Origin of the sequence: Oceanispirochaeta sp. M1 (assembly GCF_003346715.1) — a bacterium.
In the GTDB taxonomy this organism is placed as follows: domain Bacteria; phylum Spirochaetota; class Spirochaetia; order DSM-2461; family DSM-2461; genus Oceanispirochaeta.
Map to the genome: position 1 here is coordinate 1 of NZ_QQPQ01000033.1, position 53,046 is coordinate 53,046.

At 44.7% G+C, this 53,046-nt stretch carries 54 protein-coding genes; 19 read left to right on the top strand and 35 right to left on the bottom strand.

Annotation, left to right across the window (positions count from 1 at the left end):
- Positions 1-89 precede the first annotated feature (89 nt).
- Complete coding sequence (locus DV872_RS19355; RefSeq protein ID WP_114631612.1) at positions 90-1,688, bottom strand: SUMF1/EgtB/PvdO family nonheme iron enzyme; 1,599 nt, start codon at positions 1,686-1,688, stop codon at positions 90-92.
- 330 nt (positions 1,689-2,018) lie between these two features.
- On the opposite strand from DV872_RS19355, the gene DV872_RS27135 reads away from it, so the two are divergent.
- From DV872_RS27135 to DV872_RS19370, 4 genes are all read left to right on the top strand, one after another.
- A complete protein-coding gene (locus tag DV872_RS27135; protein ID WP_255526110.1) occupies positions 2,019-2,153 on the top strand; it encodes a hypothetical protein in 135 nt (44 codons plus the stop codon).
- A 214-nt stretch (positions 2,154-2,367) separates the two neighbouring features.
- The gene (locus tag DV872_RS19360; protein WP_158547065.1) at positions 2,368-2,922 is read left to right on the top strand and encodes a helix-turn-helix transcriptional regulator; all 555 of its coding nucleotides are present in this window, start codon (positions 2,368-2,370) and stop codon (positions 2,920-2,922) included.
- A 6-nt stretch (positions 2,923-2,928) separates the two neighbouring features.
- Positions 2,929-3,852: a helix-turn-helix transcriptional regulator gene (locus tag DV872_RS19365; protein WP_114631614.1), complete on the top strand. Its 924-nt coding sequence runs from the start codon at positions 2,929-2,931 to the stop codon at positions 3,850-3,852.
- A 54-nt stretch (positions 3,853-3,906) separates the two neighbouring features.
- Positions 3,907-4,596: a YjjG family noncanonical pyrimidine nucleotidase gene (locus DV872_RS19370; RefSeq protein WP_158547066.1), complete on the top strand. Its 690-nt coding sequence runs from the start codon at positions 3,907-3,909 to the stop codon at positions 4,594-4,596.
- Here DV872_RS19370 and DV872_RS19375 read toward each other — a convergent pair.
- Positions 4,593-5,195, bottom strand: a complete 603-nt coding sequence (locus DV872_RS19375; RefSeq protein ID WP_114631616.1) for a TetR/AcrR family transcriptional regulator — start codon at positions 5,193-5,195, stop codon at positions 4,593-4,595. The genes DV872_RS19370 and DV872_RS19375 overlap by 4 nt on opposite strands.
- A gap of 189 nt (positions 5,196-5,384) precedes the next feature.
- Between DV872_RS19375 and DV872_RS19380 the strand changes: the two genes are divergently transcribed.
- Positions 5,385-6,296 (top strand): DMT family transporter, encoded by a 912-nt coding sequence (locus DV872_RS19380; protein ID WP_114631617.1) that lies wholly within the window; start codon positions 5,385-5,387, stop codon positions 6,294-6,296.
- 52 nt (positions 6,297-6,348) lie between these two features.
- Here the strand turns inward: DV872_RS19380 and DV872_RS19385 are convergent, their stop codons facing one another.
- The 8 genes from DV872_RS19385 to DV872_RS19420 form a co-directional block, all read right to left on the bottom strand.
- Entirely contained in the window at positions 6,349-6,603 is a 255-nt protein-coding gene (locus DV872_RS19385; RefSeq protein WP_114631618.1) for a DUF2442 domain-containing protein, read from the bottom strand.
- Positions 6,604-6,611: 8 nt separating this feature from the next.
- Positions 6,612-6,878 carry a DUF4160 domain-containing protein gene (locus DV872_RS19390; RefSeq protein ID WP_114631619.1) on the bottom strand — a complete coding sequence of 89 codons (267 nt, stop codon included), beginning with the start codon at positions 6,876-6,878 and terminating at the stop codon, positions 6,612-6,614.
- A gap of 255 nt (positions 6,879-7,133) precedes the next feature.
- Complete coding sequence (gene fabV / locus DV872_RS19395; protein ID WP_114631620.1) at positions 7,134-8,309, bottom strand: enoyl-ACP reductase FabV; 1,176 nt, start codon at positions 8,307-8,309, stop codon at positions 7,134-7,136.
- Positions 8,310-8,729 (bottom strand): 3-hydroxyacyl-ACP dehydratase FabZ, encoded by a 420-nt coding sequence (gene fabZ / locus DV872_RS19400; RefSeq protein ID WP_114631621.1) that lies wholly within the window; start codon positions 8,727-8,729, stop codon positions 8,310-8,312.
- 3 nt (positions 8,730-8,732) lie between these two features.
- On the bottom strand, positions 8,733-9,977 hold the full coding sequence (gene fabF, locus DV872_RS19405) for a beta-ketoacyl-ACP synthase II (protein ID WP_114631622.1): 1,245 nt from the start codon (positions 9,975-9,977) through the stop codon (positions 8,733-8,735).
- Positions 9,978-10,056: 79 nt separating this feature from the next.
- On the bottom strand, positions 10,057-10,788 hold the full coding sequence (fabG, locus tag DV872_RS19410; protein ID WP_114631623.1) for a 3-oxoacyl-[acyl-carrier-protein] reductase: 732 nt from the start codon (positions 10,786-10,788) through the stop codon (positions 10,057-10,059).
- Positions 10,789-10,843: 55 nt separating this feature from the next.
- A complete protein-coding gene (gene fabD, locus DV872_RS19415) occupies positions 10,844-11,788 on the bottom strand; it encodes an ACP S-malonyltransferase (protein WP_114631624.1) in 945 nt (314 codons plus the stop codon).
- On the bottom strand, positions 11,782-12,792 hold the full coding sequence (locus DV872_RS19420) for a beta-ketoacyl-ACP synthase III (RefSeq protein WP_114631625.1): 1,011 nt from the start codon (positions 12,790-12,792) through the stop codon (positions 11,782-11,784). The genes fabD and DV872_RS19420 overlap by 7 nt, the downstream gene beginning before the upstream one ends.
- Before the next feature lie 226 nt (positions 12,793-13,018).
- Between DV872_RS19420 and bcp the strand changes: the two genes are divergently transcribed.
- From bcp to DV872_RS19440, 4 genes are all read left to right on the top strand, one after another.
- Positions 13,019-13,480: a thioredoxin-dependent thiol peroxidase gene (gene bcp / locus DV872_RS19425; protein WP_114631626.1), complete on the top strand. Its 462-nt coding sequence runs from the start codon at positions 13,019-13,021 to the stop codon at positions 13,478-13,480.
- Positions 13,481-13,630: 150 nt separating this feature from the next.
- Positions 13,631-14,518: a DMT family transporter gene (locus tag DV872_RS19430; protein WP_158547067.1), complete on the top strand. Its 888-nt coding sequence runs from the start codon at positions 13,631-13,633 to the stop codon at positions 14,516-14,518.
- On the top strand, positions 14,518-15,840 hold the full coding sequence (locus DV872_RS19435; RefSeq protein ID WP_114631628.1) for a hypothetical protein: 1,323 nt from the start codon (positions 14,518-14,520) through the stop codon (positions 15,838-15,840). The genes DV872_RS19430 and DV872_RS19435 overlap by 1 nt, the downstream gene beginning before the upstream one ends.
- Positions 15,841-15,938: 98 nt before the next feature.
- Positions 15,939-16,655, top strand: a complete 717-nt coding sequence (locus DV872_RS19440) for a hypothetical protein (protein ID WP_114631629.1) — start codon at positions 15,939-15,941, stop codon at positions 16,653-16,655.
- Between the two features lie 56 nt (positions 16,656-16,711).
- Here DV872_RS19440 and DV872_RS19445 read toward each other — a convergent pair whose 3' ends face one another.
- Both DV872_RS19445 and DV872_RS19450 read right to left on the bottom strand, forming a co-directional pair.
- Positions 16,712-17,833: a hypothetical protein gene (locus DV872_RS19445; protein ID WP_114631630.1), complete on the bottom strand. Its 1,122-nt coding sequence runs from the start codon at positions 17,831-17,833 to the stop codon at positions 16,712-16,714.
- 47 nt (positions 17,834-17,880) lie between these two features.
- The gene (locus DV872_RS19450; protein ID WP_114631631.1) at positions 17,881-19,098 is read right to left on the bottom strand and encodes an OmpA family protein; all 1,218 of its coding nucleotides are present in this window, start codon (positions 19,096-19,098) and stop codon (positions 17,881-17,883) included.
- A 205-nt stretch (positions 19,099-19,303) separates the two neighbouring features.
- Between DV872_RS19450 and DV872_RS19455 the strand changes: the two genes are divergently transcribed.
- The gene (locus DV872_RS19455) at positions 19,304-19,765 is read left to right on the top strand and encodes a DbpA RNA binding domain-containing protein (RefSeq protein ID WP_158547068.1); all 462 of its coding nucleotides are present in this window, start codon (positions 19,304-19,306) and stop codon (positions 19,763-19,765) included.
- A gap of 44 nt (positions 19,766-19,809) precedes the next feature.
- On the opposite strand, the gene DV872_RS19460 is transcribed toward DV872_RS19455, so the two are convergent.
- From DV872_RS19460 to DV872_RS19470, 3 genes are all read right to left on the bottom strand, one after another.
- Complete coding sequence (locus DV872_RS19460) at positions 19,810-20,922, bottom strand: hypothetical protein (protein WP_147283216.1); 1,113 nt, start codon at positions 20,920-20,922, stop codon at positions 19,810-19,812.
- The gene (locus tag DV872_RS19465) at positions 20,915-21,307 is read right to left on the bottom strand and encodes a hypothetical protein (protein ID WP_114631634.1); all 393 of its coding nucleotides are present in this window, start codon (positions 21,305-21,307) and stop codon (positions 20,915-20,917) included. Before DV872_RS19465 ends, DV872_RS19460 begins: the two co-directional genes overlap by 8 nt.
- 99 nt (positions 21,308-21,406) lie before the next feature.
- Positions 21,407-21,760, bottom strand: coding sequence for a TraR/DksA family transcriptional regulator (locus DV872_RS19470; RefSeq protein WP_114631635.1), 354 nt, complete (start codon positions 21,758-21,760; stop codon positions 21,407-21,409).
- Between the two features lie 152 nt (positions 21,761-21,912).
- Between DV872_RS19470 and infA the strand changes: the two genes are divergently transcribed.
- Positions 21,913-22,131 carry a translation initiation factor IF-1 gene (gene infA, locus DV872_RS19475; protein WP_114631636.1) on the top strand — a complete coding sequence of 73 codons (219 nt, stop codon included), beginning with the start codon at positions 21,913-21,915 and terminating at the stop codon, positions 22,129-22,131.
- 3 nt (positions 22,132-22,134) lie between these two features.
- On the opposite strand, the gene DV872_RS19480 is transcribed toward infA, so the two are convergent.
- Genes DV872_RS19480 through DV872_RS19520 form a run of 9 tightly spaced genes read right to left on the bottom strand, consistent with a single transcriptional unit; the run spans position 22,135 to position 31,159 of the window.
- Complete coding sequence (locus DV872_RS19480) at positions 22,135-22,611, bottom strand: Smr/MutS family protein (protein WP_114631637.1); 477 nt, start codon at positions 22,609-22,611, stop codon at positions 22,135-22,137.
- Positions 22,601-24,613, bottom strand: coding sequence for a BatD family protein (locus tag DV872_RS19485; protein WP_114631638.1), 2,013 nt, complete (start codon positions 24,611-24,613; stop codon positions 22,601-22,603). The genes DV872_RS19480 and DV872_RS19485 overlap by 11 nt, the downstream gene beginning before the upstream one ends.
- The gene (locus DV872_RS19490) at positions 24,568-25,140 is read right to left on the bottom strand and encodes a tetratricopeptide repeat protein (protein WP_114631639.1); all 573 of its coding nucleotides are present in this window, start codon (positions 25,138-25,140) and stop codon (positions 24,568-24,570) included. The genes DV872_RS19485 and DV872_RS19490 overlap by 46 nt, the downstream gene beginning before the upstream one ends.
- On the bottom strand, positions 25,131-26,120 hold the full coding sequence (locus tag DV872_RS19495) for a VWA domain-containing protein (RefSeq protein ID WP_114631640.1): 990 nt from the start codon (positions 26,118-26,120) through the stop codon (positions 25,131-25,133). The genes DV872_RS19490 and DV872_RS19495 overlap by 10 nt, the downstream gene beginning before the upstream one ends.
- Positions 26,117-27,118: a VWA domain-containing protein gene (locus DV872_RS19500; RefSeq protein ID WP_114631641.1), complete on the bottom strand. Its 1,002-nt coding sequence runs from the start codon at positions 27,116-27,118 to the stop codon at positions 26,117-26,119. The genes DV872_RS19495 and DV872_RS19500 overlap by 4 nt, the downstream gene beginning before the upstream one ends.
- Positions 27,105-27,983, bottom strand: a complete 879-nt coding sequence (locus DV872_RS19505) for a hypothetical protein (protein WP_114631642.1) — start codon at positions 27,981-27,983, stop codon at positions 27,105-27,107. The genes DV872_RS19500 and DV872_RS19505 overlap by 14 nt, the downstream gene beginning before the upstream one ends.
- The gene (locus DV872_RS19510) at positions 27,980-28,846 is read right to left on the bottom strand and encodes a DUF58 domain-containing protein (protein WP_114631643.1); all 867 of its coding nucleotides are present in this window, start codon (positions 28,844-28,846) and stop codon (positions 27,980-27,982) included. Before DV872_RS19510 ends, DV872_RS19505 begins: the two co-directional genes overlap by 4 nt.
- A 2-nt stretch (positions 28,847-28,848) precedes the next feature.
- Entirely contained in the window at positions 28,849-29,832 is a 984-nt protein-coding gene (locus tag DV872_RS19515; RefSeq protein ID WP_230391616.1) for a MoxR family ATPase, read from the bottom strand.
- Positions 29,833-29,875: 43 nt separating this feature from the next.
- Entirely contained in the window at positions 29,876-31,159 is a 1,284-nt protein-coding gene (locus DV872_RS19520) for a bifunctional ornithine acetyltransferase/N-acetylglutamate synthase (RefSeq protein ID WP_114631644.1), read from the bottom strand.
- A gap of 114 nt (positions 31,160-31,273) precedes the next feature.
- Between DV872_RS19520 and DV872_RS19525 the strand changes: the two genes are divergently transcribed.
- Positions 31,274-32,767, top strand: a complete 1,494-nt coding sequence (locus DV872_RS19525; RefSeq protein ID WP_230391617.1) for a cobyric acid synthase — start codon at positions 31,274-31,276, stop codon at positions 32,765-32,767.
- Positions 32,768-32,826: 59 nt separating this feature from the next.
- Positions 32,827-33,672 carry a DNA recombination protein RmuC gene (rmuC, locus tag DV872_RS19530; protein ID WP_114631645.1) on the top strand — a complete coding sequence of 282 codons (846 nt, stop codon included), beginning with the start codon at positions 32,827-32,829 and terminating at the stop codon, positions 33,670-33,672.
- Positions 33,673-33,686: 14 nt separating this feature from the next.
- Here the strand turns inward: rmuC and DV872_RS19535 are convergent, their stop codons facing one another.
- The 3 genes from DV872_RS19535 to DV872_RS19545 form a co-directional block, all read right to left on the bottom strand.
- Positions 33,687-34,904, bottom strand: coding sequence for an aminopeptidase (locus DV872_RS19535; protein WP_114631646.1), 1,218 nt, complete (start codon positions 34,902-34,904; stop codon positions 33,687-33,689).
- Positions 34,905-34,990: 86 nt separating this feature from the next.
- Positions 34,991-36,031 carry an endonuclease/exonuclease/phosphatase family protein gene (locus DV872_RS19540; RefSeq protein WP_114631647.1) on the bottom strand — a complete coding sequence of 347 codons (1,041 nt, stop codon included), beginning with the start codon at positions 36,029-36,031 and terminating at the stop codon, positions 34,991-34,993.
- 129 nt (positions 36,032-36,160) lie between these two features.
- Positions 36,161-36,769, bottom strand: coding sequence for an ATP-dependent Clp protease proteolytic subunit (locus DV872_RS19545; protein ID WP_114631648.1), 609 nt, complete (start codon positions 36,767-36,769; stop codon positions 36,161-36,163).
- A 110-nt stretch (positions 36,770-36,879) separates the two neighbouring features.
- Here DV872_RS19545 and era point away from each other — a divergent pair, with 110 nt between their 5' ends.
- The gene (gene era, locus DV872_RS19550) at positions 36,880-37,752 is read left to right on the top strand and encodes a GTPase Era (RefSeq protein WP_114631649.1); all 873 of its coding nucleotides are present in this window, start codon (positions 36,880-36,882) and stop codon (positions 37,750-37,752) included.
- A 40-nt stretch (positions 37,753-37,792) separates the two neighbouring features.
- Here the strand turns inward: era and DV872_RS19555 are convergent, their stop codons facing one another.
- The 4 genes from DV872_RS19555 to DV872_RS19570 all read right to left on the bottom strand — a co-directional run bounded on the left by DV872_RS19555 (position 37,793) and on the right by DV872_RS19570 (position 42,511).
- Positions 37,793-39,076: a sensor histidine kinase gene (locus DV872_RS19555; protein ID WP_114631650.1), complete on the bottom strand. Its 1,284-nt coding sequence runs from the start codon at positions 39,074-39,076 to the stop codon at positions 37,793-37,795.
- Positions 39,054-40,208 carry an iron-containing alcohol dehydrogenase gene (locus DV872_RS19560; protein ID WP_114631651.1) on the bottom strand — a complete coding sequence of 385 codons (1,155 nt, stop codon included), beginning with the start codon at positions 40,206-40,208 and terminating at the stop codon, positions 39,054-39,056. Before DV872_RS19560 ends, DV872_RS19555 begins: the two co-directional genes overlap by 23 nt.
- 53 nt (positions 40,209-40,261) lie before the next feature.
- The gene (gene lysS, locus DV872_RS19565) at positions 40,262-41,851 is read right to left on the bottom strand and encodes a lysine--tRNA ligase (RefSeq protein WP_114631652.1); all 1,590 of its coding nucleotides are present in this window, start codon (positions 41,849-41,851) and stop codon (positions 40,262-40,264) included.
- A 114-nt stretch (positions 41,852-41,965) separates the two neighbouring features.
- Positions 41,966-42,511 carry a hypothetical protein gene (locus tag DV872_RS19570; RefSeq protein ID WP_114631653.1) on the bottom strand — a complete coding sequence of 182 codons (546 nt, stop codon included), beginning with the start codon at positions 42,509-42,511 and terminating at the stop codon, positions 41,966-41,968.
- Positions 42,512-42,657: 146 nt separating this feature from the next.
- Between DV872_RS19570 and DV872_RS26655 the strand changes: the two genes are divergently transcribed.
- Both DV872_RS26655 and DV872_RS19580 read left to right on the top strand, forming a co-directional pair.
- Complete coding sequence (locus DV872_RS26655; RefSeq protein WP_158547069.1) at positions 42,658-43,242, top strand: septal ring lytic transglycosylase RlpA family protein; 585 nt, start codon at positions 42,658-42,660, stop codon at positions 43,240-43,242.
- Complete coding sequence (locus DV872_RS19580; RefSeq protein WP_114631654.1) at positions 43,242-43,889, top strand: C39 family peptidase; 648 nt, start codon at positions 43,242-43,244, stop codon at positions 43,887-43,889. Before DV872_RS26655 ends, DV872_RS19580 begins: the two co-directional genes overlap by 1 nt.
- On the opposite strand, the gene DV872_RS19585 is transcribed toward DV872_RS19580, so the two are convergent.
- Together DV872_RS19585 and DV872_RS19590 are read right to left on the bottom strand one after the other, a co-directional pair.
- A complete protein-coding gene (locus tag DV872_RS19585; RefSeq protein WP_114631655.1) occupies positions 43,873-45,057 on the bottom strand; it encodes a sodium:proton antiporter in 1,185 nt (394 codons plus the stop codon). The two genes, DV872_RS19580 and DV872_RS19585, sit on opposite strands and share 17 nt — an antisense overlap.
- Complete coding sequence (locus DV872_RS19590) at positions 45,054-46,307, bottom strand: valine--pyruvate transaminase (protein ID WP_114631663.1); 1,254 nt, start codon at positions 46,305-46,307, stop codon at positions 45,054-45,056. The genes DV872_RS19585 and DV872_RS19590 overlap by 4 nt, the downstream gene beginning before the upstream one ends.
- Before the next feature lie 142 nt (positions 46,308-46,449).
- On the opposite strand from DV872_RS19590, the gene DV872_RS19595 reads away from it, so the two are divergent.
- The gene (locus tag DV872_RS19595) at positions 46,450-48,807 is read left to right on the top strand and encodes an alpha-galactosidase (RefSeq protein WP_114631656.1); all 2,358 of its coding nucleotides are present in this window, start codon (positions 46,450-46,452) and stop codon (positions 48,805-48,807) included.
- Between the two features lie 76 nt (positions 48,808-48,883).
- Complete coding sequence (locus tag DV872_RS19600) at positions 48,884-51,061, top strand: EAL domain-containing protein (protein ID WP_114631657.1); 2,178 nt, start codon at positions 48,884-48,886, stop codon at positions 51,059-51,061.
- 125 nt (positions 51,062-51,186) lie between these two features.
- On the opposite strand, the gene DV872_RS19605 is transcribed toward DV872_RS19600, so the two are convergent.
- Positions 51,187-52,062, bottom strand: coding sequence for an MYG1 family protein (locus DV872_RS19605; protein ID WP_114631658.1), 876 nt, complete (start codon positions 52,060-52,062; stop codon positions 51,187-51,189).
- A 3-nt stretch (positions 52,063-52,065) separates the two neighbouring features.
- A complete protein-coding gene (locus tag DV872_RS19610) occupies positions 52,066-52,686 on the bottom strand; it encodes a hypothetical protein (RefSeq protein ID WP_114631659.1) in 621 nt (206 codons plus the stop codon).
- A 62-nt stretch (positions 52,687-52,748) separates the two neighbouring features.
- On the opposite strand from DV872_RS19610, the gene DV872_RS19615 reads away from it, so the two are divergent.
- On the top strand, positions 52,749-53,009 hold the full coding sequence (locus DV872_RS19615) for a hypothetical protein (protein WP_147283217.1): 261 nt from the start codon (positions 52,749-52,751) through the stop codon (positions 53,007-53,009).
- Positions 53,010-53,046: the final 37 nt, after the last annotated feature.

Here is a 53,046-nt window from a genome sequence, read left to right on the forward strand (position 1 = left end):
ATCTGAAATTGGTCTGTTGACCGGTGGTAAAACTTTCCTTAACTGTGATTCTCTGAATCCTAAACTGTATCTCATAATTGAATATCTCCTTAAAAAGTTGATGCTTCAACTATGTTGACACATAGGGTTCGGAAGCCAGTATATAGATCGTCTGAATCTCTTTGTCTTGAAACTCTGCCATCATAGATTCTCAATTTATCAGCTCTATCATCCCAACTACCACCATAAGCGTATACTTGTGATGAGAGATTATCATGGAAAACCCACTCTGCAACATTTCCACCCATATCATATAATCCCAATGTATTCTTACTGTCAGCACCCAACGACCCGACATCTGCGGTTGATTCTACTCCTGTCGAAATCCATGAACTGCCATTCCAATAATTACCATATACGCAAAAAGTATCATTGGAAGATTTTGCCGGTTCACTCCCCCCTAATGAAACATCGTCATAGGCTATTGTTGATCCACTGGGATTGTCATTATCATTGAAAAGGGGAAATCCAGGTAAGATAGTCTCAGGGTTAAAAGACCATTGATCATATGAACCATTATCAAATTGCTGTTTCTGGATTGAGGCTTGCAGAGAGTCTGTCCACCTGGCACTGATGAGCCACTCCTCTTTGAAGGGCAGGCGGAAACCATCGGCATCCGTATTGGGAAGCAGCGTATCACAAGCCATCCCATCATCACCTATAGAAGACTTTATTATTATATTATTTCTCTTATATACGGGTTCAAGATTCGAACCTGTATTGGCGTTATACCATTCAGTCAGGGCATTACACCAAACAATAGCCCCACGCCATGAGATATTGGTCACAGGATTATTTTTGTTGACTGAAGGAACCGTCCCAGATGTATTTGAACCAACTCGACCTCCTTCACAACCAAGATCCAGATCATAGCCATTGGCAACAGCCCATGTTCTAACAGTCCACCAGAGTTCGTAAGTGACCTCAGTCTCAGAGATCCAGAAAGGGTGTTTCCATTCTTCGATGTCGTTCCAAAAATAATCTAGACTATCAATACCCTCTGGTACATGAGTCATATTGAAACTGACATTATCTGCTGAATAATGTTGTATACCGGGATCATTAAACTCCCATTGAGCAAACAATCTCGCGTTACTATCCAGAATTATTTCATCACCAGGTCTTATCAGCTCTCCATTAATATAACCAAAGGGTGATTTGCTCCAGCCTGCAAATTGAAAACCGGCTTTACTGAGCTCTCCCGTATTATCAGGAGTGGTGTAATTTTCTGCTATCTGAACATAATCAATAGCAATAGGGATAGACCCTGATGTGTTTCCATTACCGTAATACTCAATAGAATATCCCTCTCTCCAGACAGGTTCAAAACTTAAACAGTTGCTATTATATAAAATCTCCTCAGTGAGCAAAATCTGGTCACCAAAATTATGAATGCCTGCTGTACTCAACCAGGCTGTCAGTACAGATCCAGGCTGCCTCAGTTTATAGGGATTACCCAAAACAGTAATTGTATCTCCAATTTGGTATTGTTGCCCGTCAATGGGTGGAGATCCTGACACAGAATTAGTACTGTAATAAGACACAGAATTGTATTGACCGGTTCCTGATTCATCACCCGAATCCATTTCACAGGAGAAAGTTAAGAAAATTAGAAATACCAGAAGAGCAAGCATTACTTTCTTCACCATTAGAAATCCACCTCATTATTATTAAATAAGATCAGCATATCCAGCTACCAGCATATATCGTGAAACTTGTATTCAATGATTTCAACATTTCAAAATCCATGATAAAATTTATTTACACGATCTACCGATATCATAGAAACTATGCCATGACTTATGATTATTTTCAAAATAACTTTAGTTAGTGTATGATCAATTCATATATTATTTATTGTTTGAGTTAAGGAATAATGTTTACTATAAAGAACTTATTCATATAATAATTTCTTAAGTATTAACTTTAGTATTATTCCTTGAGTGAGTAACAATCTAATTTAATAATAGGAATAAATAATGAACAAAGGATTGGAGATAACTCAAAAAAGGATTTCACTATTTATCTCTATTGTAGGTTTCCTGGTAGTGATTTTGAACATGACCACATTTACAATAATAAGAAAAATGAGTATCCAGGTGGCCCTTCTCTGAACTTTCAGTTTATGTAGTATTATTCTTTTCTTTAGCACTGTTTATCACTAGAAATTTTAAAACCCGGATTATCCAACTGATACAGATTTTTATACTATTTGCTAATGCAGCAATAGCAATAATTGATGGTTATGAAACGTTTAACGGAATTGGATTTGTAATCCTGTCTGTCGCTCTATGCTATAAATATGGCTACTTTAATAGACATGCCAGGTTGAAGCTCTTCCTCATTGGAATATTTGTAGTCTTATTCATTGAATTATCAGTATTTCTTAAACAAGACGTAAAACTTGGAATTGGCTTAAACTACATAATATATTTAATCTTTTTCTTATCATTCATTCATATTTCTTATACCGACGAAATAAGAAAAATACTGAAAATAGAAACAAAAGTTAATGAAAAAATAGAATCAATAGAAGAAGAACTACGCACGCTTACTTATGAATTGGAAGGATATCAGGCCATTGTCAAAGAGAAGGAAACAAGGATCAACAACCTTAATCATGATATCGAAAAGCTTAATGAGCCATGGACACCTATTGATCTTGGCAAGTATAAAATCTCTGAGCAGGAAGAACGAACCATTAGAGAACTTTGTCAAAATACTGAGCTGACTAATAAGGAAATTGCTGCAGCTTTGGGAGTAAAAGAAGGAACTATAAAACAAAATCTGAACAGAATTTATAAAAAACTTGGTGTTGCCAATAGACAGAAAACTATTGAATTATGTCAACAAAACTATTTAACACATCCACTCAAAAATTAGGATATTATGACTAAAATAAGTAATGAAGTTCATGCAATACAAATAAAAATATCTACATTTATAGCAATAGTCGGCTTCCTGGTCGCCTTATCTAACTTTATATTCATGGTCTATAGCGGTTTCTCAATAAGAGAAAGTTTATTAGGTAAGGAAGTATTTTTATTAGTTATATTTTCACTGTTTTTCTTAATACTAAGAAGGAAAACAAGCATATTGGTTTTATATCTTCAAGTACTGATAATCTATCTAAATGGAATTATAGCAATCCTAGATAACCATGAGGCATATAATGGATATGGCCTTATCATTATTGCCGTTTTGATGATGTATAAATATGGAATGCTGAAAAATCATGTTAGAACTAAAATTATATCAATTACTGTATCTATGATTTTTTTTATTGAATACTCATTTTACTTAAAGAGCAATTATTCCTTCGGACTTAGTTTTAACTATATTTTGTACTTTATATTCTTCTTTACAATTATCTATATACTTTATAATTCAGAAATCAATCGAATCCTTAAGATAGAAAAGAGTTTCAAGTCTGCAATTAATTCAAAAGAAAAGGAATTAGAATTACTGATAAACGACATAGTTGAATATAAAGAAATGATTAAGGAAAAGGAGCACAATATTTCTAAACTATACTCAGAAATTGAAATATTAACAGAACCATGGCAGCCAATTGATTTACAAAAATATAAAATATCAGAGCGGGAAGAATCTATCATAAAAGTCCTCTGTGAAAATACTGATTTATCCAATAAGGAAATTGCCGGACATCTAGAAATTAAGGAAGGAACCGTGAAACAAAATCTCAATAAAGTTTATAGAAAATTTGGAATATCAAGCAGACAAAAGTTAATTGAACTCTGTCAAAGTAATTATAAAAATCCTATTTATAAAATTACTCAAGATGTAGATTAAATTCTATAATATTATTATTCATCCTCCCTATTACGATATAAATGGAGAATTCACTTGAAAATCACAAGCATAATCTTTGACGTTGACGGAACCCTTCAGGATTTCAAAAAGGCTGAGATCCAGGCTCTTAAAGAGCTGCAGAGCTTTATGAAAGATAGTGCATCCTTTGATGATTTCATCTCCTCCTACCACAAGGTAAATGACAAAATATGGATTGAACTTGAAGAAGGACTTATTAAGGGGGATGTTCTAAAGCTGGAACGTTTCCGCCGTTTTGCAGAACTTAAACAATATGATGGTGACCCCGAGGAGCTCTCCGAGCATTATCTGACGGCCCTTGGAAAGGGTGCCTTTCCCCTTGAGGGAGCCACTGAACTTCTGGAACAGCTCAAGGGACAGTATCCCATGGCAGTAATCACCAATGGTCTGACAAAGGTCCAGGAGGCCCGCTTTGGGGCTCTGAATTATGAAAGTATATTCGATGCTCTGCTTATTTCAGAAAAAGAGGGTGTCAGCAAACCTGATGTAGAAATATTCAGGAGAGCCTGCAGGAAGATGGGAGTACCCATGGACAGATCAGTGCTGATGGTGGGTGACAGTCTGAGCTCAGATATCGGGGGGGGAATAGCTGCGGGATTACAGACCTGCTGGTATAACCCCGGTGGCTGGGAAAACCAGTCACCCCATAAGGCTGATTTCGAGATAAGAGAATTATCTGAATTGATTGAAATTCTGAAACCCTAGGTACAGCTGACCGAGAGACTGTCCAGATAGGAAATAGTCACAGAGACTGCCCCTGAGGGTTCAAACTTCTCTATCATGGCGATCTGAAAAGCAAAGGCTTCAATCAGGCTGAAGAGCTGATAGGCCGTCTCTTTGGCCGGGACCTTTCTGAACTCACCGGTTTTTATCCCTTTTCTGATAATGATTGAAAAAAGATAGATCAGGCCGACAGTCCTTTTCTCAATATCCCTGGAGTAGTCCTTACCCTGACGTTTCATCTGAAAAAGGAAGTCTGCCAGAGAGGAAAAGAAATCTCGTTTCCTGTAACTCTTCTCAATAATATCCCGGCAGATGAACTTCAGTTTTTCAAGCTCACTCTGGCCATTATCTACAATCAATCCCTTGTAATCGTGAAACATTCCTTCGGTCATCTGCTTAACAGCATAGTAGAAGATCTCTTCCTTATCTTTAAAGTAGAGGTATAGGGTGGGCCTGGAGATTCCGCAGCGGTCGGCAATATATGAGAGATTCGTATCCTGATATCCTTTCTGGGCAAATATTACAAATGCCCGTTTAAGGATTTCCTGTTTTCTTTTTTCGTGATCAATTATCTTCGGCATATATATAATTATAGCCTGTCCGGCACTATTTGACTATGACACTTTTTACATTTATGTTCGGGAAAATCACTGTTCTCAAATCAGAATAGATCCCATAAACATGGATAAAATACAATTATACTGCAGGATTCGTATTCTTTGGAAAGAGGCTCATCTATAATAGCTTTTAATAGTTCAGGAGAATAATAGATGAATAAAAAAGACTGGCTGCTTCTAACATTCCTTTCGCTTCTCTGGGGAGGATCATACTTCTTTGTTGAGATAGCACTTACAGCCCTGCCTATTTTCACTATTGTTTTTCTTCGGGTTTTTACCGGAGCCGCATTGTTACTCCTGTTCATATTCATAACAGGAAGGAAATTTCCAAGAGATAAAAAGGTCTGGTTCAGTCTCTTTGTTATGGGGATTCTGAACAATGTAATTCCCTTTACTATGATTGTAAGCGGACAGCAGTATATCAGCAGCGGATTCGCCTCTATCCTGATTGCGGCAACACCTTTCTTCACGGTTACGGCTGCTCATTTCCTGACAAAGGACGAGAAGATAAATGCCGGGAAAATAACGGGTGTGTTCTTCGGGGTTCTGGGTGTTTCGGTTCTTATCGGATTCGATTCACTAACCTGGGGATCAAATGAATTACTGGGAATCATCTTTATCTTAACCGCATCTCTCTCTTATTCCATTGCCGGGATCTGGGGGAAACGCTTTAAATCCATGAATATCGATCCGGTTATTACTTCCACAGGTCAGCTTATCTGCTCCTCATCAATCCTGCTCCCTGTTATGCTGATTATAGACAGGCCATGGAATCTCCCCCTTCCTCCTCTAGAGGTATGGGGAGCAATAATCGGGATTGCTTTATTCTCTACCTCTGTGGCCTACATTGTATACTTCAAGATCCTTTCTAATTCAGGAGCAACCAATGTTCTCCTTGTTACATTCCTGATTCCCATTGTAGCCGTAGTCCTGGGAGTCTTTTTATTGTCAGAAGATTTTAAGATGCAGTATATCTATGGAATGTTCATAATCGGAATAGGACTGCTTGCCATTGACGGACGCTTTATCCGGAAGGTAAAGGGCAGGATTAATGGTACAACATAAGAGCGATAAAACTCGAGAAAGAGCAGTGGGGATATTCGTTAATAAATAATTCTTAAGCTATGGATTGAGTGGATATAACAATACTCTCTTGATATAAGACTTCAGGATCTATATCTGCACCATTTGGCCATTCGATGGTATCAAATACTACATTTACAGAATTGAACAATCCAATATCTTTCAATTCAGAAAAGATACCAACTCCAAGATATGGTTTTACATCAAATTTCTTAATTGTATTATCTTCAAATGTTATCTGGAGCATATAATCAGCAAGAGGTTTTACATCTATTACAGCCTTATACATATTCACTCCTATTTAAGCGGATCAATTTTAAACGGGATTTCACCATTCTGGGCTAATCTCCAATCCGCCAATAATTCTTCTTTATGCAATTCAGCCCATGCTTCAATCAACTTTACTTGCCTTCTGGGTAAATTTCCTTCTGTCAATTCACATTTGCTGATATCAAAAACACCCTTTGAATCTTGATAGTAAGCATGAAAATGTGGTGGATTGTGTTCTTTCCGCCCCAAATACATTCTAATCACAATTCCAAAAAACATTGATAGCGTTGGCATAATACAAGTATAACAGGATATTTTGTAGAAGTCGAATATCTGGAGCTTACAACAATCCCTTTACCCGTCGGGGATTGAAGTTTTTCCTTCCCGATGATGCGGCCGGCAGCTGAGGAAGAGGCATGCAAAAAAAAAGGCCGGTCCCGGACAGGATCAGCCTTAAGTGCAGTTTCTTTTAGGGTTTGCCACGAAAGCACAACGTACTCGAGTGTGACATTATGTCAATAACAACTGCATTTAAAAGATTAACAATACTTAATATGCTGTAAGATCCACCTCCTTATCATAGTCGATGCCTTCTACATTGAATCCGTGAAGTTTTAGAAAATCCTCACGAAAACCTTTTATATCCGATAGCTCAGATATATTCTCTGTAGTGACCTGGTCCCATAATTCTGAGACCTCGCTCTGTACGTCCTCTCTCATTTCCCAGTCGTCTACACGGATACGTCCCTTATCATCTACGAGAACTCCTGCTCCCGGTTTGAGACGATCCGAGAAGAGGCGGTACATCTGTTCGATGCAGCCTTCGTGAATGCCCTTTTCCTTCATGACTCTGAAAAGCAGGGCCATATAGAGGGGCACGACGGGTATGACAGAACTGGCACGAGTAACCAGAGCTTTGTTGACAGACACAAAGGCCTGTCCGGATACATCTTTCAGCATAGATGTGAGTGAGGCTGCGCTGTTTTCCAGATCCTCTTTGGCCTTGCCGATGGTTCCTTCCCGATAAACAGGATAGGTTACGGCGGGGCCGATATAGGAATAGGATACGGTTCTGAAACCTTCGGCCAGGAGGCCTGCGGCTTTGAACTGTGATATCCAGCGCGCCCAGTCTTCACCGCCCATTACCTTTACGGTGGGGGCGATCTCTTCTTCTGCAGCAGGTTCAATTGTTACATCGCTTATTGCTGCAGTCATAAAATCCACGGACTGTGCCGTGTATGGTTTTCCAATTGGTTTGAGTACGGATCTGTAGGTCACTCCACTTTCGGGATCCCTACGGACGGGGGATGCCAGGGAGTAGATGATCATGTCCACCTGTCCCCAGTTTTCACCGATCCATGCGGCGGCTTCATCTTTGATGCCGTCTGAGAATGCATCACCGTCCAGGGTGTGGGACTTGATGCCTGCTTTAGCAGCGGCCTTGTCAAAGGCCCTATTGTTGTACCAGCCGGGGCTGGCAGATCTTTTGTCAGAGGGTCCTTTCTCAAAGGAAACACCGATGGTTTCAGAGCCGCCGGCAAAAGTGGCTGTGATGCGGGAGGCCAGACCGAATCCGGTTGAACATCCCACCACCAGGACTCTCCTGGGCATATCAATGCTGCCCTGGGACTTTACGTAATCTATCTGATTGAGGACTTCCTTCTCGCATCCCTCAGGATGGGAAGTAAGGCAGACGCCTCTCATAATTTTAGGTTCTAATATCATTTAGCTTTCCTTTTTCATGATACACATCCAGGATGCTTCGGCGGCCATTTCATCACCGACGAAGGCTTTTCCTTTCTGCTTGATCATCATTCCGCTGATTCTCTCATTAACGATTTCCATACGGACTTCATCACCGGGGCGAACCTGTCGGCGGAACTTGGCTTTTTCGATGGATGCCAGGAAGAAGAGGCCTTCTTCCTTGGTCTGTTGTTTGAGTCCCGCACCACCGCACTGTGCCATGGCCTCCACAAGGAGTACACCGGGAACTACGGGGTATTCCGGAAAATGCCCCCTAAAGAAAAAATCATCATCCGTGTATTTTCTATAACCTGTACAGCCCTCTTCAGACACATCTTCCAGACGGTCTACAAATAGAAAGGGGGCTCTATGGGGAAGGAGTTGTTCCATTTCTTTTGACATAAATTAATCCTTATACTTCTTAAAAATGATGGAGGCGTTGTGTCCGCCGAATCCAAGGGAGTCGCTTAATACGGTGTTAACTTCAGCATCAATTCCTGCTCCTGGTACATAGTCCAGATCACAGCCCTCATCGGGGTTCTCCAGGTTCAGTGTACCGGGGATAAATCCATTTTTGATAGCCAGCACGGAGACAATGGCTTCCACACCACCTGCACCACCGACCATATGTGCAGTCACTCCCTTGGAGGAAGAGACCTTCAGTTTATAGGCATGATCACCAAAGGCAAGCTTAATGGCCTTGGTTTCAATGGGGTCGTTAGTAGGAGTGGATGTTCCATGAGCATTTATATAATCAATATCTTCGGGCTTGAGTCCAGCATCATCCAGAGCGAGTGTCATGGAGGCAGCGGCACCAATTCCATCAGGGTCCGGTGCAGTGAGGTGCCCGGCATCACAGGTGGAGCCATAACCTACGAGCTCGGCATAGATGGGTGCGTTTCTTTTTTTGGCATGTTCCAGTTCTTCGAGAATCAGAACACCTGCACCTTCTCCCATGATAAATCCGTCACGGTCTTTGTCAAAGGGACGGCATGCCTTTTCCGGGGTTTCGTTATATTTGGTGGAGAGAGCCTGGATCTTGGAGAACCCTCCAATACTGAAAGAAGTGATGGCAGCTTCCATACCGCCGGTGAACATGCAGTCGACTCTTCCGCTTCTGATCAGATCAAGAGACTGGCCTACGGCATCGGTGGCACTGGCACAGGCAGTGGCTACAACAGTGGATGGTCCATGAAGTCCCAACTTGATGGAGACATTAGCAGGTCCTTCGTTACAGATCATCTTGGGAATGGTCATGGGAGCGATTCCCGAGGGACCTCTTTTAAAGAGCTGCATCATGTTTTCTTCGATAACTTCGAAGCCTCCGATTCCATTTCCCAGGCATACACCTGTTCTATAGGGGTCAAAGTTTCCTTCCTTGAGTCCTGCATCTTCGGCAGCCTGAACGGCAGATGCTACGGCAAAAACAGTGAAGCGGGCCATCTTACGGGCCTCTTTTCTGTCAATATATTGGGAAGGATCAAAATCTTTGACTTCTCCTGCAACTTTTGCAGCAAACCCTTCTGTATCAAAATGGGTTATGGGACCGATTCCGGTCTTGCCTTCTTTCAGGGATTTCCAGAAAGAGGGAATATCGTTTCCTGCGGGGTTAACTGTTCCCACTCCTGTAACTACTACACGTCTTTTCATATCTAAATACTCCTATCTCCAGCGTTAGACCGAGGGGGCCATACGAGTTTATTTACCAGTTCCAGCTTGTCCTGCAGGACTACATTACCATTCCGCCATCTACATTCAGGACCTGACCTGTGATGTAGGAGGCTCTGTCCGAAGCAAGAAACAGTACTGCTTCTGCTATATCACGTCCTGACCCTGTGTGGCCCAGAGGAATCTGCTTCTTTAGCTCATCCATTATCTTATCTCCCAGGTCCTTTGTCATATCGGTATCAATAAAACCGGGGGCGACAGCATTGACCCTTACACCTCTTGAAGAGACCTCTTTGGCAAGGCTCTTGGTGAGACCGATCATTCCGGCCTTGGATGCTGAGTAGTTGCACTGCCCACCGTTACCTGTTATTCCCACAACAGAACTCATATTGATAATGGAACCAGTTCTCTTACGGATCATCTGTGATGCCGCAATCCTGGAAATGATGAATGCACTTGTCAGATTGACCTGCATCACCTGTTCCCACTGCTCCAGACTCATACGAAAAATAAGACCATCACGGGTAATACCTGCATTGTTTACAACCACATCCAGGCCCTCTTTGGCCAGGGGTTCAACAATGGCTATCATCTGTGCTTCATCGGCAACATTACCCTGATGCCAGGTTACGCTGGCTTTGTTGGCAGTAGCCAGAGTCTCCATCTCTTCAATATGGGGACTGGGGCTGGTACTGATGAAGTGAACATCAGCACCTTCTTCCAGAAAAATTTTTACTATTTCCTTTCCAATACCCCGGGATCCGCCGGTAACCAGAACTTTCTTTCCCTTCATTATAAACCTCCTGCCCTAATGGGACAGTAATAAAATCTTAATTATATTCCGAAGCTCAGGCTCCGGCCATTCCTTTGAGAGCCTCAAGAGTTCCACATGCAGTGGCAGACTGCTCCATACCGGACTTCTTCCAGAGACCTGTCAGAACTGATCCGGGACCATTTTCGGCTACCCTGGTAATTCCGGATGTAGCAATATTCTTTTCGATCACCAGCCACTGTACGGGGCTGACCATCTGCTGAATACTGAGTTCTTTTGCTTCATCTGCTGTAGCGACAAGAGTTCCTGTTACATTGGAGTAGAAATCCTTTACAGGATCCGAGAATTTCAGGCCTCCCAGAAAATCTGCCAGGGCTTCTTTTCCGCCTGACAGCAGGGGTGTATGAAAGGGACCGGAGACCTTGAGAGGGATGACCCTTCTTGCTCCTGCTTCCTTGAGTGCGTTTTGAACTGATTCAATACCCGCCACTGTACCTGATATTACAACCTGTTTAGGACTATTGTTATTAGCAGCATAGACATTGGGAACATTCTGATTGGCAAGCACTGAAGCCACTGTTTCAAAGTCGAGGCCGATTACTGCGCCCATACCCACGTCACCATATTCCCTGATGACCTGAGCTCCCGTGGAGGCCATGATTTCGCCTCTTTTAGCAACCAGAGAGAATACTAAGTCCTCTGTCAGGATTCCTGCATCAACCATGGCGGAAAACTCACCCAGGCTGAACCCGGCTGTACATACAGACTGGATTCCCTCTTCATTCAGAGCTCGTCTGACTGAAAGGTTAACAAGGGAGACCGCGGTCTGTGTGTTCTGTGTATCCTTGAGATCTTCGGCACTTCCTTCAAAAAGAAGGGCCTTCATATCTTTACCGCAGATATCAGAGGCTTTCTCAAAAAGCTCTTTTACACATGCATATTCTTCCCAAAGATCTTTTCCCATTCCGGGAAACTGAGCACCCTGTCCGGAAAAAACAAAGGCTGTTTTAAATTCTACCATATAAAATAATTTCCTCCGTAACTTAAGCCTCCGCCGAAACCGACAGAGATTATTTTGTCACTCTTTTTAAACAGATTCTGCTCACTCATATCATGAAGGGCCATGGGGATGGTGGCTGCAGACGTATTGCCGTAATGCTGAACATTGACGAAAAACTTCTCTATAGGAATTCTCAGACGTTTGGATGCGGCCTGGATGATTCTCTGATTTGCCTGATGGGGAACAACCCAGTTCAGCTCTTCTTTACTGATTCCAGCCCGGTCCAGAAGGGATGTGATGGTCTCGCATATGACACGGACAGCAAACTCATAGACCCTTCTTCCGTCCATGGCCAGATACATATCTGCCGGATTACCAATCTTATCGATTGTCTCGGAAGTAAGAGGAGATTTTGAACCGCCTGCTTTAACAATAAGAGCATCCCAGCCTGATCCTTCGGAACGTAGTTTTGAAAACTGCAGGCCCCTGTCACTTTCATCTGATACAGAGACGACAGCCGCTCCTGCACCATCACCAAAAAGGACACATGTATTTCTGTCTTTCCAATTGACGATAGTGGAAAGCACTTCTGCACCTACCACGAGTACGTGATCACAGCTTCCCGCCTGTATAAATGAGCGTGCAGTCTCAAGGCCGTAGGTAAAACCACTGCAAGCTGCAGCCAGGTCAAAGGCTCCCGCAGCAGGAATGCCCAGGGCATCCTGAATAAGGCATGCCGTAGAGGGAAAAGCTTTATAATCCGGTGTTGATGTGGCAACGATGACCATACCTATGTCATCAGCTCCGAGTCCCGCATTTTTAATAGCGGTTCGGGAGGCTTCGATTCCCAGTGATGAACAGCTCTCTTCTTTGGAAGCCAGGTAACGATTTTCGATTCCCGTATGGGAACGGATCCACTCATCCGAGGTATCCACCCAGTTTGAGAGATCAGCATTACTGACCTTACGGCGGGGCAGAGCTTTACCCAGGCCGCTGATAATTGCACTTCGTGTTGCCAATGTCATAGATTTTATTATTTACATTTTTACTTAAAATGTCAATAACAGAAGGTTTTTTTGGTCTCTACTTCCTTTTTACAGCATTCTGAGAGTCAGGACTTACAATGTACTCCCTTCATTCCAGGCAAAAAAACATCGGGGCAATATTATTGCCCTGGTATTATAATGAAACTAAAGAGAAACCCCAGGATCAGTATTTTCCTGGAAGAGTATAAAACAACAAGGAGTAATCATGCTTAAACCGGGCGATGCAGTAGAAAACTTTACATTGGAAAATGATAAGGGCGAGAAAGTGAATCTTTCAGATTTCAAAGGACAGAAGGTTGTTGTGTACTTCTACCCCAGAGACGATACACCCGGCTGTACCGCAGAGGCCTGCAGCTTCCGTGATGAAATCAGTCAGTTTGCAGACATAAACACAGTAATCCTGGGGATCAGTAAGGACTCTGTTAAAAGCCATATGAAATTTATTGATAAATATGACCTTCCCTTTCAGCTGCTCAGTGATCCAGAAACAAAGGTGATTCAGCAATTCGGAGCATGGGGGGAGAAGAAAAACTACGGGAAGACTTATATGGGAATTATACGATCCACTTTCATCCTTGATGAAGAGGGAAAGGTTCTCTATACCTTTGATAAGGTAAAGACAAAGGATCACGCCCTGACTGTTCTTGAGGAAATTAAAAAATTTTAGGATCTATCAGAACTTAAACACTGCCGGACTGATCTGAGAACCGGCAGTGGCGGTCTCCGGACAAAAAAAAGATACAGTCTCAGCTCTTTCGATCAACTTGCTCAATCACAGGGCATAGAGTATCTTTGATGAATCGAGGGAGGAATGAATTTGATTTTATTCATTATGATGATCGGGATGGCAGCCGGCGGCGCTGCAGTAGTCTTTGTAAAAATAGGCACCATACATCCTGTGGCCCTGGCCTCTTACAGACTGCTCCTCTCATCTATTATTTTATTCCCCTGGTTTATAAAGGATATGAAAGCCAATGATCAGCCCTTCCGATTACGTCAGATCATACCTTCCCTTCTGCCCGGTGTTTTCCTGGCAGGCCATTTTATATTCTGGATAATCGGAGCCAGGATGATACCGGGAGCACAGGCTTCACTGATCACCACCATGAGTACAATGTTCATGCCTTTTTTAATGTACTTTATGATAAAAGAGAAAATCACAAGATGGGAACTCCTGGGCAGTCTCCTTGCCCTTACAGGCACATTCTATCTGGGGCTGAAAGACAGTAACTATGCGGTGGAATATCTTAAAGGCGACATTCTCTGTTTCATAAGCATGATTTTTGTCACCTTCTATCTGGCTTTTGCACGACGCTATAGAAAAAATACACGATTGTGGTTCTATATGGTTCCACTCTATATAACAGGTGGACTTGTCTGTTTTTTTATCGCCCTCTTCTCCGGAGCCGATATGATGCCCCGGAGCAATAATGATTGGATATCAATCCTGGGTCTGGCCGTTATCTGCACGGTGATAGGACACTCCATTAATAATTACGGAATGCGAAAACTCAGAGGACAGCTTGTGTCTCTTTTAAACCTGACACAGATTCTCTTTGCCTCATTCCTCTCATTTATTGTATTCGGAGAGATCCCTCCGGTTTATTTTTATCCCGCAGCCATTCTGATTCTGACAGGTCCCCTTATTGTCATCCTCATAGATCAGAAAAATAAAAAGCATGTACTGGAGAAAAGCAAGGCCTGATGAAAAAGAAGATGTTCAGATTATTGAAAAGCCGCAGCAATCACGACTGCAGCTGGTACAAGCTGGACAATGCCGGGAAAATATATCCCGCTCTTCTAAGCCGAAGAAACAGCAGTCTCTTCAGAATCAGCCTCAGCCTGAACGAAGCTGTATCACTGCCTCTCATATCACGTGCATTGAAAGATATTATGCCCCGTTTCCCATATTATCAGGTAAGCCTTAAATCCGGATTTTTCTGGTACTTTCTTGAGACCAATCCCAGACCACCCAGAGTAGAGGCAGATTCTCTCTATCCATGCATGAGAATGCCATTGAAAAAACGGGGAAGATTTCTCTTCAGAGTCAGGATCTATAAGAACCGTATAGCCCTGGAATTTTCACATATCCTGAGCGACGGAAACGGAGCCCTCACTTTATTGAAAACACTGACAGCCCAGTACCTCAGACTGAAGGGGCATAAAATTGAAGCCGATGAAGAGGCTGGAATTTTTGACCTGAATAAAGCAGCTGATCCTGAGGAATTCGAAGATGCCTTTCATAGTCATTTTGACAGGAAGATCCCCGAAGCCACGAGGGGAGCCAGAGCCTTTCATTTAAAAGGAAAGCTGCTGCCCCCCGGACAGTACAATGTAATCACAGGAATAATGTCTGTTAAGGAAGTGAAAGTTCAGTCAAAAAAATACGGAGTGAGCATCTCTGAATTTCTGATAGCCCAGCTCATCGCGGCCGTTCAGGACAAAATTGAGATTAATGGGATAAAGCATAGAAAGAAAATGCCCATCCGGATGAATGTTCCTGTAAACCTGAGAACACTCTTTCCCAGTAAATCCATGAGGAATTTCTTTCTGTCCGTAGAGCCCTGGATTGACCCCAGATTGGGGCATTATGAGTTTGAAGAGATTTGCGCCAAGGTACATCACTATATGCGCTATGAACTGGATCGGAAATTTCTCAGTCAGCAGATCACAAGAAATATGAAGGGAGAACTGAGTATTATCAACAGGCTTTTCCCCCTCCAATTTAAAAATCTGATATTGCCTTCCATCTACAAATTTATGGGAGAAAATAACTATACCAGCGGATTCAGTAATCTGGGACAGGTTAAGCTGCCCGAGAGTATGACCTCCCATGTACGGTCCTTCGATTTCTATTCCCCTCCCAGTACCGGGAATAGAGTCAAATGTACTGCCCTTAGTTATGGTGATGAACTGAGAGTTTCCTTCGGTAGTCTCATTGAAGAGACAGAACTGGAACGGCTCTTTTTTACGTCTTTACGGAAAAAGGATATTCGTGTGAGGATGGAAAGCAATCGTTTTTATTAATCCCTTTGGCCCTTAGGCCTTAACAGATTCAGCACCGGGGTAATGTTATGGCTCCGATAATGTAAAGAACATGATTGAATAAAAACAAGGAGTTAATAATGCCCTACTGTTCAAGATGCGGCGTAGAAGTACAGGCAGAAGCTGTAAAATGCCCTCTGTGCAATTCAGCTATTCAGAAATTCCTGGAAGATCCGGCTCCGGGCCGCAACTTTCCGGAAGATGAACTCATGATTCATCGTGCTCCCAGAATGAATAGAAAAGAGAGGATTCAGCTGGCTTCTGTGATATCGGCCTTCGGGATGTTAGTTCCCCTCTTGATCACAGTGGCTGTAGACCTGATGATAAACAGAGCGGTTACCTGGTCACTCTATCCGATTGTGTCTCTCAGCGGATGTCTGCTTATAGTTCTGTCAGCACTCTTCAACGGGCGTCATCCCGGTAAACTCATCTGGATAATCTTTCTCATTCTGCTGGGAACCCTGCAGACCATGGTGACTTTAAACCTCATTCCGGAAATATCAGGAAAGCTGGGTGGTCCGATTATCTTCTTCACTGCACTGTGCAGCCATATCACTGTTACAGCCTCCATAAGGGCAAAAAAAAGAGGCAGCAATATTGCCGCCTTTATTCTAATTGCCCTGGGACTGCTCTGTCTATTCACAGATCTGTGGCTTAATACAAACCTCTTGGGACAAAGCAGAGCCGGTTGGTCGCTAATAGTCCTGGCGGCTACACAGCCCATTTCGCTGATCCTCTTATATCTTCATTTCAGGAAAGCGAAGAACAGTCTGTTTAAAAAATATTTCCATATATAACAGAGCTGCTCAGTTTCCTTCGGAACAGAGCTCAGCAGTCATTATGCTGCTGAAGCTTACTCTTCGCCTGCAAAGCTTTTCTTTTTATCTATCTCTTTCTGAGTGGTAGTGATCTCTTTTTTAAGAATTTTGATCTCCTGCTTCCTGGCCAGGATTTCCTCTTCCAGAGTCTCAATCTTATGCTCCATATATTCCCGGTCGGTACTCAGTTTTTCAATATCTTTTCTGGCTTCCCATTTTTCGATACTCACATTGATCTGAATGGCGCTCTCAGTTAATAAATCAATTTTTGCAACGGCATCCTTGACCTCAGGGAGACTGAGCAGTTTTTCAGGAGTATCTCCTGTAACAGACTCACCCCATTTCCGAAGGGCTTCATCAAGACGCTCTCTTTCAACAACAATCTCTTTATCAAGAAACTCAATTCTCTTCTTGGCCCCTCTTGCTCCGCAGAGTTCCTTCAGTCTCTCTTTCAGAACAGTCCGCTCATTGTCTGCCTTCTCTTCATCAGCCACAAGGGCCTGCCACTCCTTATCCGCACGGAACCAGGGAGCCAGAAGGTCTGCATCTTTTGAAGATGCATCACCCTTGCCTGCTCCCATCAAAAGGGCATCAGTGAAACATTTCTGAAAGAGCTTTGTCTGAGAGCTCTCCATACTTTTCTTCTTATTCTTTAAAAGGGTCATTCTGCTGCGCTGCACAAGTCCCTTTAAAATATTCTTTTCACCGGCAGAACTTTCCACCTGAAAAAGTTCGGTTTCATTATCCCGAATTTTACTGATACTTTTAACCAATGGATCAAAAGCCTTTTTCCAGGGAACATCCAGATCCTGAGAATTCATCAGATGAAAGAGATCTTCTCCAAGAGTCTCCTGAAGCAAAGTCAGATTACTCTGAACCTTTGATCTCCGCTCCTTAAGATCCTCATCCTGATCTTTAAGTGTATCCAGGGTTTTAACGGCTTCATCAATTTCCTGAACCTGATGATCCATCAGGGAGATACGGCTATCAATCTCAAGTGCAGCAGACCTGTACTCCTGCATAAGACCTGATTCTGATTCGCTCTCTCCTTCATTCAGTAGAAAACGACCCAACTCCTGCCATACCGATTCTCTCTGACCGAGATTCTCGTTCATATCATTCCGGAGTTCTTCAATTTTCGGATCAATATCAGACATGTTGTCTCTCCTTAGCTCTTCCTCTTATAAAAATACGAATTCTTTGATCAATTATCAAGAATTGTTATTTCAACTCTTCTGTTTTTCCTGCGACCCTCTTCGCTGCTGTTATCTCCCAGGGGTTCTCTGGAGCCCTTGCCCTGCACAATCATACCGGAGGCTTCTCTCACATGCTCACTCAGGAAGAAAGATGCAACAGCTGCGGCCCGCTCCTCTGAGAGCTGCTGTCCTTCATCACTGGAAAATCCAACCTTTGCGGTATGTCCGGTAATAAGAAGATCATGCTCAGGAAACTGCAGCAGAATATCCTTAAGCTGCATAAGCTTTGATTCCTCTTCCGGAAGGAATTCTGAAGAGTCGGCTACAAAATGTATATTGTCCAGTGTAAGCACAACACCGGCATCGCTGATGGATACAGAAATATCATCAATCTCTTCAACAGCATCTTCAATACGGTCCCTCACTTCCTCCTTGATCCATTGATCCGCTTCAATTACCTTGCCTTTGGCATTACCCTTAAAGGTATAATTTCTGCCTGATGCCATGGAATAGGAAATACTGAACTCCTCTTCCACTGCAGCCGGGATTCCTGCCTCTCTGTCCCAGAGATAGGTCTGTTTAAAATCTCCGCTTACTCCACCGGGTATGTCGAACTCTTTTCCAGGCAGACTGTCGGGGGGCAGTGACAGGGTATCGATTCTCTTTAAAAAATGATAATTGATCTCAATAATATCAACAGAGCGTCCTTCATAATCACTGACTCCGACAAATGTGTAAAAAACACGAAAAGGAATATGCAGCCTGTAATCCACCTGAAAGAAGGGCAGCAGATCATGAACTTCCTCTGCCATGGCAGACCAGGAGTCTCCCTGCTGCAGCGAATGCTCAGGCCATGTAGGAACATTGCGGACCGAGGGAAGATATTCATCCAGAGGGATCTGCCCATACAGTCCAATGTGACTTCTGTAAAACTGCCTCACATCATCCCGGTTGTAAATATAGAGCCCCGTATCAAGAGACTTCTCAGAAATGCCGTAGGAGACCTCCAGGAGCGCTCCCTCGGGATCTGAGCTGAGAACCTCGACTCCAATTCGATTCAGAATGGTGGACTGCCCCAAAAGACTTTTCTCCAGCCAGACCGATTCATTAACTTCAGATACAATCCTGTAACGCATTCCTTCTTCCTGATTGAAGCTGTACTCCTGAGAGAACAGACTAAAAGAGAGATAGAATAAGAAAAAACAGGGGATTATTTTTTGAGCCATTCAGGCCTCCAGACTTGCATACTTCTGTTGACAAATAAACATACACCATTATATTGTAATTATTATTCAGAAATCCGAAAAAGTTGTAGATTTTTTTCCGCAAAAAGTACGCCGGTCTTTTTCAACACTTCTATTTCTACGGATTTACTGACTATCAGGTCATTCCCTCATAGGAATGACAATTTTTTTACAGGAGACATCAGTCATGGGTAAACCGGACAATTTTAACAGTGATGATCTTAAACCTGTTATCGAAAACCTGATCGATCAGGTTAAAAATCAGGAAGATCCTGATGTTCTGAATGCTTATAAAAAAGCTTTTAAGAAACAGGTTCCCTTTGCTCTCAGATCCTGGGTGGCAGCATATATGCTCAAGGAGATGGGAAATAAACGAGGGGGAAACAGAAGAACTATCGCTGACGGTAAGTCAATTTTCGTAAGCATCGGACGTAACCGTAAAGTCTTTCCAAAGGATCTGGTACATCTTTTCGTCAACACCGGTAAGGTGGAGCGTGAGAATATCGGAGATATCAAGATCTTAGATAATTATTCTTTTATTACCATAGGCAGCCCTGCTGCAGAAAGCGCCATCGACAATCTCGACGGCATTGATTACAGAGGGAGAAAGCTGACCGTCAATTTCGCTAAGAAAAAAGAAGGCAGCTGATACCTGAATGGAACAGCCGGTCCGGCGCCGGCTGCTTTTTATTCCTAGAGTATTCTTATCATCACAATCCAGAATAGAGCAAAGTTCAGAATCAGCCCCCCTGTAAAAACAAAGACAGACAAACCCTCAAACATAAAAGCCCTTCTCTGACAGTAGCGCGCCAGAACTTCCGGATCATCGGGATAACAGATGCATTGCCCGTCTCTATCCTTCTCTGACATCTGCAGCAGCCCTTCAGTAACCGGGTAACATACTCTTTTAATCTTACCCTTCCAGCCGCTTGGCTGACGGCTGTAGGCGACATGATGGCCTTCACACTCCACAGCAGCATTTCCAAAGCCCAGGGGCAGTCGTATCAGGTCCCGTTCCGCCCGGTACTTTCTTCCCTGATCCCAGTAGTATTTATAGAGGTTGAATAAAAAGACTCCGGGAGGAAGAAAAAGGATAAGCGGAATCAGAGACAGAAAAAGACTTATAAAATTTACGGCATAATTATAACTGTTCTGTATAAGCCAGACAGAGGAGATAAGCAGTAGGAGAGTACCCGTCAAAACAGACCAGGGAGTCATAAAATTCCAGAATTCATTACTATGCCGTCCACACCAGACTGCCCGCGGAATGAGAGTGAAAGGATCTTCATTGTAAATAATAACAGTAAGGGGCATCTCTTTTGATGACTTCAAACAGTATTTACCATTGTGAACTTCCAGGTCTCCGAACAGAAACAGCCTTGTCCCTTCTGTAAGAGAGAATATATCGTCCCAGGACATATGAACCAGAGAAGTTTTAGGCAGAGGATAGGGATATAGATTCTCATACAGCTCTGAACTGTCGCCGGTATCGGTCATATTATATACCCGGGCATTACGCATTTCGGCTGTAATGGTACCTTGAGCCCCCCGTATCCACAACAGATCATCTCCCTCAATAGCTTCCAGATTCCCAAGAAAGCGGTGGAGCCCCAAAGATCCATCTTTTCTGCTGAATCCGGGAACAGCCATGGGAAGATCCAGAGAACGTCTCAGATTGATTCTGAAGGTTCTCCATTTTTTTCGAGCATAAAAAGCTCCGCTGATGGGAATTAAAAGATAAAAGAAAAAGGCTGTCAGAATTAAAAGGACGACAATTAGTCCGTAATATGAATTTAATTCAGACAAGAACATTGACCAGAGCTCCGTTACTGTAGGAAGCCCCGGCTGTACTGTAGGGAGAGGGAGTATTCAGGGCTGAATGAAGCTGACTGGAATACTGATCTATCAGAGCTTTAACTGATTCATTAGACATTTTTGAAGGATCCTGTGCTTTCACAGGATCTGACTGATTACTCACAAGACTGTTGATCAGGGTATTAAGAACTCTCAGGCGATTGATAGGAACCGATCCACCGGAAGAACTGGAACTGGAAGGAACACCCTGAACATACTTGAACTGGGCATAAGGTGTCATACTTCTTGATACAGGAAGACTGATCCTTCCTGAATTCTTATGCATATTGGCTATTTGAGCTATATTAACCTGTCCGGAAACCGATCTCAGTTCCATTTTCCCATCCTGTAATGATCTCATTATCATTATCGGAAAATGGGCAGCGGTATATTACACTTTTTTTGCGGTTTAAATTATAGGTATAAAAAAAAGATATTATCTTTTCTTTTCACTGGCACTTTTGCATTCAATACAAAGAACAGCATAAGGAATAGCTCCCAATCTGTCTAAAGATATTTTTTTATTACAAAGGGCACAAACACCGTATTTTCCATTCTCAAGACGGATTAGCGCTGATTCAACTCTAGTTAATCTGAGAGTATCCTGAGAGCTGAGTGCTTCAAGAGTGCTCACATCAATATCATTTGAGGCAATATCAGCCAGATCTTTCACTCCAAGGTCTTCTACAGCAGCCTTGAAATCTTCATGTTCGGAAATAAGATTTCTTAATACTACTTCCTTCATCTCCAGAAGAGTTGACTTCATCTTTTCTTCAAACGCTTTATCCATGTCACCATACCTTATTTTGAAGGGGTATTTATATCCGCAATAATCTGTATTAATTACTGAAAAATGTCAAGGAGTAGAGTGTCTCTATGAGTTGACAAAGACAATCTGATCTCCTAATATGCTAATCACTATCAATAACAGGAGTTATTTGTTTGTCAAAAGAAGAAGCAATTGAAGTCGAAGGCATTGTAAAAGAGTCTCTGCCCAACACAATGTTCCGTGTAGAAGTAGCCAACGGTCATATTATTCTGGCTCACCTCTCTGGTAAGATGAGAAAGCATTATATTCGTATTGTACCCGGTGATAAAGTTAAAGTAGCTTTGTCTCCCTACGACCTCAGTAGAGGAAGAATAATATACAGAGAACGCTGATCCTCAGCGGATCAGAATCCATGTAGCCCCGCCGCCGCCTGAGTGGCTTTTGGCGCGGCCGTAATCTCTGACCAGGGGAGATTTTTCAAGATACTGTTTAACAAGCGGACGTAAAACGGAATTTCCTCCAGGAGAATGCAATCCCTTTCCATGAACAACAATCACCTTATGAAAGCCTTTCCTCTTTGATCTCTTGAGAAATCCCTCGAGTTCCATGATGGCCTCCCTGCCTGTCCAGCCATGCAGGTCCAGGCTGTCCTGGGGTTCCATTCTTGAAATCTCTTTTTTCCTTGTATGTATTATGATCCTGTCGGGAACCTCTTTTCTCTCTCCCATTTTTCTGTCGGGAGGATACATTTCCAGCCAGTCATCCATTTTTTCTTCATCTTTCTTCACAGGAGAAGAAGGTTTTTTCAGATCTTCCTCTTTTCTATAACGCTGCTGTTTATCCCACTGTGAAAGTATTTCATCAAATTTCATCAGAAGAATCTCCGTTAACAGGAATCAGATCCTTCTTAAGTATCCAGCCTTCAAGTCCGTAGGCACTTCGTATAAGGGTGAAATTCTCGTAATCACTGACCAGTTCAACCGAGGTTCCCTCCTGAATGGTAATCCAGGAGCTGCCTCGGACTTCCGGAATTTTCTTTATAGCCACATCCTGACGGACAACGGCCTCATTCCTGTTCAGAAGCCAGATACTTCGTACCAGCTCGGTACCGGTTCCCAGAACAGTCAATGATAAAACGAGAAGAAGAAAAACAGGCAGAGATGAGTTCTTGATAAGCAGCCAGGCAATGGTTACAAGCAGTAAATTAACAGTAAGAATAAAGAGGAAAAAAACAAGGTTGGGAGACATCAGAACTGAGAGATCTATCTGGTTATCAAGACCGAGATTCTCTTCAAGAGATTCGAGTGTATTCTGAACCTGTACATTGCTGTTTGACATATAAAGAGCTTTTCTCAGAGAGGCTACTGCCTGGGCATCCTCCTTGTTCAGAAAATGAAGAACCCCTTTATTGTACTGAAAAACCCAGTTGTCCTGCCAATCACGGGCTGAACGCAAATACAGTGAAAGAGCAGAATCGTAGTCATCCGCCTCAAAATAATTTTCAGCCTCTGAAATCCAGGACTGATCCAGATCCTCAGGGAGGGCAGAGGACATGAAAAGGACCGATAACAATATAGAACTGAGAAGAAGACTCTTCCTTACTTTCCTGAAGCGGGAGAGTATCAGAATAAATACACCCGGAAGGAGAAGGAGATAAGCCGAAGGACTTTTATAGAATGAAAAACTCTTTCCTCCAATCAACTCATCAGCTGAAAGCAGTGTGTACCTGGCATTACTGTCCTTGAGAGTATCAAGAAGAGAAAGGACATCAATCTTGATATCTCTTGAGGGAGAATAGGAGATCTTGGCATTTTCAGGATTCAGCCAGCTGAACGGAGGGATATGAATATTAGAACTCCCCTCCTCTTTGGCTGTAATAATGTACTGTATCTCCCGGCGGCCTTCAAATCCTCTCTCCATGGCCAGGTAATTGGAACTGTCCTTTTCAACAACTGTAACTGACTCAGGAAATATGGGCTCCGGCAGCTCAAGATAATTAAGATTCCCAACCCCTTCTATTCGGATTGTCAGAACTACAGCTTCATCCACTGTAGTTCTGCTCTCTGAAATATCAAGGGAAAATTGAAAATCACCTACAGCACCACCGGAAGCGGAAACCTCTTCGGGCAGTTCAAGAACGTTTATATCAAGCTTTTCACTTTTTCGGGTCAGACCGAGTATTTTTACCTGAACGGAACCAAGAGTCAACTCTCCCGCCTTTGACGGAGTTAGCATCCAGGTCTGCATGGGAACATGAAAAAGAGTATTTTCACCCAGGCTGGAATACTGAATATCACCAAGACCTCTCACCTGCTCCAGAAGAGCCGATTCAGGAGTGCTTATAGAAACAGAATCGGGAAGACTGATCTCCTCCATATTCTTCATCATCAGAATCAGAGGAACCGCCTGACCCGTATAGAGGGTCTCCGGAGATTCTCCCCAATCCAGAAGCAGGGGGTATCGAAGGAAACCCTCATCTTTTCTGAGAATTGGAATTTGAAGTGATTCGCTGCGCTGCTCTGTTAAACCATCGCTGACGATGACAGGAGAAACTGTGAAGATCCCGGGATTATTTCCCCTCAGAGTATAGATGACCTGCAGAACTGTAGCAAAAGTACCATCTTCATTCTGAACCGTTCTCTGCGCTGTATAGGGCCCGGAAATTTTACTTATCCCCTCAGGCCAGAGAGGATCCTGTATATCAACAGACTGCCGCCCGCCGTATGTTGTGATGTATTTAAGAGTGAAACGCTGGTTCTCAATAATCTGATCTTTCCACTCGGCCTCTACAGCAGCAGAGAAATGAGGAATAATAAGAAATAAGAGGACTACCAGTCCTGATCTGATTCTGAAACGTTTTCCTGCTGTTTCCATCGGCTGCCCTCCTTTCTCTTTATATACTGCATAATTCTTCTGGCATCATCACTGACCTCTGTTGTGGAGGAGGGAGCCCTGCTGTCGGCTGTTCTTGACTCAGCCTCAAGACGCTCCAGTGTAAGTTCCAGATTTTTCTTGGCTCCCAGGGAGCCCGGATTTAATTCAAGGGCTCGCCGGAAGGCATGATAGGCCTGAGTAAACTGACCGCTCTGATACAGTACTACACCTGAATTAAAGCTGGATGCAAAATGTACATCTTCATCCGTCGACAATTCCGACTTCTGCCAGAGCTCCAGAGCCGAGGGACCTTCACCCAGTGCATAATATATTGTGGCGATATTATAAAGTATTCTTTCTCTATGGTTTCCCTGATCCTCTTCCTGCAGATAGTGAAGAAGTGCATTCTGATACTTCCCCTGCTGGTAGGCATAATTACCCTGGAGCACAGACATTCCTGGCTCCAGAAGGGAACAGGAGAGAAAGAGAAACGGCATAAGGAGGACAGTAATTCTCTTTAATACCATCTAGACCACCTGATACGGGATGAAGCTAAATTCAGCACCAGAAAAGTTAAAGCAATAAACAGAAACAATCTATAATTCATCTGATCCTGTAGACGGATTCCTTCAGCCCCGCTCCCCTCCTGTAAAGATTTGATATCTTCAATAATCATCCCCGCTGTCTTCACATCAGAAATATCATAATAATTGCCCGAAGCACTCTCAACTATATCACTCAAGTGGGATCTGTCCAGTTTTGTGACAACCGCCTGATCCAAAGAGTCAGAGACAATGGAACCGTCGGAATTATATATCAGGCTCCCTTCTTCCGTTCCGGCTCCTACAACAAACAGGCTTATATCCTGCAGATAGCATTCACGTGCAGCATCCTCGGCATTACCATCCAGAGCCTCACCATCTGTGATCAGAATAATCAGTTTCTTTGCAGGTGATCCCTCAGGAAAAGAGCCAGCGGCCTTAGTGATACCCCGGCTGATATCGGATCCGGGAACAGTATAGAGAGAGGGAGAAAGACTCCTCACTGCGGTCTCCATGATATAGCGGTCATCTGTCAGGGGTACCAGAACCTCTCCATCGCCCTTGAAGATCACCAGTCCCATCCTGGTTCTGCTGAATCCGGAATTCAGGGAACTGATAAGCTCTCCCGATCGGCTGAGTCTGTCAGCGGTGATATCTGCGGCAAGCATACTGCGGGAAATATCCACAGCAAATATTATATCCAGACCAGTTGAATCATCACGTACGGCCTCTTTGGTCCATGATATTCCCGCCAGGGCTAGAATTGAAAAGACAAAGAAAAGAATGATGGTCATCCAGTATATTAAGGTCTTGATCATGTAAACCTGAGTGGTTTTCACCTTCCTCCACTCGCCGGCCAGCTTGAGAAGCAGAATGTACCCTTTTCTATAATTCAGTGCCGCCGGCAACAACAGCAGTGCTACAGGAATCAGCAGCCAGAATACCTCAGGATAGACTATATTCACAGCACCTCCCTCAGCAGGACTTTCCTGAACAGCAGATCCACCATAATCAGAAGAAGTGCGATAAACACAAAAAATCTGTAAAGGGGAATAGTACGAACCTGAATACGGACCCTCTCGTCTATGGTTTCAAGGGAATCAATTGAACGAAACACCGACTCAAGACTTCCCGATGATGTGGCTTTAAAAAAACTGCCGTCAGCCGTTTCTGCCAGTTCCTCCAGGAGCTCTTCATCAAAACGGCTGTTCAGTACACCGGACATGATTTTCCCGGTCTCGGGGTTTTTAAATTCAAAGGGGACTTCCCCTTCGGCTCCGATACCGATGGTGTAAATTCTTATTCCCATCTGTGCAGCCATAGAGGCGGCAGCCAGAGGCTGAATCTCTCCCGCATTATTATCACCATCTGTGATAAGTATGATAACCCGCTGATCCGCTGTACTTTCAGAAAGATGAAGTACCGCAACGGCCAATCCCATTCCGATGGCAGTTCCTTCTCCAAGTTCCATAATACTGCTTTTTTCAAGACGCCTCAGGAATGTATTGTAATCTGTTGTAGGCGGTACCTTCAAAACAGCTTCCTGTCCGAAGCCGACAAGGCCGATAGAGTCATTTTTTCTTGCAGAGACAAAAAATTTAACCATGTTCTTTGCCGCATCCAACCTGGTATCAGGGGGGAAATCACGGGCGGCCATACTGGGAGACTGATCAAGAACAATAATAATATCAGCACCCTTATTCAGATGTATTTTCTCATGAATACTTAATGCCGGTCCTCCGAGAGCCAGGCCTAGAAGAAAAATCCCCAACCAGAAAAAAGAGGCTGTAATAATCAATGAAAATTTAAGCATTTTTTGTCTGATAGGAACAAGACCCTTTCTCCAGACTCCTGTGGAGACTCTGACAGTTCTTCCGAAGGAGGGAGAGAAATGACGCAGGTACATAAAGACGGGGAGGAGAATCAGAAGGAAAAGATATGCCGGTGATTCAAATGTCAGCATGTTTCTTCCTCCACTCTTCAAGTGCTTCCGAAACTTCTTCCACTTCACTTAAAAGCTGTTCCCGGTCACTGTACAGCATTTTATCACCCGCGAATTTAACACGGTCCACACGGTGAAACAGATTTACCAGAGAGAGGGCCAGGGTGTCATGTATACGGCTCCGTCCCAACAGATTCTCAATTTCAGATGTAGTAGAACTGCTCAGATCATGATGAAACCGGGTGGAGAGGTATTTCTTCAACCCTCCCGTAAATGTCATATAGAATTCCTTCTCCGGCATATTCACCATGGAGCGCCTGATCTTTCGAACCAAACGCTGAAACTGCCTATAGGGTAGATTGATTTTATAGGTTTTTACGATCTCTCCGGTTCTGTGCCTGATAAAGCGATAAACCATGACTATCAGGATGGGCAATGCCAGGAGCAGAGAGACAATGAGTGCACCCACGGCTCTTGTACCGGGGATTAAGAGAGGAGACTGGACACCTTCCAGCTCCCTTGAAGATTCCAGATTCAGAAGGGTCGAAGTGAAGATTTTAAGATCATCCACTATTAGTCCTCCCAGATCGACAGGCGGAAGAGCCCTTGTCCCGGGATAATAAGGAATCAGACGTATTGTAACTTCCGTCTCACTCCCCTTTGATTCAATATCCATGGAGAGAATATTCAGCCAACCGGGATCAGGAAACTCTTCGGGTACAGTAAAATCATGGACCTGATCCGTCTTCAGAATAAAAGACATTTCAACTGTATCACCTACATAGTATTCAGGCGGCATAAAACGGAGATTATGAATTTGGTAATTATCCGCCGCCGTCAGGAAAGCGGCCTGCAGGAGCAGAAAAAAAATGAATCCTTTCTTCATGCCTTCTTTTTTCTCCTTTCAAAAAAATGAAGCAGCTTCACAGCCGGGTCATCCTCTGTGGAGATTTCCAGAACATCCACACCCGCAGATTTACAGTTCTTGTGCCAGAGATAGCGCTCATGTTCCCAGAAATCCCGGTACTGCTGACGCATACGTCCTGTCCCCATAACATTGAGAGTCTGCCCCGATTCGGGGTCTTCCAGACTGACCAGGCCGCTGGAGGGGAAATCCCTGTCCAATGGATCCGTAAGTCTTATAGCAATAACATCATGCTTCCTTGCAAGAAGGGTAAGCTCTGTTCTGTAGTTAGTGGTTCTGAAGTCTGAAAGGATCAGGCAGATCCCCCGTCTTTTCATGGTCTGTGAGGCAGTCTTGCATGCCAGTGCCAGGTTGGAGCCCTTCCTTCCCTCCTCTACCGAGAGAATCTGGGTTATCTGTTTAAGAACATGCTTTTTCCCTTTCCGGGGCTGAATCTGTTCCTCAACATGATCCGAAAAAAGGAGGCTTCCCACCTTGTCATTATTGGCTACCGCAGCCAGGGCGATGATTGCAAAAATATGCCCGGCCAGCTCCCTCTTATTGATGCTCCCTGAACTGAAGAACAGAGAGCTGGAGGTATCCACAAGAACCTGAAGCACAACTTCGCGCTCTTCACGGAAGGTCTTGGTGTAGGGAGTGCCCATACGGGAGCTTACATTCCAGTCAATAAAACGGGTATCGTCTCCGTCCGAATATTCCCGGACCTCATCAAACTCAAGACCCGGCCCCTTGAACACGGAACGGTAGTTCCCGGCGAATATGGTATCCACCAGCTTTCTTGAGATGAAGTGTAAATGTTTTACTTTCCGGGAGATTTCTTCCATGATCAGGGAACCGCAACAACCGAAAGAATATCTTTAATAACATCATCACTGCTCAACTCTTCTGAATCGGCTTCATAGGAGAGGACGATTCTGTGACGCAGCACATTATAGGCCACGGCTTTGACATCCTCAGGAAGGACAAAATCCCTTTTCTCAAAAAGGGCATTAACCCGGGCGCAGTTATACAGGGCGATTGAGGCTCTGGGAGAGGCTCCAAATTCAATAAATCGTGTAAAAGGGAGCTGATGCCGTCCCTTCACACGTGATGCATTCACTATGGAAACAATGTATTTCTTGATGCTCTCATCCACACGGATACGGGTGGAAAGATCCTTCAGATCCTGAATGGAATATTTACTGAATACCTTTCTGAGGACCTGCTCATTTCTACTGTCCACCTGGTCCAGAATTAAGAGCTCCTCCTGAGGGCTGGGATAGTCAACCTTCAGTTTCATGACAAATCTGTCAAGCTGGGCCTCGGGAAGCTGGTAAGTCCCCTCCTGTTCAATGGGGTTCTGTGTAGCCATTACAAAAAAAGGATCCGCCAGACGGTAGGTATTCTCTCCTATGGTCACCTGACCTTCGGCCATGGCTTCAAGGAGTGCGGACTGAACTTTTGCAGGGGCCCTGTTGATTTCATCCGCAAGAACAACATTGGTAAAGACCGGACCTTTCCGGGGAACAAATTCACCTGTCTGAGGACGGTAGATCATAGTACCTGTCAGGTCGGCGGGAAGAAGGTCGGGAGTAAACTGGATTCTCTTGAAATCCGCGTTAAGCACCTCGGCAATAGTTTTCACCATCTGGGTCTTTGCAAGGCCGGGAACCCCTTCCACCAATATATGCCCACCTGTGATAATACCCATCAGAAGGCCGTCAATCATACCGGCCTGACCTATGATTTTTTTCCCGATCTCCTTTCTGGCACTGTCCAGCAGGGTCGAGGCATCATTGATCTGGTCCATAAGGTTCTTATCATCATTCATAGTACATTCCTTTTATGAGCCCTTATCTTTCGCTCTTTAATTTTCAGGTTCTGTAATCCGCATTTTCCCGGACATATTCATAGGAAAGATCCGAACCCATGACATCGGCACGGCCCTCTCCAAGCCCGAGATCGACAAAGATCTCTACCAGAGCATCATGCTGCGGATATCCCGGACAGGGTGTAGGGAGAGCCCGCTCCTTCAGATAGTCACTGAGCCTGCTCTCTTTTTCACTGTCCAGCTGAAAGCGGCCGGAGCTGTATATTACTTCATCACCGAGCCTGAGACTTACAGCCGTCTCATCCAGTTCTATATCATTATTTCCAGCATAGTCTCCAAGGGCCTGAATAAAACGTCCGACATTGGGATCGTTGCCGAAGACTGCAGTCTTACTGAGAGGAGAGTTCACAAGGGCCTTCGCAAAACCCCTAGCCTGAATATCCGAAACGGCTCTCTCTACGTTTACCTTTATAACATGCCCGCAGCCCTCACCGTTACGGACGATATCCTCTGATAGAGTTTTACACAGATGAAGCAGAGCATTCTCAAGTTCCTTTTCACTCACCTCCGGAAGGCAGCCGGATGAGAAAAACAGTACGGAATCACTTGTGCTCTGATCACTGTCAATTGAAATTGTGTTATAGCTCTGATCTACTACACGCTTTAACACTCGCCGCATCATTTCTCTGGGCAGACTGACATCAGTAAGGAGAAAGGAGAGCATGGTAGCCATATTGGGCTCGATCATTCCGGCGCCCTTGGCAATACCGCTGATTCGTCCCGTTCCCAAAGAGACTGATCGCAGTTTAGGAAACGCATCAGTTGTCATAATAGATTTAGCCGCTGGAAGAAAAGAATCCTTCTGTAATGACGATTGCAGATCAGGACAGGCATCTTCCATGGCTTTAACTGGAAGAGACCAACCGATGACCCCGGTGGAAGAGGGAAACAGCGGCGCCTGCAGTGTTCCAGCCATGGCTCCGGCAAAAGCGGAGAGGACCGCCCGGGCATCATCCTCGCCATTGGGAGTACATACATTTGAAATTTTATTATTAATCAAAACACCCTGCACAGTTTCCTCATTCAGAAGCTGCCGCCCGATTCTGACGGGTGCCCCGGGAAATGCGTTTTTGGTAAAAACAGCCCCAAAGGAGGGTGTGGGTTTATCAAGAACGATGGCCGTCATATTCATTGCGGCGGCTGGTCCGTCCTTCTTCTCTTCAGGAATAAAGTTGAGTGATTTTACAGCAATGCTGAATCCTTCAGGCAGAGCACTGTTGCGCTCCAGTTCTTCAAGATACTGCTGTTCAGAATGATACCGATTCATAGCTAAGTATCATATCGGTAAAAGGTGGAAAGGTCTATCTGCACTGTATAAGCTTTCTGTTGCATTCTCCCGCTTTTTAGGCTTCAATGGAGAGACAGAAAGAAGGAGAGCAATTTGGCAAAAACTTTGATGATACAGGGTACCTGCTCGGATGCGGGAAAAAGCATCCTCACAGCGGCATTCTGTAGAATATACACACGCAGGGGATACAAAGTAGCCCCATTCAAATCCCAGAATATGGCTCTCAACTCCTTTGTAACACCCGATGGAAAGGAGATCGGCAGAGCCCAGGCAGTTCAGGCCCAGGCGGCCTGCAGAGATCCTCATATTGATATGAACCCCGTACTTCTGAAACCCGAGGGGAATTCACGGTCCCAGGTGATTCTCATGGGACGACCATGGAAGACACTGAAGGCATCGGATTATTACAAGGCCAAGCCTCAGCTCTGGCATGAGGTGACCGCCGCCATGGACCGCCTCATGGCGGAGAATGACATTGTTATAGCCGAGGGGGCAGGAAGCCCTGCTGAGATCAATCTGAAAGAGAATGAAATCGTCAATATGGCAGTGGCCCGTTATCTTGAGGCTCCTGTTTTGCTGACAGGAGATATAGACAGGGGCGGAGTGTTCGCATCTCTCTACGGAACTCTCGAACTTGTGGATGAAGACAGAGACAGAATCGCAGGATTTCTAATCAATAAATTCAGGGGAGATGTAAACCTTCTGACCCCCGGTCTCAGAATGCTTGAAGATCGCTGCGGCGGAGTGCCTGTGCTGGGAGTTATCCCTATGATTCCGGATATCTATCTGGCTCAGGAGGACTCTGTATTTATTGATAAAAACAGAAGCTTTGGAGACAGCAGAGGGATGCCTCTGGTTGTTATCAAGCTACCCCATATGTCCAACTATGATGACTTTGATCCTTTCCAGAGAGAAAAGGGGATCAATCTCCTTTTTGTCAGTTCCCCTGCTGAAATACCCGCAAACACTGCAGCCATATTCCTCCCGGGAACCAAGACCACAATCCAGGATCTGAAATGGCTCAAGGAGAGCGGCATGTCCACAAGAATAAGAGAGCTGTCGGATAGGGGCGTTCCGGTGGTCGGTATATGCGGCGGCTATCAGATGATGGGTCAAAGGATTATAGATAATGAATCAGTTGAAGCAGGGGGCGGAAGCATCGATGCCTTGAACCTTCTCCCCCTTGAGACAGAATTCTCCACTGAGAAGACAACTGTTCAGAGCCGTGGGCAACTCCTCGGAGGTCCCGGATTTTTCAGAAATATCGAGGGACAGGAATGCCGGGGATATGAGATCCATATGGGAAGGACTGTCCTGAAAGATGACTGCCGGGAACTCTACAGCAGAGAAGACGGCAGCTGTGACGGTGCAGTCTCCCTGAACGGAAAGATATGGGGATCCTATATGCATGGTATATTCGACAACCTGACTTTGCGGAGGGGATTTCTTATTTCTCTGGGATGGGAACCCGAAGAACCGGGTGAAAGTGAAGAAATCTTAAGAGAAAAAGAATTTGAGAGGCTTGCCGATGCCGTGGAAGCCGCCGTGGATATGGATGCTCTGGACAAGCTTATAGGGCTCTCTTAGCCCCCGTAGAAACATTGTTATTATTTCGGTAGTGAAAAAATATAATCAAGGAAAACATCATGGAAGGCTATCTGATCCTGGGACTGATCATTCTCTGCGCACTACTGGTTCTGCTGCTTCTCAGAAAAGGGAGGGCTCCTGCCGACAGCTCCTCGGAGAGAGGCATGCTGCTAATGGGACAGAGACTGGAGCAGCTGGATCTCCTTGTCCGCCAGGTTGACGAGATGAACAAAGTCTTCCACAGTCCCCGCCTCAGGGGAGGTCTCGGAGAGGTTCTACTTGAAGAGCTTATACGGAACCGCCTGCCCCGTGAGGCCTATGACTTTCAGTACAGTTTCTCCGGGGGACAGAGAGCGGATGCTGTAATCCGCATGGGGAGCTACAAGGTAGCCGTTGATGCAAAGTTTCCCCTAGAACAGATGAGTGCACTCAAGGATGGATCTCCCGAGGCTGAGCTGCCCAGAAGCATACGGAAAATATTTCAGAACCATGGGAAATCGATAGCCGAAAAATATATACTGCCCAGAGAGGGGACAATGCCCTTTGCCCTGATGTATATCCCCTCGGAAAATATCTATTACAGAGTCTTTATTGCGGGAAGTGCCGACCTTATGGAGGAACTCCTTGGAATGGGGATTCTCCCGGTGGGCCCCTCATCCCTGTTCACATATTTACAGACAGCTGCCTACGGCTTCAGAGGATTCAGTTTCTCATCCCGGAGCAGAGAGATCATGCAGCTTATCGCTCAGCTGCGTACTGATTACGAGGTATTCAGCAGACAGTACCAGGTGGCAAATACACATTTGAAGAATTTCCAGAAGGCCTGGGAAGAAAGCGGAGCCCGCCTCTCCGTCCTGGACAGGACAATAGGCAGACTCCACGAAAATAATCATAATTCAGAATAATACAGAAAACGGTTTTACAGAGTGAAAGAACCTTTTCTGATAACAGGATAGGCCTTTCCGTCTTTATCGTAACCAGTCACATCAAGTGAAGGGGATCCAATCATAAAGTCCGTATGCAGAAGCGAAGTATTACAGCCGTAGGAGCGGAGTGTTTCATCTCCGGAAGTTCCCGGGGGAAGCTCCAAACATGTGGGATAACCTGCTCCCAGTGCGATATGACAGGATGCATTCTCATCATAGAGAATTGAACCGAAGAGCAGACCGCTGGCGGCGATGGGTGATGACTCATCAACCAGTGCGACCTCTCCCAGAGAGCGGGCACCTTCATCCATATCCAGAAATTTCTGTAGAATATCATGACCCTTGTCAGCTCCGAAATCAACAACTTTACCCTTCTCGAACTTGAACCAGGCACCCTCAATGGGAGTTTCCAGAACCTTGAGAGCCTTGGTGACCCTTACAGTACCGTCACAACGTTTATAGTCGGGAGTAGTGAATACTTCTTCTGTGGGAAGGTTGTTGAATACCATACGTCCATCAGGTAGTGCTGCGGGTCCACCATGCCAGCGGCTGATGCTATTCAGGCCGATTGTAAGATCAGTACCCTCTGCTTCAAAATGAACACGATCCAGAACCATATCATTGAGTTTGGCACATCTGTCCCAGAGATCCTTTCCATGATCCTCCCAGGCCTGTGCGGGATCAGCCTTATCCAGTCTGAGTACGGGCTTCAGCACATCCCACAGTTCTTCTGTTGTGGCATTATCTCCAAGCACTTTCTTAGCCCACTCGGGACCGGGTGAACAGATAACACACCAGGGGTGCTCACCGTTCATCATGGAACGGCTGACAAAATTCAGGGCCTGCCGCTTTGCCTTGGAGAGTGCTCCAAGTTTTTCGGAATCAGCAGTGGCAAGAACATCCTGTTCCTCACTGCTGTCTATCCGGATACGTGCCCAGTCCTCGGAAAGGAGCTGATGTCCTTTTCCGATTTCATAATTCGGCACATATTCCAGAGCCTCCCCTTTCTGAGCCTCAAGACGGGCTTTAGTTATATAATTATCCTGTACCGAAATCTCAACATATCCTGCTCCCAGAGCATAGGCTTCCTTTGCAAGTTCTCTGGCCATATCATAGTTACCTTCATTGCACAAAATGATAAGATTCTGATGTTTTTTTAAATTCAGACCTTTTTTCAGTACTACACGGGCATAGTCTTTATAGTTAATCATAGAATTTTATCTCCCTGTTTTTTTAATTCCCAACCATTATCATCAATAGATGAGAAAAAATCAAAGCTCTGAAGAGCCAAATCAGATCAATCATCTCTTTTCTCATGAAATCCAAGAGACAGAAATACCGGAAAATGGTCAGAGCAGCCCGCTTCTCTCCAGCTTTCCCAGACCAGAGGCAAACCCTGGTCATCACTATTGACCGGAAGAACGACACAGGCACTGTCAAAATATTCCAACCCCTGATCATCAAGAAGCCCCCGGTCCAGAAGAAAATGATCCAGTTTCATCCAGCGGTTCTGAAAGAAATAGCTCCCTTCACCATCCATATCCTTCCAGGGTGAATAGAGAATAACCTTGGAAGATTCCATCCATGTATCCGCAGAGTCATAAGAGACAACAAGGCTGCCATCCCAGGGAATATCGAAAATCTCCTCTACAGGAATCTGAGCGCACTGAGACCCACCGCTTCTATAGTCTTCACAGGAACCGTTGAGATCTCCTGTAACTATCAAGTTCTTCACACCCTCTTCCCTGAGTTCACGGATACGGCGGCATAATAACTCCGAAGCCATGATGCGCCCCTCCTCTGTGGCCATCTGCCCACCGCCCCGGGACTTCCAGTGATTATTAAATACCACCAGCTCCTCTGAAGCTATGGAGAAATGAATCTCCGCCAGGGGCCTCAGGGCCCGTCCCCTATATTCACCGGGAAAATGAATATGGATCTGGTCAGGAACTATCCGGGATAGCACTCCACAGCCGATAGCGGAAGTGCTATCCTTCCAGGAATCGCTGAAACTGTAGTATCCGTCCAGGTATTCTTCGTTAAGTATTTCAAGTATATTTCTGTTTTCAACTTCCTGCAGTAAAAGAATATCCGGCAAACCGCCGTCAAGGGAGAGGAGAACCTCCTTGAGATTCTCCAGTTTGATTCTCATCTTCTGCTCATTCCAATCCGAACCGGAAGGATCATATTCAGGATATTCAAACCCGTCTGATACGGCGTCAAAAAGATTCTGAACATTCCAGCTGATAAGAGTCAGAGACTCGGCTTCAGGCTCATCGGGCAAAAGACAGGAAAAGAACAGAGCAGACAGCAGAATATAGAAAAATGGATTTTTCATAAAACACCTCTAGGATATTAGGGGCGGAACTATCCTCTGAATTCAAAAAAACCGGCCATAATGACCGGTTTTTTTCAAAACTGCCCGGTAGCTGCAACAGCACCGGGATTTAACTATCTAAAGAAAGAATTATTTTTTCTCAATCTTCTCCAGTTCTTTCCTGGTGGTAATGACCTTGCTGACAAGTTTGTAATTAAGTGCTTCGTCGGCGTTCATCCAGTAGTCACGATCAGTATCTTCACTGACCTTCTCCTCATCAACACCTGTTTCTTCGGCAATAAGCTTGTTAATTTTCACTCTCAGTTTTTCAAGCTCAACAGCATGGATCTCAATTTCTGTGGCCACACCGCGAATACCACTTAAGGGCTGATGAATCAGGTAGTGAGAGTTGGGCAGACCAATTCTCTTATCAAGAGGAGCTGCCAGAAGCACAAGTGCACCGGCACTGGCAACAAGTCCCATACCGACTGTATAAACATCGGGCTTTATAAAACGGATCATATCGTAGATGGCGTAACCTGCATCCGCATCTCCCCCGGGAGAATCAATAAAGACCTTAATGGGATCATCCCCGTCAGCTTCCAGCAGGAGGAGCTGTTTGATCACTTTTTCGGCCAGTTCTTTGTTGATCTCTCCCGAGAGAAGAATAGTTCTGGTTTTAAGCATTTTCTGAGAGAGGGCATCCTGTTCACCTTCGGATTTCTGCTGTTTTCCCTCTTCCTCCAGACGTCTGATCATTGTATAGTCTCCTTAGTAGCTGTGCATCGAGCCGTATCATCTGAGACGGTCTTAATCAAAATATATTCAAAATGTCAGGAAAAGGCAATTTATCCTGAAAGGAAAGAGACATGAAATCAGCATTTGTTGCCATAATAGGCCGTCCTTCGGCAGGAAAATCCACTCTTCTCAATGCTCTGTGCCGGGAAAAGGTGTCCATTACCGCCGAAGTCCCCCAGACAACCAGGAATAAAATCCGCGGTATTGTCACTGAAGAAGAGGGTCAGCTGGTATTTATTGATACACCGGGCTACCACAACTCAGAGAGGAAATTCAATAAATATCTGAAGGATGTTGTTCTCTCTTCTCTGGATGAATCGGATATGGTTCTCTATGTTGTAGATGCAACCCGCCCTCCCGGAATCGAGGAGCAGGAAATTATTCAGCTTCTTAGTAAACAAAAAGACAAACCCGTTCTTCTGGTTCTGAACAAGGCTGATCTTAAAGCGGAATACCACAGCGAAATCAAAGGACTTATGTCGGTAAATGTTCATCCCGATGCCCTGATGGAAACTTCTGCTCTCAAGGGAACAGGTGTGGATGCACTTCGTGAGCGGCTCTTAGAGCTTGCACCCGAGGGAGAACTTATGTATCCCGAGGACTTCTATACAGACCAGCAGCCCGAGTTCAGGATTGCAGAAATCATCAGAGAAAAGGCCATAAGCCAGACTAGTCAGGAGATTCCACATGCATTGTATGTTGAAATAGCCGACACCGAGATGAAGGGCAATGAACTCTGGGTCCGTGCCTTTCTGACAGTAGAATCTGAATCTCAGGTTGGAATTGTTGTTGGTAAAGAGGGAAAGCGTATCAAGTGGATACGTATTGCCTCACTCAAGGAATTCAAAAAAATATTCGACTACAAAGTCCGCCTGGATCTGAGGGTTAAGGTTAATCCCCGCTGGAGACGAAAAGATTACCTTTTGAAGGGAATGCTGAAATAATCTGCAGATTCTACAACAGGATAAGATGCGGCGGCTGGTCCTAAAGCGGGATTCTTATAGAAAATGAGGATCCCGGTTTATCCATTCGATTTGTTCTGATATCTCCACCCATCCTGAGGGTGACGATATTATAAACTATATGCATCCCCAGTCCAGTACCGCCACTCTCCCTGGCAGTAGTATAAAAGGGGTCAAAGATCTTCTCTATCTGCTCATCTGAAAGTCCGCATCCGTTGTCTTTGTAATGGACAACAAGATCATCCCTTTCTCTGGAAACCCTGATTTCGACCTCTCCCCCTGTTTTTATTTCTCTGAATCCATGAACAACAGAATTGATAATAAGATTTGTCAGAATCTGTGACCAGTCTCCCGGCACTGTTTTTATCTGAATATTCTCATCACCCATTATATGAACCCTATGCTTTTTCCATTGGGGATATAAACTCTGAACAACTTCCTCAAGGTAGAGGAGAATAAAAATCTTCCTGGACTGCTCACTGCTTTGATCCACAGCCACCTGCTTGAATGACTTAACCAGTTCACCTGCCCGTTCAAGATTGGTCTGTATCAGAGAGGCCGACTGACTCAGATAATCCAGAAAATCTATAAAATCTTCTTCCGTCAGATTTCCGCCTTCCTGAGAATTCTTTAGCTCTCTTATCTTTGAAACCAGGGCACTGGAGGCGGTAATACCTATGCCCAGAGGGTTATTAATCTCATGAGCAACACCAGCGACAAGAGTTCCCAGAACAGCCATTTTTGCCGAAAGGATCAGCTGGTTCTGGGTATCCTTGAGCAGTACCATCTGCTCTTCGATGGATGCCGTTCTTTCCTGCACCAGTTCTTCCAGATTTTCGTTTACCAGCCGCAGTTCCTGCTCCGCCTTAATCCGGTACGTAACATTTCGTCCAATAACCACCCAGAGAGATTTGTGCTCCACCCGAACCGGTCTCACTTCAAGTTCACGATAGATCTTCACACCGTCCTCTTCATCAGCAAACAGCCTGTCCACTTCGGAAGTTCCCGATTTCAAAATATCATACCGCCCCTCTAAAAGAAGGTCCACAGAGAGGTTCATAAGCTCTTTTCTACTTTTTGAAAATACTTTTTCCGCGGCTCTGTTCAGGTCAAGAATATTTCCCTGATCATCTACAATCAGAATCATATCCGGAATTTCCTCAACGACTCCCCGAAAGCGGATCAGAGCATCCCTTGACTGCTTGAGAGCGGGGTAATAATTCTTGCTGTGACTGCCCTCTCCCAGACCGATTATCTGCTGTCTCAGAGCATCCCAGTCCGCATCACTGCCTGAAGGTTTCTTCATATAATGATGCTATCTCCTTCAAACCGGGCTCACGGGGATTGGTAACGATGCAGACATCTTTCAGAGACATTTCAGCTAAAGTCCGGCATTCGGGCGAAGACAGCCTGAACCGTCCCAGTTCCTGCTTTATCCCGCTTGCTTCCACCAGGATTCCGATGGCATCCAACAGAGCCTCCCGGCCGCTGAGACTACTTTTATTCTCCCCTCCCCTGAGGGTCTCCGTTATTTTATCATAACGTTCCGGACAGGCATCATAATTATATGAGCAGACATTCTGCAGCAGAAAACCGTTACAGATACCGTGGGGGAAATCTTTCAGACCTCCAAGAACATGGGCCATGGCATGAACAAGCCCCAGGCTTGCATTGGAGAAAGCGAGACCAGCCTCAAGGGAAGCCTGCATCATATAGGACTGCAGATCCCGGTCATCCCTATGCATTAAAGCGGGAATAAAGTGTTCTCCAATAAGTGAAATTGCCCCAAGGGCATGCCGGTCTGTAATAAACGAATGTGCCTGAGAGACGTAGGCTTCTATGGAATGAGTCAATGTATCCAGACATACGGCGGCCATCAATTCACGGCTCATAGTTTCCAGTGTATCCGGATCGATTAGAGAGATGTCAGGAACAAGCGATTTTGAGATGATGGCAATTTTCCTGCGGCCCCTGGAGTCGCTGATTATGGCGAACTGACTGACATCGGCGGAACTCCCGCAGGTTGTGGGTATGCAGATAAGTGGTGGAATAGGATCAGGAATGGCATCTACCCCTTCATAGTCCAGAATATGACCGCCGTTTGCGGCCACAATACCTATCCCCTTGGCGGCATCCAGAACAGAACCTCCCCCCACAGCAAGAATTACATCACAATTCCGTTCTGTATAAAAAGAGGCGCCTTCCATAACCTGTGTATCCCGTGGATTAGGGAGTACTGAATCAAAGATTTCGTAGGATATATTTCGTTCTTCCAGAGAGGCCTGTACGACGGCTGTCCATCCTGCCTTATTGATTCCGGGGTCAGAAACAAGGAGGACTCTCGAGGCGCCCATATGCTCAGCATAGCGCCCTGCCAAAGAAACTGCACCCGGTCCAAAAACAAACTCGGGACACAAAAATTTTCTCAACACATCCATAAAGAAATCCCCCTCTTTCCAATTCTATAGGACAGAGGGGAGAAGAGCAAAGATTAATATAATTTAAGAAGAGAAACGACCTTGTCTTTTCCAAGGGTGTAAAGGAAACTGATCAGACGGGGCCCCTTCTCCTTGGAGATAAGCGCCTGGTAGACCGCTGTAAAAAAATCGGCTGACTCAAGCTCCAGTTCCTTCATCATGTCATAGACCAGGATACTGAATTCCTTCTCTGCCATTATTTCAATGTTCTTTTCAACAATCACAGCAAGCCGTCTGACTGCTTCCTGATTCTTTGTTTCCAGTTCAACAGGACCGTCTTCTACGGTCCTCAGAGCATATCGGAAATCTTCGGGTGCAAATTCTTTAACCCATACCCAGGCACAGGCACAGCGCTGTCTGAAACGCTCATTCTGCTCGGGAGCCAGATCATCCATAGTGGCAACTACAGCATCAATATCTCCGGAGTGAACCTGAAGCAGGTTGCACAGGTGACGGATCTGCATCTGGAACGGCATCTCTTTCGGGACATCACCAACCTGAGACAATTCATAGATACGAGCCTGTTTTTCCCATTTTTTCAGAGCCTTGGGACTGTCGGGCTTATTAAAATATGTCCGCTCACACTTATCATAATCTTCATAGATCTTCAGTACATCGAGATCAAAGCTGATGGCGAATTCGGTATTTGGTCTGGTTCCGGCAAACATATAGCGGAGAACTTCCGGCTGGTACACTTCCAGAACATCCTCCAGCGAGATAACTTCACCTGAGGAGGAGGAGATTTTCCCACCCCGTCCCTTGATGCGGATAAAGTCATACTGAAAGGTTACAGGAGGTTCATGATCATAAACTTCCTTGGCTGTCTTTTTAGCTGTATCAAAGGAACCGCCCTCGGAGTGATGGTCCTTGCCGGCAGGCTCAAAGTCTACCTCTTCCTGCTTCCATCTCATGGGCCAGTCGATTCTCCAGGGGAGTTTAACTGCGGATGTCTTACGTAGATCAACTGTTTCACTATGACCGCATTCACATTCAAAGCTCACACCGTAATCTCCGTCCCAGCCTGTAACCTTTGTGGTATCCCTGTCACAGGATGTACAGAATACAGAAACTGGCATCCAGTCGGCGGGAAGATCACTTGTCCGGCTCTCATTAAGCTGACGGCGAATATCATCCTGATGAACAAGAGCTTTTTTGATACCTTCTGCGTATTCGGAGTTGCGGTAGCGTTTGGCCTGATATATATATTCAGGAAAAACACCCACTGCAGGAAGAAGATTTTCGAGAATCTTTTCATTGGCAGCTGCGTAACTTTCCGCGTCTCCCAGTACATCGGGAACCACAACGATGGGTTTTCTTAAATAAGTTTCCAGCATCTCCTGCTGGGGCATGTTCTTGGGAACCTTTCTGAAAACATCATAGTCATCCCAGGAATAAATGAAGCGAACTTTCTCGCCCTTGTCACGGAGAGCCCGGACAACAAGCTCCACAGAGATAATCTCTCTGAAGTTCCCTATATGAACAGTTCCGGAAGGGGTAATTCCCGAGGCACAGGTGAAGTGTTCCCTGGGTCCTCTTTCCCGGATAATTTTATCGGCGGTAATATCCGCCCAATGTGTCGATCTTACTTTGCTATTATTACTCATGGCAAGAAATTATATAGATGCTTGCCTCCAATGACAACAGAGGATGCCCTTCAAAAGCTCAAAGGACATCCTCTTTTAACTATTTTTGGATCATTTATTCAGCTGCAGCCTCTCTTAACTGTTTCCTCTGCCGCCTCTTGAGGACCTACCGCCCCTACCGCCACGGGATGCTCTGCCCATTCTGTTAAAATCCAGATCCAGCGTTTCTCCATCTATTTCGGCAGAAAGAACTCTCATAAAGGTTGATTCAGTTTCGTTACCCCACCTGTTCGTGGGCATGTCATATCCTGAAACGTTAACCGCTTCTCCGCCTTCCAGTTCAAGATCACCCAATACAAAGGGGGGAACCATAAGGAATACTTTTCCATCCGCTGTATTCAGATAAGGCATGGTACCTTCTTCAAGAACAAGGGTACCTTCGGCGCTGATTTCCTCAAGCTTTATAAGATTTCCATCTTCATCATAACACTCATCCATTGGAAACCGGCCAAAGCCCGGACCATTCTGATCCCCCTGGAAATTCCGACACTGTTCAAATCTTCCACCGTCTCTGAAACCTCTTCCGTAAAACTCGCTGTCCTGATCTTCCTGACTGCCGTTTGCGAACAAAGCCGCTGAACTCATTAGAACCAATGCTGCTATTGATATTGTCTTTTTCATGAATAACCTCCAGTTATCATTTACTATTTGATAATTTGAAATATAAAGTGTGAATATAAACGAAATATGAACGGCCTGTAGGAAGAGTCTGAATGAAGTACATGGAAATACTGAAGCAGTTCTGAAAGAGTGCCGATAGTTTGATCATGAAGAAAATGATCATTCTCAGTCTCTTAGTAATAATTCTACCTGTCTTTGGACTGTACGCCTATGAAGAAGAAGGTATAGCCTCCTGGTATGGTGGAAAATTTCATGGAAGACTCACTGCAAACGGTGAAACTTTCAACACACATGAGCTTACAGCCGCTCATAAACAGCTCCCTTTCAACACAATGGTTACGGTTACCAATAAGACAAACGGTAAATCTGTTCAGGTTAGAATCAATGACAGAGGCCCCTTTGTAGACGGCCGGACAATTGATCTCTCCTATGCTGCAGCGGTTCAGCTGGAGATGATAAAAACCGGCACAGCACCCATCATCCTGCAGGTGGACAGTATGGATTTCCTGGAAATCCGGTTCTCCATTCAGGTGGGAGCCTACGGAAACCTTGAAAATGCCACTGCCATGAAAAGGAAACTGGAAGCAAACGGTTTTTCACCAAAAGCCACATTAAATAATAAGGGTGTTACCAGAATATATCTGGCTGATATCCCTGAAGATGAAACCATGATCTATGCAGACAGACTGAAAACCATGGGCATAACAAACATACTGATAAAGCAGAACTGATGCCTGTTTTCAAGAAAAATATTATTATCACTCTTCTACTGATCTCCCTGACAGGCCTCAGCGGCCTGCATGCTCAGGGAACAGAATCCAAAGAAATTGACCTGCCATGGTTCGGTCAGCTTGAGGAATGGGGTGATGAAGCCCTGGGTGACAGCAAGACCTTAGATATTGCCCGCCACGGATGTGCGCTTACATCGACTGCGATGGTACTTAAATATTACGGTGTAAAAACCGATCCCCGAAAACTCAACAAATGGCTTCTTAATAACAGCGGCTATGATAAGGGTTGGGATGACGAAAGTGGAGAGTACCTTGGAAGAGTCCGCATGATCTGGGACATAGTGGCTTCTGGTCACAGCGAAATAGGATTATTCAGACGCTACGACTTCACTGCCCTCCCGGCGGATCTTTATCTGATCAGAGGATACCTGGATGGTGGGATTCCTGTAATTGCCGAAGTGTTAAGACCGGGGGCAATACCCCACTTTGTTGTTCTGACAGCCTATGAGGGTGATGATTTTCTTATTCGGGATCCCCTTGATGAGGATATCCGTTACCTCAGTGAAGGATACAAAATCTCTGACAGTCACGGCAGCGGAGCCGCCCGGAATATATTCGGTATCAGAATATTTACGCCGGCGGACTGAGAAGTTTCGGTCCAAGGTTTCTTATACCCAGCAGTCCCAGAGGGGCAGTAAACAGAATGGCAAGAACTGCCAACGCCAGAATCAGCTCACCTTCGGGCACACCGGCGGCAAGGGGAACAGAGCCCATGGCAGCCTGCACTGTTGCCTTGGGAATATAGGCTATCACACAGAAAAGCCTCTCCTTCCGGTTCAGACCACTGCCCAGAGTAGCAAGCCATACACCCAGAGAACGGAATACGAGCCCGCCGCTGATAATCAACAAACCCGTTAGCCCTGCATTCCAGGCCACCTGCAGATCCACAGAAAGGCCGATAAGAACAAAGAGAATTATTTCAGCAAAAATCCAGATTTTCTTTAGTTTGGCGGCCAGTTCATGAGCCACATGCTCCACTCTCTCAAGAAGGATAAAACCACTTGTCATAACTCCCAGAAGAGCGGCTGTATGAATATTATTACCGATATCCACTAACAGAATCGCCAGGCCCAGAAGGAGTAGAATTTTCTCTGTGGCTCTGACTCTTTCATGGTATTTTCTGAAATACCAGGCCAGACCGAACCCCACAACGATTCCCGGCAGAATACCACCGAGAATTGAGATCGGAATATTCAGAAGAGCTCTGCTTATCTGTACATCCTGTCCGGTTGATAAACCAAGAAAGATGGAGAACAGTGTAATTGCAAAAACATCATCCAGGGACGCCCCGGCCAGAACAATAGTTGGAACCTCTTTATCCTGCCCCAGTCCGCTCTCCTGAAAATTCAGCATGGATGGTACCACAACTGCCGGAGACACTGCAGCCAATATAAAACTGCAGGTACCTGCAACAACCCATGAGAAACCCATAAAATGATGGAGTAGTACCATCAGGGCCGCCCCTTCAAAGATGCAGGGGAGAAAAGACATCAACAGAGCCGTCTTGCCTACCCTGGCCAGAGTCTTGGGGCTGATCCCCAGGCCGGCTCTGAGAAGAATGACGATAAGAGCCATAGATTTAAGAAAGGGACTGAGTTCATTTAAAGATTCCGGGGTATTGCCTTTTGCAAAGAAACCAATGAACATCCCCCAGATAATCATACCCAGGACATTGGGTAGTCCTATTTTTGTAAAGAGTCTGGAAAAAATCCAGCCTCCGATCAGAGTCAGAACAATCAGGAGATTCAGACTCACGAGTTCACTGCCTTTGCTGCTTCCTCGGCAATAAGACGGATACCCTCTTCAACAGAGGCTTCATCCTGAGAGTAGTTGAGGCGTATGCACTGTCTGCTGTGTTCCCAGTCTTTTTCAAGACCAAAGAAAAAATATTCTCCGGGAACAATGATGACCTTTCTTTTCTTAAGCCGTTCATAAAGCTCACGGGAAGTAATGGAAAGATTCTTAAACCATATCCATAAAAAGATAGCGCCTTCACTCTTATGAACCCTGTAATCCACCTGAGGGGGCATATACTTCCTGATCCATTCCTGGGCCTGAATAGATTTATTTCTGTAGAAGGGCATAACCTTATCACGGCTTATTTCAAGGATTTCAGAACTCCTGAACATTGACTCCGTAAGAACCTGACCGATATTCACATTGGCAAGATTAATAATAGCATTACAGGATGAGACAGCCTCTATGACCTCAGGATTTGCCACGATGATTCCGGTTCTCACCGAGGGAAGTCCGATCTTGGACAGGCTCATGCTGAGTATTGTATTTTTATTCCAGAAAGGATTCACATCTTCGAAGATAATCCTGGGAAAGGGTGCCCCGTAGGCATTGTCAATAATCAGAGGCACATCTGCCGATTCAGCCAGCTCGGAAAGCTGCTTTACCTCATCATCACTGATCACATTTCCAGTAGGATTAGTCGGGCGTGAAACACAGACCGCTCCGATATCATCGGAGAGTTCCAGCTTGGAAAAGTCCACATGGTATTTAAACGTAAATTCATCAATCTCTTCAATTGATGCCGGACAGGTGGTAAAGATATCCTCTTCGACTCCCTGATCCGCATACCCTATATATTCGGGGCAGAGGGGAAAGAGTATCTTCTTCTTTACACCCTCAGCATTCATGCCGGCAAAAAGGTTGAACAGGATAAAAAAGGCTGGCTGGCTGCCATTGGTTATGGCGATATTCGCAGGGCCGATATCCCAGCCGAAGTTCTCTTTCAGCAATCCGGATACAGCCTCAAGAAAAGAGTGCCTCCCCTGAGGAGTATCATAGGAAACCAGAGCCTTCTCAAGACTCCCATCACCCAGGAGTGCGAAAAGTCTCTTTCTCCATACCTCCTGGACCTCATCAATCTGCGCAGGATTTCCACCGCCCAGCATACAGACTTTCTCATCCCCGGCTACGGCTTTACCCAGGTCATCCATCAATTCAAGAATTCCGCTCTTAGCTGTGAACTTTTCACCAAATGCACTGATTTTCATAGCTGTTATTATAGGGATATGGGGAAAAAGATCCATATGTCTATCCATGATAGACGCGCTATCATTATTTTAAAAAAACCATTGCAATTCAATTCACACTGACTTATTCTGAGTGAAAGAAATATTCCAGGGAGCGGCAACTATGATTTCAGTGTCCAAGGATAATAAAGTATTCCATATTCAGACAGAAAAAAGCTCCTATGTTCTGGGAGTTTCTGCCAAAGGTCATCTCAGTCATTACTACTTTGGAAAGAGAGTCATACAGAGAGAAAAGATGGAAAATCTGTTCAGGACACTGCCTCTGCCCTACGCTTCTTCAACCTCATACAGTGATGATGATCCGGCCTATTCTCTCGATTTCATTGGAAGGGAAGAAGCAACTCCCGGGAAGGGAGACTACCGCAGGCCGTCCCTTATTCTGAAGGATCGCAGCAGCGGAGACGGAGTATATGACTTTATCTACCACAGTCACAGCCTGAATGAGGAAAAGGTTCCCCTGAAGGGTCTTCCATCGGCATTGAAAGCCGGTGATAAAGCATCTCAGACACTGATAATCCGACTTAAGGATCTGAGTAGAGAAGTCTATCTGAATCTGAGCTACAGCTCCTTTCCTGAATCCGATGTTATTACACGAAACTGCCTCATTGAAAACCGAAGCGGTGAAACAATTGAGCTGGACAGGATTATGAGCTGTTCTCTTGATATGGATCTGCAGGATATGGACCTGATCAGCCTCAACGGTGCATGGATCAGAGAGAGACATGAACACCGCCGTACTCTCGGCCCCGGACTGACAGAACTGGGAAGCCGCAGAGGTGTCAGCAGCTCTGACCATAACCCCTTCTTCGCCCTGGCCACAGAGGATACAAATGAATCTTCCGGAGAATGTTACGGGTTTTCGCTGGTCTACAGCGGGAGCCACAGCTGCCTTGTTGAGCAGAGTCCCCAGAATCAGATCCGTATTCAGCTTGGAATCCAGGATGAAGGTTTTCACTGGATACTGAATAACAGTGATGATTTCCAGACACCCGAAGCAGTTCTCTCCTTCTCAGAAAATGGACTCAGTCATCTGAGCCGTAATTTCCACCGTTTCGTACAGAACCATATCGTGCGGGGCCACTGGCAGTATAAAGAACGTCCCGTACTGATAAACAACTGGGAGGCAACGTATTTTGACTTCAACGAAAAGAAACTCCTGGCCCTGGCTAAAGAAGCAGCCTCCACAGGAATTGAGCTCTTTGTTCTTGACGATGGATGGTTCGGAAAACGAAACGACGATACCACAAGCCTGGGAGACTGGTTTGTAGACAGGAAAAAACTTCCAAACGGCCTGAAGGGATTACAGGAAAAGATAAAAAAGATCGGAATGAATTTTGGTCTCTGGGTGGAGCCCGAGATGATTTCTGTGAACAGTAAGCTCTACCGTGCCCACCCCGATTGGATGGTCCGCTCCTCCAGGCAGAACCCTTCTCCCGGACGTAACCAGTTTCTTCTGGATCTGACAAATAAAGAGGTCAGAGAATATCTTGTTAAAACATTAAGCGATGTATTCTCAAGTGCAGATATCAGCTATATAAAATGGGATATGAACCGTAACTTCAGTGACTGTTTCAGCAACTGTCTGCCCGCAGACCAGCAGGAGGAATTTGCACATCGCTATGTTCTGGGACTCTATGAAATTCTTCAGGCTCTAAATGCTGCATTCCCTGAAATCCTCTTTGAATCCTGTGCCAGCGGAGGCAACCGCTATGATCTGGGAATGCTCTGTTATATGCCCCAGACCTGGACAAGTGATAATACAGATGCCATTGAGCGGCTGCCCATCCAGTACGGTACATCCTTTTATGCACCACCTTCAACAATTGCCGCCCATGTCTCAGGCGTCCCCAGCCACCAGGTTCTTAGAGAGACATCTCTGGAGTCACGTTTTAACACGGCTGCCTTCGGAGTTCTGGGTTATGAACTGGATCTGACAAAAGGGACAAACTTCGATAAAAAGGTCATAAAAAAACAAATTAATTTTTACAAAAAACATAGAACTCTCTTCCAGTTCGGTGATTTCTACAGAATCAAGGGAGGTACTGATGAAAATGAGTATCTTTGGATGGTTCTTTCAAAGGACAGGAGAGAGGCCATGGCCGGATGGTACCAGATACTGGCCCGTCCCAATGCCTACCCCCGGCGCCTGCGCTTCCCGTCACTGCTTCCGGACTCAGAATATACTGTGAGCAACAGGGTTCAATATGAAAATATCAGACGCTTCGGTGAGCTGGTAAAAGAGGCTCTCCCCCTGGATCTGAAGGAAGGTGGGTTGGTACTCAGCAAGCTGGCGGATAATTATCTGTATAAGCTTGAAGAAGACACAATCACTGCGGGTGGAGACTTTCTTTCTGCCAAAGGGTATCTTCCACGACCTGGATTTTATGGATCAGGGATGAAAGAAGGGATCACTTTTGTTGGAGATTTCGGATCAAGAATCTACCATATAGAGATAAAGTGATAAATATCAGTGAAAAACAGTTTATCTTGCCATTAGTGATTGTTCCATTTACTAAAGTACTGAATAATGAAGAAACATGATGAATAGTGAATCACTGCCATCAAACAAAGAAAACGATTCTCCCCTGTCCATTCAGGAAAAAGAAAGTTATAAAGAAGTCATAGAGACAATAGGAATGTCTGCCGAGTTTATCCTGACCAATGCGGTGGACTCGGTACTCCATATCGGCCGTGACGGTACTATAATAAAACTAAACAGTATAGCTTCGGCCATTCTTGGTTATGAGAAAACAGAATTATCTGGAAAGAATATCTTTTCCCTCATACCCGTAGACTACCATTTTTTTATAAAAGCCAGAGTCCCCTGCAGCCCGGAAGACGGAGAGAACGAAATATGCTGTTCAAAAACAGAAGAGCTTTTTTTACTTCGATTCCCCGACAGTGATGGAGTACTGAACAGCTATGAATGTATTATTTTTCCCTATACAGAAGATGATAAAGTCTCCTTTTTTCTCAATATGTGGATACCAGACCACAGCAAAAATGAATTATTCAACAAACTGAAAGAAGCACAGGGGAACTACGAAGCCCTGACCGAAACTATCACCGAAGCAGTAATCATGGTAGATGAATCCTTCCAGATTCTCTATGCAAACACGTCCTGCAAAAGGGTATTCGGCTACAGCCGGGATGAACTTATCGGCTCTCCTTTTGCAATGCTCTTCCCTGCAGAAGTATTCAGCAGATATTCAAGTGAATTTAAAAAATACTTCTATATGGATTCTCAGGAAGACCAGACAGTAAAGAAAGAACTTGAAGTTCTGGGACGGAGTAAAAACAGAGGAGTCTCTCCCCTGGAGATATCCTTCGGGAATTCCCGAGAACTGGAGCAGCGGACTATTATCTGTATTATCCGTGATATCAGCCAGAGAAAAAATGTCGAACGTAAACTCCGCTATCTGGCATACCATGACAAATTGACAGAACTTGGAAACAGAGATCTGTTTCATACGGATATAGAAGAATTCTTCCGTGTCTATAAATCTCATCAGCAGCTCTGCGGAGCACTCCTTTTCCTTGATCTGGATGGATTCAAGCAGGTGAATGACACACTTGGACATCAGGCAGGAGACATGCTTCTGATCTCAACTGCAAAACGTCTGAGAGGATTACTCAGAGAATCGGATATGATATACCGTTTCGGTGGAGATGAGTTTGTCATTCTGATAACCAAGCTGAATAAACAGTCGGATGTTGAACTCATCTGTAGAAAGATTCTGCAGGTTATTCAGCGCTCATACAATTTCGAGAAGAATAGACAGAGCCATAAGGTTAATATAGGTGTAAGTATCGGAGTGGCCCTTCTTCCCAACCATGGTAATGATGAGGAAACCGTCACCAGACAGGCCGACCTGGCAATGTATAAATCCAAAGAATCAGGCAAAAACCGTTTCACTATTTTTTCAGAAGAGCTCACCCTTTCGGCTCAGAATAAGTGGCTGATTGATCAGGGTCTGAAAACAGCGCTGGTCAACCAGGAGATGTTTCTTCTATATCAGCCCATCGTTGATAAAAGCGGAAATATATCCGGCGTTGAAGCGCTGATCCGCTGGAACCACCCCGACCAGGGACTGATATCTCCAGATGAGTTTATCCCCTCAGCCGAAGAATCAGGATTGATAATTCCCATAGGGCGCTGGGTTCTGGAACATGCACTTCTGGATATAAAAGAATTGAACAGAATCATGAACAGGGATCTTTATGTCTCTGCAAATGTGAGTACCAGACAACTTATGGCTCCGGACTTTCCTGAAATAGTGGACAGAGCCATTAAAAGATCAGGAATCAAACTGAAAAATCTCAGGCTTGAGCTGACAGAATCCTTTATCATGGAATCTCCCGATCACTCCATCACCGTTCTTGAAAAACTGAAAGAAGATCATCCGGGTTTGAAAATTGTTATAGATGACTTTGGAAAAGGTTATTCCAGCCTTCACTACCTCAGCCGTCTTCCCGTAGATGTAATTAAAATTGACCGCTCCTTTATCAAGGAGATTCCTGCAGATAATAACAGGAAGGTAATCAATTCAATAATCAACCTTGCCACAAGCCTTGACCTGGGAATAGTCGCCGAGGGCATTGAAACTGAAGAGCAACGGGATTATCCTCCTCTGAACAGTTGTCAGTACATGCAGGGCTACCTTTTCAGCAAACCCCTGACTTACAAGGAACTTCTAAAATTCCTGAATAGCTGATTTTATTTTCCCGGAGAGCCCCTAATGACCAGGTTCCTCATATCCATAGCCCTGATCCCAATCGGATTAATGGCAGGGCTTATTCTGAAATCATCATTACATAAATGGAATACTCCTGATGCAGTTTATTTTTCCTCTTCTGATTGGCTGACAATAGAATCTTTCAAAAGAGTTTTCCATTCCTCTTCTGTAGAGGGTTCAAACTTCAGAAGGAATCCTCCGGGATGACAGAATATGGTATTTGACGGTCGGCATTGTGTAAAATCAAGAAAATCCAGCCCGTGTCCTGTACGGAACAAAGCCCTTCCTGCAGTGTTTTTCTCATCAAAACTAAAGACCGCAGCTATACTCAGTTCATCCACCATCTCCTTATCTGCAGAACGGAGAGCCGATGCCAGTTCCACCGGAGGGCACACCCTATAGCTCAGAACCTTTACAGCACCGAAATCCAGAACCTCTGTGTGTTCCTCGTTTTCCAGCCAGACTAGAGCCTTATTTCTCATATGCTCAAATGCGATATTATCCCGGAGAGCCTCCGAAACCATGCGAACCGCATCAAGGGGATCAAGTTCAAAGCCCTTCAAAAGAAGTTTTTGAGAGAAAGAACAGTAAGAACCGCTCTCATCCAGATTCCCGTAATCATTAAGAGCCTGAATGCCCCCGGTATCCACCCTGGAGAGAAGAATCAGAGAATCATGAAGCCTTGAATTCTTCAGCTCGGGAAAATATTCATCAAAGATCATAAGAGCTGTTGAAGGAAGAGTTCCATCCTGATGATGATCAAACATCTGCCGTGCGGGGTCGTATACCATTCCGCAGTCCAGAACCCAGTCATCCTTTTCCAGAGCATTCTCTGCAATAAGTTTTTCAGTATCCCGGTTCTCCTGCCTGATTATTTCATCAGGCTGTCTCTCCCTTACAAGGGCCAGGAGAGCGGAAGCCACAAGTTCATCAAGATGAGCCTTACCTTTATGTGTAAAAATTCTGAATTTATCTGTCATATTCTATCCTTCCTGAGTCATCATTAAAAATCCGGAAAAAGCAGCATTGCTGGGAGCGAGTGAGGGATCTACATGAGTTTTAATCTCATTGATAAAATCCCGGTAAACTTTATAGAACTCATAATAGGGTCTGGGTCTATAAACAATATCATCGACTTCAAGTGTTTTCAGGATTCCCTTGGCAGTAGTCGGTTTGACAAAGACGTCCTTCTGAGGACGGAGATAGGCCGGAACGACAGTCATAAGGGTCCACTTTGCCAGTTTTCCCATGGATAAAACATCAAGGAGCCCGTTAAAACCCTTCTCTTCATCAAGATAGAGCATCTCGTAAAGGCTGTTTGTCAGATGATCCCTGTCATTGCTGTTAAGAGAGCGTACAAAGTCTCTGGTTCTCGGTTTTTCAAAGACAGAGACCATGGAGGATGCAGTCACCATTTTGATGAATTTCTCTGACAGCTCATCTCCATTGGAAAACTGATCCTCTGCAAAAGAAGCCTCCGCAAATGCAATCATTTTATCCATTTTATGTTTTTTACCGATGGCCACCATCTCAGGGTCCTGAAATCCTCCTGGATAGCGTAGCAGAAAATTCTGCTCGGCAGTTTTAAGTTTATCTAAATTCATATTATTTCCTTTCTATGCTATGTCATTAGAATCATGCCATACTATATTCATACAATAAATATATGACAAAGCATATGAGTAATCCTGATTATAAAAACCAAAAATCACCCTTTGAAAACAGAGTAGATGACCTTATTTCAAGAATGACTCTTAAAGAAAAGGGAGGGGGGACAGTACCAGGGACCCTGGTTCAGGCCGGTATTCATAACCCGCCTGCTTCAGAAGAAGGGCATAAAAAAAGGGGCTGTTGCAAAAGTAAAATTGCAGCAGCTCTTTTTTTGGTCCACAATCCTTTCCTGAATATTCTTATGTTAAATCTATAAACAGCACCTTAGTTTGCCCCTGTGTCACCAAGTTTTA

Bases quoted from the DNA above. Each gene is read 5' to 3' on its own strand.
- DV872_RS19355 (WP_114631612.1), bottom strand. From the start codon at position 1,688: ATGGTGAAGAAAGTAATGCTTGCTCTTCTGGTATTTCTAATTTTCTTA.
- DV872_RS27135 (WP_255526110.1), top strand. From the start codon at position 2,019: ATGAACAAAGGATTGGAGATAACTCAAAAAAGGATTTCACTATTTATC.
- DV872_RS19365 (WP_114631614.1), top strand. From the start codon at position 2,929: ATGACTAAAATAAGTAATGAAGTTCATGCAATACAAATAAAAATATCT.
- DV872_RS19375 (WP_114631616.1), bottom strand. From the start codon at position 5,195: ATGCCGAAGATAATTGATCACGAAAAAAGAAAACAGGAAATCCTTAAA.
- DV872_RS19380 (WP_114631617.1), top strand. From the start codon at position 5,385: ATGAATAAAAAAGACTGGCTGCTTCTAACATTCCTTTCGCTTCTCTGG.
- DV872_RS19385 (WP_114631618.1), bottom strand. From the start codon at position 6,603: ATGTATAAGGCTGTAATAGATGTAAAACCTCTTGCTGATTATATGCTC.
- DV872_RS19390 (WP_114631619.1), bottom strand. From the start codon at position 6,878: ATGCCAACGCTATCAATGTTTTTTGGAATTGTGATTAGAATGTATTTG.
- fabV (WP_114631620.1), bottom strand. From the start codon at position 8,309: ATGATATTAGAACCTAAAATTATGAGAGGCGTCTGCCTTACTTCCCAT.
- fabZ (WP_114631621.1), bottom strand. From the start codon at position 8,729: ATGTCAAAAGAAATGGAACAACTCCTTCCCCATAGAGCCCCCTTTCTA.
- fabF (WP_114631622.1), bottom strand. From the start codon at position 9,977: ATGAAAAGACGTGTAGTAGTTACAGGAGTGGGAACAGTTAACCCCGCA.
- fabG (WP_114631623.1), bottom strand. From the start codon at position 10,788: ATGAAGGGAAAGAAAGTTCTGGTTACCGGCGGATCCCGGGGTATTGGA.
- fabD (WP_114631624.1), bottom strand. From the start codon at position 11,788: ATGGTAGAATTTAAAACAGCCTTTGTTTTTTCCGGACAGGGTGCTCAG.
- DV872_RS19420 (WP_114631625.1), bottom strand. From the start codon at position 12,792: ATGACATTGGCAACACGAAGTGCAATTATCAGCGGCCTGGGTAAAGCT.
- bcp (WP_114631626.1), top strand. From the start codon at position 13,019: ATGCTTAAACCGGGCGATGCAGTAGAAAACTTTACATTGGAAAATGAT.
- DV872_RS19435 (WP_114631628.1), top strand. From the start codon at position 14,518: ATGAAAAAGAAGATGTTCAGATTATTGAAAAGCCGCAGCAATCACGAC.
- DV872_RS19440 (WP_114631629.1), top strand. From the start codon at position 15,939: ATGCCCTACTGTTCAAGATGCGGCGTAGAAGTACAGGCAGAAGCTGTA.
- DV872_RS19445 (WP_114631630.1), bottom strand. From the start codon at position 17,833: ATGTCTGATATTGATCCGAAAATTGAAGAACTCCGGAATGATATGAAC.
- DV872_RS19450 (WP_114631631.1), bottom strand. From the start codon at position 19,098: ATGGCTCAAAAAATAATCCCCTGTTTTTTCTTATTCTATCTCTCTTTT.
- DV872_RS19455 (WP_158547068.1), top strand. From the start codon at position 19,304: ATGGGTAAACCGGACAATTTTAACAGTGATGATCTTAAACCTGTTATC.
- DV872_RS19465 (WP_114631634.1), bottom strand. From the start codon at position 21,307: ATGGAACTGAGATCGGTTTCCGGACAGGTTAATATAGCTCAAATAGCC.
- DV872_RS19470 (WP_114631635.1), bottom strand. From the start codon at position 21,760: ATGGATAAAGCGTTTGAAGAAAAGATGAAGTCAACTCTTCTGGAGATG.
- DV872_RS19480 (WP_114631637.1), bottom strand. From the start codon at position 22,611: ATGAAATTTGATGAAATACTTTCACAGTGGGATAAACAGCAGCGTTAT.
- DV872_RS19485 (WP_114631638.1), bottom strand. From the start codon at position 24,613: ATGGAAACAGCAGGAAAACGTTTCAGAATCAGATCAGGACTGGTAGTC.
- DV872_RS19490 (WP_114631639.1), bottom strand. From the start codon at position 25,140: ATGGTATTAAAGAGAATTACTGTCCTCCTTATGCCGTTTCTCTTTCTC.
- DV872_RS19500 (WP_114631641.1), bottom strand. From the start codon at position 27,118: ATGCTGACATTTGAATCACCGGCATATCTTTTCCTTCTGATTCTCCTC.
- DV872_RS19505 (WP_114631642.1), bottom strand. From the start codon at position 27,983: ATGAAGAAAGGATTCATTTTTTTTCTGCTCCTGCAGGCCGCTTTCCTG.
- DV872_RS19510 (WP_114631643.1), bottom strand. From the start codon at position 28,846: ATGGAAGAAATCTCCCGGAAAGTAAAACATTTACACTTCATCTCAAGA.
- DV872_RS19515 (WP_230391616.1), bottom strand. From the start codon at position 29,832: ATGAATGATGATAAGAACCTTATGGACCAGATCAATGATGCCTCGACC.
- DV872_RS19520 (WP_114631644.1), bottom strand. From the start codon at position 31,159: ATGAATCGGTATCATTCTGAACAGCAGTATCTTGAAGAACTGGAGCGC.
- rmuC (WP_114631645.1), top strand. From the start codon at position 32,827: ATGGAAGGCTATCTGATCCTGGGACTGATCATTCTCTGCGCACTACTG.
- DV872_RS19535 (WP_114631646.1), bottom strand. From the start codon at position 34,904: ATGATTAACTATAAAGACTATGCCCGTGTAGTACTGAAAAAAGGTCTG.
- DV872_RS19540 (WP_114631647.1), bottom strand. From the start codon at position 36,031: ATGAAAAATCCATTTTTCTATATTCTGCTGTCTGCTCTGTTCTTTTCC.
- DV872_RS19545 (WP_114631648.1), bottom strand. From the start codon at position 36,769: ATGATCAGACGTCTGGAGGAAGAGGGAAAACAGCAGAAATCCGAAGGT.
- era (WP_114631649.1), top strand. From the start codon at position 36,880: ATGAAATCAGCATTTGTTGCCATAATAGGCCGTCCTTCGGCAGGAAAA.
- DV872_RS19555 (WP_114631650.1), bottom strand. From the start codon at position 39,076: ATGAAGAAACCTTCAGGCAGTGATGCGGACTGGGATGCTCTGAGACAG.
- DV872_RS19560 (WP_114631651.1), bottom strand. From the start codon at position 40,208: ATGGATGTGTTGAGAAAATTTTTGTGTCCCGAGTTTGTTTTTGGACCG.
- lysS (WP_114631652.1), bottom strand. From the start codon at position 41,851: ATGAGTAATAATAGCAAAGTAAGATCGACACATTGGGCGGATATTACC.
- DV872_RS19570 (WP_114631653.1), bottom strand. From the start codon at position 42,511: ATGAAAAAGACAATATCAATAGCAGCATTGGTTCTAATGAGTTCAGCG.
- DV872_RS26655 (WP_158547069.1), top strand. From the start codon at position 42,658: ATGAAGAAAATGATCATTCTCAGTCTCTTAGTAATAATTCTACCTGTC.
- DV872_RS19580 (WP_114631654.1), top strand. From the start codon at position 43,242: ATGCCTGTTTTCAAGAAAAATATTATTATCACTCTTCTACTGATCTCC.
- DV872_RS19590 (WP_114631663.1), bottom strand. From the start codon at position 46,307: ATGAAAATCAGTGCATTTGGTGAAAAGTTCACAGCTAAGAGCGGAATT.
- DV872_RS19595 (WP_114631656.1), top strand. From the start codon at position 46,450: ATGATTTCAGTGTCCAAGGATAATAAAGTATTCCATATTCAGACAGAA.
- DV872_RS19600 (WP_114631657.1), top strand. From the start codon at position 48,884: ATGATGAATAGTGAATCACTGCCATCAAACAAAGAAAACGATTCTCCC.
- DV872_RS19605 (WP_114631658.1), bottom strand. From the start codon at position 52,062: ATGACAGATAAATTCAGAATTTTTACACATAAAGGTAAGGCTCATCTT.
- DV872_RS19610 (WP_114631659.1), bottom strand. From the start codon at position 52,686: ATGAATTTAGATAAACTTAAAACTGCCGAGCAGAATTTTCTGCTACGC.
- DV872_RS19615 (WP_147283217.1), top strand. From the start codon at position 52,749: ATGACAAAGCATATGAGTAATCCTGATTATAAAAACCAAAAATCACCC.